This is a genomic window from Brevibacillus sp. NL20B1 (assembly GCF_018195675.1).
In the GTDB taxonomy this organism is placed as follows: Bacteria; Bacillota; Bacilli; order Brevibacillales; family Brevibacillaceae; genus Brevibacillus; species Brevibacillus aydinogluensis.
The window spans coordinates 57,672-108,374 of the sequence record NZ_JAGTPT010000015.1 but is presented as its reverse complement, the minus strand read 5'-3'; the positions used below and the strand labels follow the sequence as shown (position 1 = coordinate 108,374).

Annotated in this window: 45 protein-coding genes, 1 other RNA gene, 1 pseudogene and 1 riboswitch (1 of these 48 cut by a window edge); of the genes and pseudogenes, 17 read left to right on the top strand and 30 right to left on the bottom strand. The window is 56.0% G+C overall.

Annotation, left to right across the window (positions count from 1 at the left end; genetic code table 11):
* Nucleotides 1-83: 83 nt before the first annotated feature.
* On the top strand, nucleotides 84-707 hold the full coding sequence (locus tag KDN35_RS19910) for a ribonucleoside-triphosphate reductase (protein WP_249179062.1): 624 nt from the start codon (nucleotides 84-86) through the stop codon (nucleotides 705-707).
* Between the two features lie 126 nt (nucleotides 708-833).
* Here KDN35_RS19910 and KDN35_RS12155 read toward each other — a convergent pair whose 3' ends face one another.
* Together KDN35_RS12155 and KDN35_RS12150 are read right to left on the bottom strand one after the other, a co-directional pair.
* The gene (locus KDN35_RS12155; protein WP_212132809.1) at nucleotides 834-1,748 is read right to left on the bottom strand and encodes an S-layer homology domain-containing protein; all 915 of its coding nucleotides are present in this window, start codon (nucleotides 1,746-1,748) and stop codon (nucleotides 834-836) included.
* 185 nt (nucleotides 1,749-1,933) lie between these two features.
* A complete protein-coding gene (locus KDN35_RS12150; protein WP_171566549.1) occupies nucleotides 1,934-2,092 on the bottom strand; it encodes a hypothetical protein in 159 nt (52 codons plus the stop codon).
* 187 nt (nucleotides 2,093-2,279) lie between these two features.
* On the opposite strand from KDN35_RS12150, the gene KDN35_RS12145 reads away from it, so the two are divergent.
* Together KDN35_RS12145 and KDN35_RS12140 are read left to right on the top strand one after the other, a co-directional pair.
* A complete protein-coding gene (locus KDN35_RS12145) occupies nucleotides 2,280-3,752 on the top strand; it encodes a recombinase family protein (protein WP_212132808.1) in 1,473 nt (490 codons plus the stop codon).
* 22 nt (nucleotides 3,753-3,774) lie between these two features.
* Nucleotides 3,775-3,879 (top strand): annotated as a pseudogene (locus KDN35_RS12140) (ABC transporter permease); the annotation flags it as partial.
* Between the two features lie 154 nt (nucleotides 3,880-4,033).
* Here KDN35_RS12140 and KDN35_RS12135 read toward each other — a convergent pair.
* Nucleotides 4,034-4,999 (bottom strand): tetratricopeptide repeat protein, encoded by a 966-nt coding sequence (locus KDN35_RS12135; protein ID WP_171566547.1) that lies wholly within the window; start codon nucleotides 4,997-4,999, stop codon nucleotides 4,034-4,036.
* Between the two features lie 105 nt (nucleotides 5,000-5,104).
* Entirely contained in the window at nucleotides 5,105-5,479 is a 375-nt protein-coding gene (locus KDN35_RS12130; RefSeq protein WP_171566546.1) for an ATPase, read from the bottom strand.
* 294 nt (nucleotides 5,480-5,773) lie between these two features.
* Here KDN35_RS12130 and KDN35_RS12125 point away from each other — a divergent pair, with 294 nt between their 5' ends.
* Together KDN35_RS12125 and KDN35_RS12120 are read left to right on the top strand one after the other, a co-directional pair.
* The gene (locus KDN35_RS12125) at nucleotides 5,774-6,208 is read left to right on the top strand and encodes a DUF2621 domain-containing protein (RefSeq protein WP_171566554.1); all 435 of its coding nucleotides are present in this window, start codon (nucleotides 5,774-5,776) and stop codon (nucleotides 6,206-6,208) included.
* 77 nt (nucleotides 6,209-6,285) lie between these two features.
* Nucleotides 6,286-6,525, top strand: coding sequence for a hypothetical protein (locus KDN35_RS12120; RefSeq protein WP_171566545.1), 240 nt, complete (start codon nucleotides 6,286-6,288; stop codon nucleotides 6,523-6,525).
* Between the two features lie 224 nt (nucleotides 6,526-6,749).
* On the opposite strand, the gene KDN35_RS12115 is transcribed toward KDN35_RS12120, so the two are convergent.
* The 11 genes from KDN35_RS12115 to KDN35_RS12065 form a co-directional block, all read right to left on the bottom strand.
* Nucleotides 6,750-7,493 carry a LytR/AlgR family response regulator transcription factor gene (locus tag KDN35_RS12115; protein ID WP_171566544.1) on the bottom strand — a complete coding sequence of 248 codons (744 nt, stop codon included), beginning with the start codon at nucleotides 7,491-7,493 and terminating at the stop codon, nucleotides 6,750-6,752.
* Nucleotides 7,494-7,744: 251 nt separating this feature from the next.
* Nucleotides 7,745-10,594: a type 2 lanthipeptide synthetase LanM gene (lanM, locus tag KDN35_RS12110; RefSeq protein ID WP_212132807.1), complete on the bottom strand. Its 2,850-nt coding sequence runs from the start codon at nucleotides 10,592-10,594 to the stop codon at nucleotides 7,745-7,747.
* A 15-nt stretch (nucleotides 10,595-10,609) separates the two neighbouring features.
* A complete protein-coding gene (locus tag KDN35_RS12105; protein WP_212132806.1) occupies nucleotides 10,610-10,792 on the bottom strand; it encodes a mersacidin/lichenicidin family type 2 lantibiotic in 183 nt (60 codons plus the stop codon).
* On the bottom strand, nucleotides 10,789-12,288 hold the full coding sequence (locus KDN35_RS12100) for a hypothetical protein (RefSeq protein WP_212132805.1): 1,500 nt from the start codon (nucleotides 12,286-12,288) through the stop codon (nucleotides 10,789-10,791). Before KDN35_RS12100 ends, KDN35_RS12105 begins: the two co-directional genes overlap by 4 nt.
* Nucleotides 12,273-13,046 (bottom strand): ABC transporter ATP-binding protein, encoded by a 774-nt coding sequence (locus tag KDN35_RS12095; protein ID WP_212132804.1) that lies wholly within the window; start codon nucleotides 13,044-13,046, stop codon nucleotides 12,273-12,275. The genes KDN35_RS12100 and KDN35_RS12095 overlap by 16 nt, the downstream gene beginning before the upstream one ends.
* A gap of 82 nt (nucleotides 13,047-13,128) precedes the next feature.
* Nucleotides 13,129-14,394, bottom strand: coding sequence for a M16 family metallopeptidase (locus tag KDN35_RS12090; RefSeq protein ID WP_212132803.1), 1,266 nt, complete (start codon nucleotides 14,392-14,394; stop codon nucleotides 13,129-13,131).
* 1 nt (nucleotide 14,395) lies between these two features.
* On the bottom strand, nucleotides 14,396-15,589 hold the full coding sequence (locus tag KDN35_RS12085; protein ID WP_212132802.1) for an insulinase family protein: 1,194 nt from the start codon (nucleotides 15,587-15,589) through the stop codon (nucleotides 14,396-14,398).
* Nucleotides 15,586-16,275, bottom strand: coding sequence for a nitroreductase family protein (locus KDN35_RS12080; protein WP_212132801.1), 690 nt, complete (start codon nucleotides 16,273-16,275; stop codon nucleotides 15,586-15,588). The genes KDN35_RS12085 and KDN35_RS12080 overlap by 4 nt, the downstream gene beginning before the upstream one ends.
* A 28-nt stretch (nucleotides 16,276-16,303) precedes the next feature.
* Nucleotides 16,304-17,632 (bottom strand): YcaO-like family protein, encoded by a 1,329-nt coding sequence (locus tag KDN35_RS12075; protein ID WP_212132800.1) that lies wholly within the window; start codon nucleotides 17,630-17,632, stop codon nucleotides 16,304-16,306.
* The gene (locus tag KDN35_RS12070) at nucleotides 17,629-18,216 is read right to left on the bottom strand and encodes a TOMM precursor leader peptide-binding protein (protein ID WP_212132799.1); all 588 of its coding nucleotides are present in this window, start codon (nucleotides 18,214-18,216) and stop codon (nucleotides 17,629-17,631) included. The genes KDN35_RS12075 and KDN35_RS12070 overlap by 4 nt, the downstream gene beginning before the upstream one ends.
* 204 nt (nucleotides 18,217-18,420) lie before the next feature.
* Nucleotides 18,421-19,389, bottom strand: a complete 969-nt coding sequence (locus tag KDN35_RS12065; RefSeq protein WP_212132798.1) for a GNAT family N-acetyltransferase — start codon at nucleotides 19,387-19,389, stop codon at nucleotides 18,421-18,423.
* A 286-nt stretch (nucleotides 19,390-19,675) separates the two neighbouring features.
* Here KDN35_RS12065 and KDN35_RS12060 point away from each other — a divergent pair, with 286 nt between their 5' ends.
* The gene (locus KDN35_RS12060) at nucleotides 19,676-20,521 is read left to right on the top strand and encodes a sulfurtransferase (RefSeq protein ID WP_171566533.1); all 846 of its coding nucleotides are present in this window, start codon (nucleotides 19,676-19,678) and stop codon (nucleotides 20,519-20,521) included.
* Between the two features lie 16 nt (nucleotides 20,522-20,537).
* Here the strand turns inward: KDN35_RS12060 and KDN35_RS12055 are convergent, their stop codons facing one another.
* A complete protein-coding gene (locus tag KDN35_RS12055; RefSeq protein ID WP_171566532.1) occupies nucleotides 20,538-21,731 on the bottom strand; it encodes an MFS transporter in 1,194 nt (397 codons plus the stop codon).
* A 241-nt stretch (nucleotides 21,732-21,972) separates the two neighbouring features.
* Here KDN35_RS12055 and KDN35_RS12050 point away from each other — a divergent pair, with 241 nt between their 5' ends.
* Entirely contained in the window at nucleotides 21,973-22,350 is a 378-nt protein-coding gene (locus KDN35_RS12050) for a MaoC family dehydratase (RefSeq protein ID WP_212132797.1), read from the top strand.
* A gap of 99 nt (nucleotides 22,351-22,449) precedes the next feature.
* Here the strand turns inward: KDN35_RS12050 and KDN35_RS12045 are convergent, their stop codons facing one another.
* Nucleotides 22,450-24,048, bottom strand: coding sequence for a peptide chain release factor 3 (locus tag KDN35_RS12045; protein WP_171566531.1), 1,599 nt, complete (start codon nucleotides 24,046-24,048; stop codon nucleotides 22,450-22,452).
* A gap of 544 nt (nucleotides 24,049-24,592) precedes the next feature.
* Here KDN35_RS12045 and KDN35_RS12040 point away from each other — a divergent pair.
* Together KDN35_RS12040 and KDN35_RS12035 are read left to right on the top strand one after the other, a co-directional pair.
* A complete protein-coding gene (locus tag KDN35_RS12040) occupies nucleotides 24,593-26,113 on the top strand; it encodes a carboxypeptidase M32 (RefSeq protein WP_212132796.1) in 1,521 nt (506 codons plus the stop codon).
* A 429-nt stretch (nucleotides 26,114-26,542) separates the two neighbouring features.
* Nucleotides 26,543-27,121, top strand: a complete 579-nt coding sequence (locus tag KDN35_RS12035; RefSeq protein ID WP_171566529.1) for a mismatch-specific DNA-glycosylase — start codon at nucleotides 26,543-26,545, stop codon at nucleotides 27,119-27,121.
* Between the two features lie 114 nt (nucleotides 27,122-27,235).
* Here KDN35_RS12035 and KDN35_RS12030 read toward each other — a convergent pair whose 3' ends face one another.
* Both KDN35_RS12030 and metH read right to left on the bottom strand, forming a co-directional pair.
* Complete coding sequence (locus tag KDN35_RS12030) at nucleotides 27,236-29,107, bottom strand: bifunctional homocysteine S-methyltransferase/methylenetetrahydrofolate reductase (protein WP_171566528.1); 1,872 nt, start codon at nucleotides 29,105-29,107, stop codon at nucleotides 27,236-27,238.
* 37 nt (nucleotides 29,108-29,144) lie between these two features.
* Nucleotides 29,145-32,591 carry a methionine synthase gene (metH, locus tag KDN35_RS12025; protein ID WP_212132795.1) on the bottom strand — a complete coding sequence of 1,149 codons (3,447 nt, stop codon included), beginning with the start codon at nucleotides 32,589-32,591 and terminating at the stop codon, nucleotides 29,145-29,147.
* Nucleotides 32,592-32,706: 115 nt separating this feature from the next.
* Nucleotides 32,707-32,805, bottom strand: a riboswitch (SAM riboswitch).
* A 202-nt stretch (nucleotides 32,806-33,007) separates the two neighbouring features.
* Between metH and KDN35_RS12020 the strand changes: the two genes are divergently transcribed.
* The 3 genes from KDN35_RS12020 to argS all read left to right on the top strand — a co-directional run bounded on the left by KDN35_RS12020 (nucleotide 33,008) and on the right by argS (nucleotide 35,830).
* Nucleotides 33,008-33,115 carry a YjcZ family sporulation protein gene (locus KDN35_RS12020; RefSeq protein WP_171566526.1) on the top strand — a complete coding sequence of 36 codons (108 nt, stop codon included), beginning with the start codon at nucleotides 33,008-33,010 and terminating at the stop codon, nucleotides 33,113-33,115.
* A 173-nt stretch (nucleotides 33,116-33,288) separates the two neighbouring features.
* A complete protein-coding gene (locus KDN35_RS12015; protein ID WP_212132794.1) occupies nucleotides 33,289-33,768 on the top strand; it encodes a hypothetical protein in 480 nt (159 codons plus the stop codon).
* Between the two features lie 346 nt (nucleotides 33,769-34,114).
* Complete coding sequence (gene argS / locus KDN35_RS12010; RefSeq protein ID WP_212132793.1) at nucleotides 34,115-35,830, top strand: arginine--tRNA ligase; 1,716 nt, start codon at nucleotides 34,115-34,117, stop codon at nucleotides 35,828-35,830.
* A gap of 89 nt (nucleotides 35,831-35,919) precedes the next feature.
* Here argS and KDN35_RS12005 read toward each other — a convergent pair whose 3' ends face one another.
* The 7 genes from KDN35_RS12005 to KDN35_RS11975 form a co-directional block, all read right to left on the bottom strand.
* On the bottom strand, nucleotides 35,920-36,303 hold the full coding sequence (locus tag KDN35_RS12005) for a hypothetical protein (protein ID WP_171566523.1): 384 nt from the start codon (nucleotides 36,301-36,303) through the stop codon (nucleotides 35,920-35,922).
* A gap of 71 nt (nucleotides 36,304-36,374) precedes the next feature.
* Complete coding sequence (locus KDN35_RS12000; RefSeq protein WP_212132792.1) at nucleotides 36,375-37,208, bottom strand: deoxyribonuclease IV; 834 nt, start codon at nucleotides 37,206-37,208, stop codon at nucleotides 36,375-36,377.
* A gap of 554 nt (nucleotides 37,209-37,762) precedes the next feature.
* Nucleotides 37,763-39,319 carry a solute symporter family protein gene (locus tag KDN35_RS11995; protein ID WP_212132791.1) on the bottom strand — a complete coding sequence of 519 codons (1,557 nt, stop codon included), beginning with the start codon at nucleotides 39,317-39,319 and terminating at the stop codon, nucleotides 37,763-37,765.
* Between the two features lie 84 nt (nucleotides 39,320-39,403).
* Nucleotides 39,404-40,930, bottom strand: coding sequence for a solute symporter family protein (locus KDN35_RS11990; protein ID WP_171566520.1), 1,527 nt, complete (start codon nucleotides 40,928-40,930; stop codon nucleotides 39,404-39,406).
* Nucleotides 40,927-41,274, bottom strand: a complete 348-nt coding sequence (locus KDN35_RS11985; RefSeq protein WP_171566519.1) for a DUF485 domain-containing protein — start codon at nucleotides 41,272-41,274, stop codon at nucleotides 40,927-40,929. Before KDN35_RS11985 ends, KDN35_RS11990 begins: the two co-directional genes overlap by 4 nt.
* A gap of 162 nt (nucleotides 41,275-41,436) precedes the next feature.
* Nucleotides 41,437-42,162 (bottom strand): LytR/AlgR family response regulator transcription factor, encoded by a 726-nt coding sequence (locus KDN35_RS11980; RefSeq protein ID WP_171566518.1) that lies wholly within the window; start codon nucleotides 42,160-42,162, stop codon nucleotides 41,437-41,439.
* The gene (locus tag KDN35_RS11975) at nucleotides 42,163-43,914 is read right to left on the bottom strand and encodes a LytS/YhcK type 5TM receptor domain-containing protein (protein ID WP_212132790.1); all 1,752 of its coding nucleotides are present in this window, start codon (nucleotides 43,912-43,914) and stop codon (nucleotides 42,163-42,165) included. It abuts the gene before it with no gap.
* Nucleotides 43,915-44,051: 137 nt separating this feature from the next.
* Between KDN35_RS11975 and asnB the strand changes: the two genes are divergently transcribed.
* Nucleotides 44,052-45,899, top strand: a complete 1,848-nt coding sequence (gene asnB, locus KDN35_RS11970) for an asparagine synthase (glutamine-hydrolyzing) (RefSeq protein ID WP_171566516.1) — start codon at nucleotides 44,052-44,054, stop codon at nucleotides 45,897-45,899.
* A gap of 23 nt (nucleotides 45,900-45,922) precedes the next feature.
* On the opposite strand, the gene KDN35_RS11965 is transcribed toward asnB, so the two are convergent.
* Complete coding sequence (locus KDN35_RS11965) at nucleotides 45,923-46,498, bottom strand: DL-endopeptidase inhibitor IseA family protein (RefSeq protein ID WP_230076798.1); 576 nt, start codon at nucleotides 46,496-46,498, stop codon at nucleotides 45,923-45,925.
* A 292-nt stretch (nucleotides 46,499-46,790) separates the two neighbouring features.
* Nucleotides 46,791-47,180: RNase P RNA component class B (gene rnpB, locus KDN35_RS11960), an RNA gene on the bottom strand.
* 133 nt (nucleotides 47,181-47,313) lie between these two features.
* Here rnpB and KDN35_RS11955 point away from each other — a divergent pair.
* The gene (locus KDN35_RS11955; RefSeq protein ID WP_212132789.1) at nucleotides 47,314-47,622 is read left to right on the top strand and encodes a HesB/IscA family protein; all 309 of its coding nucleotides are present in this window, start codon (nucleotides 47,314-47,316) and stop codon (nucleotides 47,620-47,622) included.
* 15 nt (nucleotides 47,623-47,637) lie between these two features.
* Nucleotides 47,638-48,168, top strand: a complete 531-nt coding sequence (locus KDN35_RS11950; RefSeq protein WP_171566515.1) for a gamma carbonic anhydrase — start codon at nucleotides 47,638-47,640, stop codon at nucleotides 48,166-48,168.
* Between the two features lie 113 nt (nucleotides 48,169-48,281).
* Here the strand turns inward: KDN35_RS11950 and KDN35_RS11945 are convergent, their stop codons facing one another.
* Complete coding sequence (locus tag KDN35_RS11945) at nucleotides 48,282-48,962, bottom strand: DUF1385 domain-containing protein (protein WP_212132788.1); 681 nt, start codon at nucleotides 48,960-48,962, stop codon at nucleotides 48,282-48,284.
* A gap of 78 nt (nucleotides 48,963-49,040) precedes the next feature.
* Here KDN35_RS11945 and yfkAB point away from each other — a divergent pair, with 78 nt between their 5' ends.
* Complete coding sequence (gene yfkAB, locus KDN35_RS11940) at nucleotides 49,041-50,156, top strand: radical SAM/CxCxxxxC motif protein YfkAB (RefSeq protein ID WP_171566513.1); 1,116 nt, start codon at nucleotides 49,041-49,043, stop codon at nucleotides 50,154-50,156.
* Between the two features lie 31 nt (nucleotides 50,157-50,187).
* Complete coding sequence (locus tag KDN35_RS11935) at nucleotides 50,188-50,442, top strand: alpha/beta-type small acid-soluble spore protein (protein ID WP_171566512.1); 255 nt, start codon at nucleotides 50,188-50,190, stop codon at nucleotides 50,440-50,442.
* 77 nt (nucleotides 50,443-50,519) lie between these two features.
* Here KDN35_RS11935 and KDN35_RS11930 read toward each other — a convergent pair whose 3' ends face one another.
* On the bottom strand, nucleotides 50,520-50,703 hold the 3' portion of the coding sequence (locus KDN35_RS11930; RefSeq protein WP_171566511.1) for a hypothetical protein. It continues 314 nt past the right edge of the window; 184 of the gene's 498 nt are visible here — the last part of the coding sequence; its start codon lies off the right edge, out of view; the stop codon is at nucleotides 50,520-50,522.

Here is a 50,703-nt window from a genome sequence, read left to right as displayed (position 1 = left end):
GAAGGAGAGATTAAAAATTTAATCATGGAAAGTAAAGTGTAGAAAAAGGGAAAGTTAAGACAAAACATTCCGATGGAACAATAGTGTATGTATATAATCCTAATAAATATGGTATTAGTGAAATGCTCACTGTTATAAATGAAAATGGGATTATCCGAACCTCCTACCCAACAAAAGGAAGTAGCGTAGTAACGAAAAAAAAAGGAAGCGAGGCGAGAGCTATGTCTCTAAAAATTGTATTGGTAGACGGGGACGGCGATTGGAAAGAAACACTTAAAAGCGGCGATCTTGATAGTTTTTTTAGTTGTGAGATGTACATGACTGTTGATAATGGCAGCGAACAACTGACCATCAATACCGCCACTCTTTACGGCACAGCGTTGATAAGCATGACCGATGGCATAATTAACATGCTCACCAATAAAGATAAACAGACATTTCATATTCTCGGCTTTGGTTCTGTTCACGATTACTATTTTCATATGAAAGGACCTGAAATCAAAATCGAAGCCGTAAATGTTACAAATGATCAGGTAGAACTCTTTCTTTTTTACGACAAACTGGCATTCGCTCATGATCTTGTAAAAACATTGAAGAATCATTTACAGGAGATTGCGCACATTAACCCCCGAATCAAAGAACAAAAAAGATATCACCTCCTGGAACACGGAGTGTCTGTACTCAACTCCATACTTGAAAGGTATTAGGGGAGCTTCATCAGGAAAGGAAGGGGCGCTGGCCGTTTGCTGGTCGCCCCTTTTCTGATTGTTGCCAATGACCAAAACAAAAAGAGCTATTATATTAATAGCTCTTTTGAGGATTATGTTCATGTATTACCACCAAATCCTCTCGCGGTCCAGTTTAGGTAACTTGGTATAACGATAGCCGACCAAAGCGGTATTCGTGTCCTTATTTTTCACAGAAACTAAAATCCTTTGTACATCGGCTATGGGGTGCTTGAGATAACCTTTCTCTAATGTGTCAAGATACTGATTCGATTTGGTGACTATAAAAAACTTCGCTTCCAATTCCTTTCTAGTCTTCGGTGCAGTTACTGTGATATAGCCGCCACTTATCTTGATTGAATTGTGCATTTTATCCGCGATCACTTCTGCCTCCCGTACTTCCAAGAAGTCCTTTTTCATGAACGACAAAGTATACGCAAGTTCAGCCCTCGTCACTGAACCAAACGAATCGTATAAACTCGTTGCTACTCCATTCGGAAACTTCCCTGCCTTTGGTTTCATTTGTCTTGAGCCAACCACAAATTGAACGAATGAATCATTTTTACGGAACTCCGAATTTTTTTGAGTAACCGATGCTCTCACGTTTTGCCAAGCATTTACGAGAAGTTTTGCCACTTCTTCACGAGTCAACACTTTATTGGGACTGATAACGACACCATTGAGCATTCCGTCTTTATTGGCTCTTTCATAGTAAACCTTTGCCCAATGATTGACCGGGAATCCTTGGACCGGCGTACCTACCGTCAAGCCCTTCACATTAACCAACCCAGCGACCACATCGGCCTGAGTAATCGGCTGCTCGGGACGGAAATTCCCGTCTGGATACAACCACATCAGTCTATTTTTCACCGCATATTCGATATTGGCTTTTTCCGGATGGTTTACATAGTCTTTCTGTACCGTTTGTGCCTGCGCGATAGGCGGATGAACGGTCGCAAAGAGGCTGCCTACCGTAAAAATGGCTGCAGTTACGCTGGACAGGAAAAAATGGATTCGTTTCATGTCATTACCTCCTCTAACCTTACCTAATGTTACCACCATCTGTTGTCTCAATGAACACCTGTACGTCACTCACGAAATGTAAAATGCCAATGTAAATCAAACGAAACGCCTCCTTTCAGCGAAAGAGGCGTTCCAAATCGAATGTTTCTCCCGTTGGGCTTGTCCGTTTGCCCGAGATCGGGCAATCAGGCAGAATTCGCCTGCTTCTTTCCTTTCTGCTTCTGCGTCAGTATGCGAATCATGGCTGGCAATAATGCGGTATATGCCATTTCAAGCCGTTCCTTGCTTGGATAGTTGGGATCGTTTCGGGGATAATCAGGCGGCAACGTCACAACAACCTTCATGTTCATCCCCTCCTTTAGTGTCACTTTATGTCGAGCAGCTTGTTTAACATGACGATCAACCCGGCTCACCCTCTCAATGGCTGTGGAAATCACGGTCAATTTTGGGGAAGCAGCGCAACGTATCATTTGCGTTGCAGACACGGAAGAATTGCTGCATATGCATTCCTGTAGGGAGGGGAGTCGCATCATGAAAAAAGCCGCTTTATACATCCGTGTCAGTACGGACGAACAGGCGAAAGAAGGATATTCCATCCCTGCTCAACGCGAGCGGTTAACGGCCTATGTAACATCGCAAGGTTGGGAAATCGCTGATTACTACATCGATGAGGGGGTGAGCGCGAAGAATACCAATCGTCCTGAATTACAGCGCATGCTCAATGACATCCACTGCGGGCTGATTGACGTTGTGATTGTGTACCGGCTGGACCGGCTGACGCGATCTGTCCTGGACTTGTACAACCTTCTTCAGGAGTTTGATCGTCACAACGTAAAGTTCAAGAGCGCTACAGAAGTATACGACACGACAACAGCGATCGGCAGGCTGTTCATTACGCTGGTTGCCGCCCTTGCTCAATGGGAACGGGAAAACCTCGGGGAACGCACGAAATTCGGGAAAGAGGAAAAGGCCCGGCAAGGGAAACGGCCAGGCGGGAAAGCCCCTTTTGGATATGACAAATTAGATGGAGAACTCGTTGTGAACGAGAAAGAGGCCGAAACTGTCAGGATGATCTTTCGGCTATATGCCAAGCACGCCAATTTCAATAAAGTAGCTGAAGAGTTATATCGTCAAGGGTGCAGAACGAAAAACAATGCCATTTTTTCTGTCAACACCGTCCAAAAAATCTTGAAAAACCCGATATATATCGGCACACTCCGCTATAATTACACCACCCAAACAGGCACCATCACAACCGTAAAACCGGAAGAAGACTGGATCATCGTTGAGGATGCGCTTCCTCCCATCATCGATAAAGAGGAATTTTATTTTGTTCAAAAAATCCTCGACGCACAAGCGATGAAAAAACCGCGGAGTGTAGCTTCCGGGTACCTCTTTTCCGGCCTGGTGAAATGCCCGAACTGCGGCAGCACGTTGAACGGAACCACTTACCGCAGCAAAGGAAAAAAGACGCCAGGTCAGCCTGTCAGGTATTATCGCTGCTCGTTTACAAAGCCAGGTGCTTGTCATCACTTCCAGATACGTGAAGACAAATTGGAGCACTTGTTTTTGGCTGAGCTGCGCAACCGTACCGATCAGATCAGGCGTGAGGTAACAGGAGACAAAAACGCTTGCCTGAAAGCCGCAAACCTTGACGACTACAAACGAGAACTGGAGTCTCTGAAGCAGAAGCGCAAACGCCTCCAACAGCTTTTCATCGCAGACCTCATTGAGATGGATGAACTGCGAAAGCAGCTGGAGGCGTTCAATACTCGCCAAGCCGAGCTGGAACAGTTGATTCAAACCGAGTCCGAACAGCTGGAAAACCGTTTCTCAATTGAACAATTGCTCTCCCTGTACGAAAATCTGCAACAGTCTTGGGAAGAACTGTCCTTTGAGGAAAAGAAACAATTTGTGTCTATCCTGGTCAAGAGCATTACGGCGCAAAGGCACCCGAAAGAGCCGCGCGGATATGTATTGGAGTCGCTTGTGTTTCATGGATGATTTTTTAAGCAGTTTTATTACCTTCACGCTGGTCATGGTGAGCCTGGCGATCATTGCGGTAGTCGCCACCCTGATGTACCAAGGCGTCGCCGTGCTCGAACGGATGCTCACCCGCCAGTTTCAATAGAGGCTTGTCACCGGCGCCAATCCGCTTTCACAGGGAACGGCGCCGGTCTGCGTGAAACACGTTCCGTTCGTCCACGGCACAGACTCACCCGCTTCTCCCCTCACACAAAAAACGTCCGGCTGTACATACTGCCGGACACCTGGATGCAAACGGGCTATTGCCAAAACTTCCACCAACTCTTTTTGTTCGATTCTGCCTGTCTGGGTACCGTCGGCGTCTGCGCCTGCTCCCGCATTGCTGCTTCCGTCTCCTGTGCTCCCGGCACCCGGGCCAAAAATTGGTCCACCATTGGCTTGTACTTGTCGGCCAGATGCTGCTGCATCTCACGCAGGATGGCGATGGCCTTCTCCTTCTGGTCCGTGGCCAGCAGCGCGTTGGCGTAGTTGAAGCCCGCGTACGGGAGTTGGAATGTGGGCGTCCAGTACTCCTCGCAGATCTGGATCAGTTGATAGACGTACCCGGCTTGTCCAAGTTCGCCGGTGACAGTCATGACCACGTCTTCCTTCCCCTTGGCACCGTCGATGGCCTGCCTGTACCACTGCACCGCCTTCAGCAAATTGTCCTCCGTCAGGAACAGGCGCGCTATGTGCAGCTGCGGCATCCACGCCCCTTCTTTGGCGGCAAGCGCCTCAAGCCGCTGTTTCAGCTCTTCCCGTTTGCCAAACTTCAGGAAGCTTTCCATGTACATGTTCAGCCCGTTCTCCTGATTGGGGTCCTTGAACAGTCCGGCTTCCAAGGTTTCAAACGCTTTGGCCTCGTCGCCCTCATAGGCGTAGATTTTGGCCAGATTGGTACAAGCTGTGCCGGAGGTGGGAAAGCGCTCCAAACAGTCGATCAGCATCGCCTTGGCCTTGTCGAACTCAAGCGCCTGCATGTGCACCACGGCGCGAAACAAGATCGCAGACTCGATCGGTCCGTACAGTTCCAGCAGTCGATCAGCCGCGATGGCCGCCTGTTCGGTGAACTGGTCGCGCACCAGCCCCATCGCAAAATCGCGGAGCTTTTCCTTCTCGTCCCAGTACTTGTCCAGATAGTTGGGGATTACTTTCTTCTGGAAATCTTCGCGCGACATCTGGATCGTTTGGCCAAATTCGTTGGTAAACGTCACAAAATCCGACATGCAACAGCCTCACTTTCGTCTCTGTGCCATGTCAAACAGGGACATGCCCCCAAGAAGAAGAACGATTTCCTCGCAAGGAAACCGTTCGCTGTCCAAGGGCCCCCGTTAGATCCAGGCTTTTATATTCACTTTGCGAATGAACTCTTCCATTGATTCCTTTACCGGGTCGCCATTGTCCGCTGCTTCATCCTGCATGCCCATCAGTTGGCGGAAGAGAGCCTCGTTGCGGGTAGCCAGCGCAAAGTCAAGCAGTGCCTCCCGTTGGATGCGTTCCGCCTCCTGCTCGATCAGCTTCTCTTCCAAGGCGATGTCCTCTTCCGGTACAGCGTACTGCTTATCTATCTTTGGAATGCGCACAATCCACGCAAACGCGCTGTCGGGATTTCGATCACGACCAATCAGGTACCCGTATTCACCAACCGGCAACCCTTGTTCAAAGGTGTCAGCAATGATGACGACACGTTGTCCTAGCTTGAACATGGGCGTCAGCTCCTTTTGAGTCTCATTCTAATAATACTAAATTGTATGTGCGCTTGGGAAGAGTAAACCGCCTACTTCGCACATCTGCCCGTCAACTGTATCCCAAATGCCGCCTTCCGCTTCTCCTCTCGGCTGCCCTGTCCGCTTGCAAACATCCTGCGCTTCCAGTACGCTGTAACCAGGTACTTTCGGGAATGGCGCACGACGTGTGGAAAAAAGATTTGTTGGAACGCGTGAAATGCGCTATAGTTGCGCTTAGAAGAACTGGATTGAGGGGTTGCATACGCAATGCAAATGTCCACGGGTTTTTCCTTGTTTATCATCGGCTGGTCGTTTGTGCTGGTCATGCTGATGGGCATCGGCGGGTTTTTCATGTTCCGCAAGTTCCTGAAATCCATGCCAAAACAAGACGGCAAATCGGAGCTGGACTGGCAGGACTACTATATCGAACAGACCCGCTCCATGTGGACGGATGAAGGGCTTGCCCTGCTCAACGAACTGGTGGAACCGGTGCCGAATCTGTTCCGAGATGTGGCCCGCCGCTCGATCGCGGCGAAGATCGGCCAGCTCGCCCTGGAGGAAAAGGCGACGACCATCACCACCGAGCTGATTGTCAAAGGCTACATCATCGCCACGCCGAAGCGGGATCACAAGTGGCTGATTCAGCACCTGCAGAAAAAACAGATCGATTACACGCCGTACGAACGCTATCTGCAAGCGAAATCGTAAGCTCGTCGTCCTTCTGAAACCGGGCGCCTGCCCGTTCGTACATACAGGTAGACCCCCATGACAAGGAGACGATGAGCATGTCCATCATTCTCACCATACTCGGCATCGGCCTGCTGCTGTTGATCATCGCAGCAATCGTGGTGATCGCCCTGCTGAAAAAAGGGGCCGGTCTGCTGATGAAAACAGGCGGATACCGCCGCTACAGCAGCAGCGATTACCGCCACCGCGGCCACTTCGGCCATTTTGGGCACACTTCTTACGGCCATAAGCACTACCGCCGCAAACACAGCAGCCACAGCGGTTTTTTCAGCAGTTAACAACCCGGCTTCAACAGTGAACAGCCCCCTTTCCCTCAGAAAGGGGGCTCCGTTTGCAGTCAACGTCCGTGGTGTGTACGAGGATGCTGTCAGATGATCTGGTTCTCCTCCAGCTCCCGGATTGCTTCTTCCGAATACTTCAGTTCCCGCAGCACTTCCCTGGTGTGTTGGCATCATCTCACAGCTCGTCAGCATCCTGACGATTTTTTGCCAATGTAGACGAGCTAGCCAATGTTGACCATTTTGTACAACGTTCCGATTTTGTTTTTGCTTACGTATGCAATCTCCTGCAAACCTTTAAAGGTGGCGATATACGTTTGGCCTGATGGATAAATTTTGTGAAGATATCGCAAATTGATCAGATAACTGCGGTGAGTCCGAAAAAAGCTTGTCGCATGCAAGCGTTTTTCAAATGAACACAAGCTTTCGGAAACTTTTATTACTCTGCGGCGTTCAGGGGAGTGAAGGTAGATTTTGGTTACCCGTTTTTCGGATGAAATCAAGACGATGTCGCGCTGATCAATAAACTCAATCTCATTGTTGTTGCGGATGCCGATAAAACTGCTTACAAAACGAGGGTCCGCCCTTTTCCCGAAGAGATAGCACTCAATCTTGTAGAGGCTCTTGTGCAGCCTCTCCCGTTCAAAGGGCTTTACGATGTAATCGACCGCATCAATTTCAAACGCCCAAGATGGGTGGGTGGAATCGGCCAGCACCAGAACTGATTCCGTATGCGGAAACAACGTAGCAAGTTGTTGGGCCACATAGGTCCCTTTTTGATCACGCAATTCAGGATCGAGAAACACGATATCCGCTTTGTTCCGAAATACTGCATCAATCGCCTCCTGTCCTGTTGTCGCGATCCCGGTAACTCCCCACATCCTTTCTGTCAATAAATTGGAGAGGAATTCACATGTCTCTGGGTCCTGATGAGCGACGATCGCTGTAAAATACATGTCCACATACATGCCTCATTACCCCTTTGGTCTCAACTCCATCCTATGAACCAGAGTCTTTTTTTCCTCTTCAAATTCTATCATTCTCAATATTTTCTAGTCCAGCATATATTCCCCAAACATTACTTCTTCATAATTTCTTCATAATTTTCTTCATATATCCACGCACCGATTGGTGATTTCCGCCCGTTTGCACTCCATCATGACAGGAACTGTTATCCGCCCCCCATCAACCAGCATCGAGGAAGCATTTTCTCCATGACCTACATGTAAAGGGCAAAAGGAGGAACCTTTTCCGGGAATGATGAACGCAACAGCGCGTATGCGATTCCCGACACCCCCCGGTATAAGCCGGGTGTATCGGATGAGGACGGAGAAGCAAACGTCCAGCCTGTTCGAGCGGCCAACTTTTGAGCAAGTTTTGCTGCCTGGCGGATGCAATCGGGGTCATTGAAACACTGTCCGCCGAGGAGAAGCACTTCCACCGCTCCGGCTGTTCCGCTCGCATATCCATCGTTGGGCAAGGATTGCTGAGCAAGCTGTTGAAATTCTCCTTCTGCAATTTCTCCTTCTATGGATTTGAAGCAGGCGCCTGGCTCTCCGTCCAAGCCAAGGCAATCTGCAAGTACATGGAGCCGCTCCCACTGGGAAAGGTTGTGCAGGGACGGACGCTCGAAATTCAACGCGCCCGCAGATGCCACTCCCAGTCGTTCCAGACGTTTGACCAACGGGAGAACCCATTCCTTGCCCTGGCCGTCCTGCAGCAGTTTTTGATACAAGCGCGCGGCGATTTCGTTCACCGCCGTACGCGCCGCCTCCGTTTGATCCGCTTCCCAATAACACACAGATGCCTTCGCCGCTTCAAACAAGGACACAACGTTCTCCAAACGGTTTTCCCGCACCTCGCGTATCAGCAACCCTGCCTGCTCTCTCGCCCATTCCGCATAGCGAACGTCTCCGAGAAAACGGTGCAGCATCACGCTTCCATACAGGACATCCGCCCGGCGGATGGGACGCTTGCTGCCCAGGAGCGTGTGAAACGCAGCCAGGCCTGTGTCGATATAGCTCCCTTCCTTCAACATCGTCCCTGTACCCACCAACAACAGCGACAGACCGACCAATCCGTCGGAGAGGGACCCATCAAGCACATCGTAACTCCACTGACCGAACCGGTTGCACTGAAAGCCAATCCAGGTGGCTTCCGTACGAAGCGGATTCCAAAAAGCCTGATCAACCAGGTGGTTGGCAATTCCCCGCAAACACCCGAGCACGTCCCCCCCGCTCACTTCGACCGCTGTCGGCCGGCTGTCTCCACCTCCCCCCTGCACGTCCATGCGCTCACGTTTGGTGGAAAGGATCGTCTTCCGGATGATGGCAAGGGATTTTGCCAGATCGTCTTCCCCCAGCAGATCCAAGCGGCGCATCACGCGATCCCACCCGCTTGCTTGCGACATGGTGACCACGCATCTGCCTTGCGCGTCCCGGACGTCCCTGGAGTCCGGTTGGGTCGTGAACAAAGGGATGTCTCCGTACAGCAGGTCCCGTTTTTCATGCGGAACAAATTGCTTTCGCAGCGGATATCGCTTTGTCCCGAGGTACAGTCGATCCAGCAGCTTTTCGCGGTCCCGTCCGCTTTTCAGGTAGTCAGGGTGATTCCCCGCCTGCAGAAAATTGTAATAGTGTTGGGTGGAACGGATCACATAGCGAATGCGAACGCGGCGGAACCGGTCCAATATTCCCCCTTGAGCCGTCAACTCCTGTTTGCGTTCAGCGAAGAAGCGGTATATCCATTCAAATCCCTTTTCAATAAACGACAGAAAGTCGACGGCCTTCATCCTCTTGCCGTCCAACATGGGCAAATTGTCAAACGGAGGCAAGGGGAAGGAAGAGCGCCTGAATACGGGAAGATCGTCCCCTTCCGTATCCAGCCATTCCACTGAATACGTGACTTCCGACTCATCGCCGCCCAGACCGCTGAATTCCACCCCCGGCTGCCCCTCGGACGGATAAGCCAAGACGGGCAGCAGTCCTGTCCGCAGGGGGGAATCGAACAGATACTGGCTGGCGATTCCTTCGGCCGTACCGCTGTCAAATTGGAAAAACGGCGTTTGGAACAACGTCTCCACATCGATATAGAGGGGATGTTCCCCGTGCGCGATCACATTTTCCGCATGAAAATCATTTCCGTCCAACAGATGCCAGATGGCCAAATAGGCCCCCTGTCTGAAGAAAAATCGCTGCACTTCCTCTACGGACTGGCATTCCTTCGGTTCAACATACGGCACCCAGCCGCACACTTCACAATCCAGAACGCGTTGGACGTAAAACGGGCAGGGGAATCCTTGTTCGTTCAAGTATGCCAACAGGGATTGAACACATACATCCACAGCCATTGAGCGCGGTTTGTAGACGACGATCCGATCGCTGTCCGACACGAAAAACAGTACGCTTCTGCCGCGGTTATGGGGGTCGGATACTCCCCCGCGCACCTCCGCCAGCTTGCCAAACGTCCCGTCCATCAGTGCCTGGATGTTAGGGGAATGCTGGACGAAGTGGCTCAGGGCTTCCAGCGAAAACTGAATCCAGTACAGCGTACGCGTCGCCAACAGTCTCCCCAATACCGGATACTCCTCCAACGTCGCCCGGAAAAATTTCGGATCACGCAGCTTGCTTTCCGCAAATGAATGGAGCCTCTCGGAGGCGGTCTGCCCCGTTAGTTCGTTGGTCAAATCAGCGATATGCAGCTCCATGGCCAATGCTCTCGACGCAATGTCATGCAGTTGTTCTCCCAAGGCGACCAGCAAGCTGTTTACCAATGACAGCTGATCCACTTCCACTGTTTCTGGTCCAAACCCCAGTTCGGGGATTGCTTCCGTCCATCGTTCGCGCGCAAGATGCAAAAAAGGTTCCACAAACGAAAGAAACGGAAGGCTTGCGTCCTCGTTTCCGGGAAGAGGCGTCAGCGATACGGCGGAATGGAACTCGGGTCGATTAGCAATGGTTTCCAGAATGTCCTCCCATCCCCGGTCGAAGTCACCTGCCGTATCAACATTTGATTGCCCGACACCAGAAAAATCCTCCGGATAGGATGCTGCCAGCCATTTTGTTTTCATCGATTCACCCCTCTTCTATTCCTGATCCAGAATCTCCTCACTGAGTTCATCCAACGGATACCCGGAGGGGTGCGGAACTCGTCCGAGGAGGTGAGACAACTGCGAGCGGTAGTCGGGATCTTTCCAGGCGCGGATTAATTCTTCCACCCTGATCTTCTTGCCGTTTACCTCGACCCATCCCTCTTGATCCACAATCATTGAACGAACCCTCTCTTTCTGCCCAATACCAACAGGATCAACGGCGGAGCGGCAAACACGGCCCAAATGAGCGCGGGTTCCAGCCACATATCCGTCCATACTTTCCAGAAGGCCCCGATATAAAACAGTGCCCCCCAAAAAGCCACCGCCGACAGGAGCGAACGGGGAACCTGTTCCAGCATCACCTGTTGACCGGACTGCTCTTCCATGACCTGTTTTTTCAGGCCGCTCTTGTCGAAGGTGAGAATGCCTACCTTAAGCAAAACGGTAAGCGTGGAGATCAGCAAAGTATTGCCCAGCCCGGCAGCAATTGCCCAGCCCGGCTGTTTCGTGCAAACGCCCAACAGGAGACTGCCGATGAACGCCGGCAAGGTGATCAGGAGCGATGCACTGGCTGCTTTGCCAGCCACCAGCGAGGTGTAGGAAATGCCAGCCACCTGATACAGATACACGCATTCCCGTTCAGCTGTATACAGCGTGACGGCAATCTCACCAAAGACCAGAGCGGAAAGGAATACGGAGATGAAGGGAATCAGCGAGCTGGCGGCAACCGACACGCCCCAGAACGCGAATTGACCGTCATTTGTATGACTGCTGATCAACCAGGCAAGGCCAAGCAATAACACTCCCCATACGATCAAGCGGATTTTGGTGATCGGATTCCGCCAGATGACGGCCACATCCTTCGCCTGAATTGTTCCGGGAATTCCGGGAACGATGCGAACAAAACCGGACCTGGTGGACCGTACCGTGTGTCCGGTCTCCTGCATGCGAAGCCACCCGTCTACATACCACGTCCCTACCCTGCGAGGCATCAGCGCCAGTACCAGTCCGGGGATGCCGAGGATGCCCATCGCGTACAACGTATACCGCTCCAGTGCTGCAACATCAGCCGACGCGAACATCGGCATCCGCACCAGCAGGTAAGCCACCCCTGCAATTACGGCGATAAAGCCTACAATGGACAAGCCAAACAGCATCTTCACGAGCCGCGGCTGAAGGTACACAAAGACGGCCAGATACAAACGGCCCAACAGCTCCCAGAGGGCGTTGGCCGCAAACGACACCGCAAAAACGGCCGCCATGGCGGTTATGCGATCGAGCCCCTGAAAATTCCCCGTCAACGCATAGGAGAAAATCAGGGCGGACCATCCCATCATCGGCAGGGAAGCAAGCCACATGCCGGTCAGGTGGAGAAAAGGCGGGGCTCCCGAGGCGACGATGAGAGGCATGAGCCGATGCTGGTACATTTGGGACGAGACGTCAAAAAACAGGCGCAAACTTCCTACCAGCATGGCCTCAACAGCTGCCAGATACAGCAGGGCGGTTAGATCAAAGTTAACCAGCAGATGAGCCACACGGTCGACCAGCAGAAACGCAACGAGCACTTCGCTCAACCGCATCCACAGCGCAGGTTTCAGACGACTGTGGCGGAAACCGGTATTCCAACGGGGTTTCAGGTAGAGCAAACAGATGGATTTCAACTGGTCTGACATGCCTGACTCCCTCCTTGTCCCTCTTCCCCGGTCAACGACAAAAAGATTTGCTCAAGGGTGGCGATGGGCATCTCGACGACAGACCTCAGCTCCTCCAATGTCCCCTGGATTTTCAATTGCCCTTTATGCAAAATCGCGATGGTGTCCGCCAATTCTTCCACGATATCCAGGATGTGTGTTGTCAAGAAAACGGTACATCCTTCGCGAGCAACTTCCTTGATCAGTTCCTTCACTTCCCGGCTCGCTCTGGGGTCCAGACCGTTGGTGACCTCGTCCAGCAACAAGACTTCCGGTTTGTGGATCAAGGCGGCTGCAATCGCCATTTTCCGTTTCATCCCCAACGAAAAGTCGCGAATCAAATCATCGGCTCGCTCCGACAACCCCATTTGTCCCAGCAATTGATCAGCCCGCTGCCTGGCAGTCTCAAGCGGAATCCCGTACAATCCGCCAACGAACCACAGCATTTCACGAGCCGTCAGCCCTTCGTGCAACAGAGGGGTGTCAGGAACATACCCGACCTGTTTTCGCGCTTTGCGATCTTCCCAGATATCCTGGCCCAGGATATGCACCTTTCCCCCCGTCGGCCTCAGCTGTCCGGTCATCATTTTAATCGTCGTGGTTTTCCCGGCACCGTTATTTCCCAGGAATGCAAAAATGCTTCCCTTTTTCACGTGCAGCGTGAGATCGTGAACGGCTTCGAAATCTCCATATCGTTTTTTCAGGTTCAGGAGTTCAATGGAATATTTCTGATCATTCATGTTTTCTCCTCACAATCCATCCGGGTGTTGAACGGTAACTCCAAGCGGGGACGTCATTCATTTGGGTGAATGTTGATCATGGTCAACAAACAACGCTCACTGCCATGTTTTCCAGAACTAGCAAGCGCTCGATCGCATCGCGGAGATGTCGTGCGGAAATGTTCCTCAAGGTGCGGTCCAAATCAAACCCCTCCAGCGTTGTCCACCATTTTTCCAGATAATACGTCAAGACGCTCAGGTCATTTGCTTCTTTTTGGCAGCGCAGCAGCCACAATTTTTTCCAGTCATCCGCAAGCGATTCCGACCATGGGGCATTTCTCACCCGCTCTGCCGCCTGCATGACAGCTTCACGAAACCATTCCCACGAATCGGTCTGAGCAGTGATCTCCAGATATCCGGCATCGGCTGCCCGGCAGTAGTTCACCCTGATGGCGTCAGCCGATCCATCATCACCGGTCAATTCCTTCTCGTTGAGCAAATTGTACAATTCATGTTCCAGCATCACGGCGCAAATGCGAATGACCAACTCCTCCTGAAACAGAGCGGTTGCTGTCAGACCGGCATGGACATGCTTGTATCCGACGTGCACGTACGCCTGATTCAAGCCCATTTCCGCAAGCGAGAAGTCCTGCACGGCGTTAGGCGGTTCTCGCCACTCAGGCAGATCTGCCGTGGCGGCGAATGGCTTTCGGGAAACCATTTGCTCTGCTCGTTCCACCAGATCGTGTATGTGAACATTCCCCGCGACCAGAAGCAGACAATTGTGCGGTACGTAAAACAGGGAATGGGCCGTTCGCACATGGTCGAGCGTGATTTGCGACAGAGACTCCTCTGTCCCTTTGACGTCCTTTTTGACAGGATGGTTCCAGTACAAGGCATTCAACATGTTTTGTCTCGCCACTTCAGCCGGATCTGCTTGAGACATCAACATTTCATTTTGAATGACTTGTTTTTCCAGCTGAATCCTGTCTTCCGTGATGTTCGAATGAAATGCCAACTCCAGCAAAAAGCCCACCGTGTCCATGACGTTTCCAACGGTGGTGGAATAGAAGGCCGTTCGGTCAATATAGGTGGAAGCCTGCAAATCGGCTCCGTATTCAGCCAGTTGAACGTACGCGTCATTGCCCTCACTGGGAAAAAGGGCGTGCTCAAGAAAATGCGCCACACCTTCGGGTTGAACCACTGTGGCGGATGAAATCGGGTCAAAAAACCGGTGGTGAAGCGAACCGTACTTCACCACGAGCCGAACGTGTGCGGAGTAGTATTGCGGTTTTTCGATAAACAGAACGGTCATCCCGTTGTGGCACTCCACACATTGCCAATCGGAACCATTTCGAATTGCCTTCATATTACTCCTCCATCAGAACAGGTTCCAGGAAAGACACAGCCTCCATTACATCCTGCTTGGTCACGTCTTGAATAAGCGCAACCCTGGATGCAGGTTCGAATGGTTCCCCTGTCTCGACATGAGCAAGATGACAGCTGACGATGGAATCACAATCATCCATGGTGTACCACGCATCACTGATCAGAAACCGCTTGGTCACCTGCAGGTCGCGATCGGTAAAATCACCTCGCTGCAGGGCGTGGAGCTGTCCCACCATCTCTTCGCGCACCTGATCGCGATTGTCAGGCTCCGCCCCTGCCACCATCACGATTGTTCCCGTCGTTTGATCCCACACGGAGAACGCGAAGTAAGCCAACCCCAGTTCTCTGCGTATGCGGGAAATCAACTTGGAGTGGAAGCATCCGCCCAACAGGGCATTGGCAACCTGGAGGCTGATGCGCGCTGGCAAAGAGGGGTTCTTCGCTGTCAGCCGGTATGGCAAAACAATCAGATGGGAATCGCCGGCATCCGTCCCGGAGACGGGATCGGGAACACGCGGATCAACTCCCGTCCTTTCCTGTTTAACGTCAGCAGTCCACAGCCGCGAACGCTCTCCACACCAACTCTGGAGCGCTCTCCAATTTTGGGCGGGATCGCCTGTTCCAATTGCATAACAGATAGCGGGAGCCTCCCGAACAAGATGGTCGTACTGCTGTGCGATGAAGGAACAATCCAACAGTTCGTCTCCCCATTTGTCGCCGTCCGCGTCCAGAAAACGCAGCAAAGATGAGGTGACAGGGTCGATTGCGCTGGTGGCGTGAATCCTTCTGCGTGCAATCTTGCGGGGGGCTGCGGACATCCAGTTCTCGTACGCTTCCTGGTTAATCAGCGGCGCACAGACGACGGACAGGAGGAATTGGACAGGGCTGTCATCTGTACCAAAAGGTTCGCCGCTCGACAGCGATTCCATCTTGAGCCCAACATAACTCGCCTCTTGAAACCTGTGCTCAACAATCTCCGGCCGTTCCCACCTGCGACTGTCCGGATGCTGTATACTGTGAATCGCGACCAGGCTGTCCATCAGGCCGCTCCAAAACCATAGCGGCCAGTCAGGCGGGACACGAAACAGAACGTAATAGGCTGACGTCAAAAATTTACCTGTCTCAACGTTTACCAACCGGTGATTGTCGTTGACAGGCCGCTCCTGAACATTCAAGCGTCTACCCCCTGTTTGAACACCGTTAACACGGCAAAAGCCGCTTCGTAAAAGCCGTCGATCCCCATTCGCTCATGAAGGCGATCATCAAAAAATTCCACATGCACCTTATGCGGGATATGGTCACGCTCCCACCGGGTCGTGATTTTTTCAACCATTCTGCCAGTCTGCAGCAGCACCGCACGATAACCGCGTTCTCCGTGCAGCAGCATCCCTCGATCGAGATTGGCCGTTACGATAATGGCAGAATCCGCTTCTCCCTCAGCGGAATGGATCAGCGCATCACGCAGAAACGAATCGGAACTAGTGCGCAGCGGGACCAGCTTTGACCGGCGGAAATCAAAATAATAGAAGGTATTGACGCCATGACTGTTTGTCACAGCATACAGTTCCACGGCATTCAGCCCGGCAGCGTGCGGCGCCAAGTCTTTCAAGGAGCGTATGGAGGAAGGAAGCTCCTCTCGTTCGTTTATGTCCAATTCTTCTGCGATTCCATAATCTTTATACGAGTGTTCCACATGATATCGTTCATGCAGAATCGACAGCAGTTCTTTTCTCGCTTCCTCTTTTGCCCAATATACAGAGGGAAACAGCTTGCTGTTTTCGTGATACCACGCAGTCACATGTTCCGGGTGCAAACGATTGTGCTCGATCAAACGGAAAGAATAGTCTATTCCTCTTTTCATCGAAAACCTCCCAGCTCCAACAGCTCTGTTACGGAAGGGGATGTGGCATGGGATTCAATTCGTGGTATGTGTAGGGACGGTCCAGGTATCCCATCTCAACAGGCACCTGATAAAGCCGGGTTCCGCCCGCTACCTTTTCCTTTTCACTGCGCGTAATGTCGACCGCCCCGGGAACAATGACCCGATAGACGTGCAAGCCGAGCTGTCTGACGTCCGGCAATGTAATGTCGACGGCAATCACCTCTAGTCCGTTCCGTTCCAGCGCTGCGATACACTTGTCCAACTCCTCCGTCACATTCAGTTCGGACAGCCATTTCCCCGCCGGCACATCGTTTTCGACCGTTGACTGATAGACGAATGCTGCATGGCTGTGGTTCAGCTCGTCACAATAGAAGAACGGACGCAGCACGAAATCCTCAACTTCGTCAGGCGTGAGGGTAAAGTGAATGTATTTGGTAGAAAGGTAGCGGCATCCCATCCACTGCTGCGCAATCTCACACAGCGCCTTGATGCATGCTTCCTCCAGGGAAGGGCGGGAAGCGGCTCCGACAATGGTTCGTCCATTCGGCGCTTTCATGATGGCGCAAACTGCAGGAATGCCAAGCGTCGTGGTAGTATCAACCAGATGATACCGGAAGTGTTCCGCGGCAAAATACTGTTGGTAGATCTCATGAAGCCGCTTGTTGCTTTCCACATTCAGCCTGGGCAAACTTAGTTTGTTGTGCCACATGATGGAATACGAGTCCCGTTCGACGATTTCCAATATCCCCCGCAATACGGCTTCTTCCGCTGTGGGGGCGCATGAAAGTCCCGTGGTCAACCCTCTCCACACGAGCGCTTCGTCCTCGCCGGGAAGATAATTTTCCCATACTGCTGCCGCCGGGACCCATACCTCTTGCCCCCGTGTCAAATTGTATCCGGGCACCCATCTCACCTTGGTGTCCTCCGTAAACCGCACAAAGGGAAAATCCTCTTGCAAATATTGATCCGGATGAAACCAGGCAAAACGCTCCGGATGAACCGCTCCCTTCAGTTCTCTCCAGGAAACCAATGCCATTCCGGAACGCACGTAGTACGAGCCGCAGTAACGTTCGATGGCTTCCCCTACAGCGGAACGTCTTGCTTCTTCCCGGGTAAATCCAACCCCCGTCGTAATCTCGGGGCTGCCGCTGATCCCAGGCACCAATTCGTTCGCGTAGGTGGGCGCCGCCATCGCCGCATACAGTTTTTGATCGCCGGGATCATTCAAGCAATCAGCGAACCATCGCACAATGCCGCCATACCGACTGACAACCGAACGCAGCGCACCGAGAGAAGAAACGTCTTTCCAGTCGCCTGCCAATCGCTTTCTGCTCATGAGCCAACCTCCGAAAAGCGGGTCATCCACGGCTGTACATATTGATGGATGCGGGTTTCCACACCACACACAGGGCAGGTTGGAACACGCAGGACGGGATGAAGCTCCCCTTCAAGCGTCAAAAAGTCAATCTCCAACATCTGGTCCGTAATATGGGCAGCCCCTGCGCGGTGATCCTTGGAGACAAATTTGTACGTTTCCAATGCGACAGCGTCACACATCATCCGGCGCACGTTTTCTTCCAGGCATTCGGGAATCTCGGGACGTTCCGGCTCCTCGACCATATTGGCTTTCATCCGAAGCGACAGGCACTCAAAGCAGGGACCTTCCGTAGGATGAAATACGGGACCTGCAAGCACTCTCCCTCGGTCCCATTGAACATGAAGCCAGCGTTTCCCTTCTTTTCGCATGAGTTGGTTTATCTGACTGCCGAACGTACCGGCATTGACCACAACAAGCAAATCAATCTCCGACCGCTGCTCTTCCAACGATTCGATGACACGGGCGGAGAGATTGAACAATTGATAATGATTCGCCAATTGGGCGGCCAAATCACGGTTGTCTTTGACCAAAATTCCAATCATCGCAAATCACTCCTATGTATGGGATAGACAGGATTGAACCTGACGTTCAATCCTGTCTGTCGCCTGCGATTACAGCAAGCGAATAGTCCAGATGATCGTGCCAACATCTGCTTTCTTTTCAGCAGCTGCAGGGTTGGCAACAGCTTTCAGGAGTTGCTCTTTGTTCATTCCTATCACCTCCTTTCAAGAGCATGCGGATGTTCGCTAGGAGGAAAACGATGCGACCTGTTCTCGTTCACCCAGCTGTGCCAATTGCTCGAACAGTCCGACGACAGCTACTTCCGCGTGCTCCTTTTCTTCTGCTCCGAGTTCTTTCAGCTTGCCCGCCAGCTGCATGTGATGCTCGGAACACCCTGCCTGGACGCCGATCAAACCGCTTTTCGCCTGCTGTTTTGTTATCAATTTTCGTGCAAGATAGGAAACGAATGCGGTCTCCAACTCGCTCTCCCACCATTTCGGCAGAAAACATATCCGGACGATTGGATGACTGTCCGTAGTGGATACGGAAGCGTACCCGACCAACTCCCCCTCATAACGCAGCTCGTGCACGGCCCCCAGCCACAGGGGCTCGATTACGCCTCCCATTCCCTCGACATGTGTTTGAAACTGTCGGGAAAACATCTGGTTGGCGACGAATTGCAGCGCTTCCTTTACCGCCTTCTTCGGCAATCGGTTCAGCTGGAGCCGGTTATATACATAATCATGCTTTGGAATGTTGGCCTCCGGGATGAGTATGACGCGATCGTAATAGCGAGTCATTCCCATCTTTTTCGTAGTGAGCTTTAATGATGGTTTATTTTCACTGGAGATTTTTCCGATAAAATAGCGCAGTCCTTTCTGATGTGCATACTGGGCATAACGAACCAGGAACGCGAATCCAGCTCCTTTTGCCTGATATTCCGGATGGATGAAGATGTCCGTCCCAATCGCAACCTGATTCCGGTACATGACAAACATGAAGCCTATTTCCGAACCACTCTCAGCGTCAACCAGCTTTATCCCCTGAAAAAACAGCATGCAGACGAACGGAAAAACCAGATATTGAAACAGGAATTTTTTCAGCGGGTGATTCATCCATGCCCGATACGTCAGATCGCCGGTTTGAAAGAAATGGTTGCAAAGAATCAGGCTGGCTCGATACGCTTCCCACGGCTTCATTTTTGCTATCTTCATGGTTGGGCCTCCCTCATTCCACGCGAAGCGTTTTGCTGTTCCGCCTCGCGGTCCGATGTCGCGTCCCTCTTTAAACATAATACAGATCATGGAAAATACAACATTTTTACCACGATATGTAAGTTTGGGCGGACGAAACGATTAATAGAAGGAACGAGCGGACGCTGGCGAACAGACGAAAGGTACAGTTTGCTTCTCCTGCCGGTGCGGATTCTTTTTTCTGAAAAGTGATTCACGTAAACGGGCTATCTGCTATCATGGAAGAAAAAAGAAAGTAGGGTGAATCATGCAACCGCTCGTTACTCCCCGTTGGCTGTACGAACACCTCCAGGACGACCGGCTGAGCGTCATCGACTGCCGCTTTGCCCTGAACAACCCCGCTCTCGGCGAGGAGCAGTACCGGCAGGAGCACATCCCCGGCGCCCTTTATTTCCATCTGGAGCGGGATTTGTCCGGTCCCAAACAGACACATGGCGGACGCCATCCGCTGCCTGATCCGGAAGCGCTGGCCGCCCGCCTGTCCCTCGCAGGTATTGACGAAAATGTCACCGTGATCGCCTACGACGATCAGGAAATGTCCATGGCCGGCCGGCTTTGGTGGCTGCTCCGCTATCTGGGGCACGAAAAGGCGGCCGTGCTGGACGGCGGATTTGCCGCCTGGAAGAAGGCTGGCTATCCGGTGACGGCCGATGTGCCCACTCCCGCTCCGCGCTCCTTTGTCCCCCGGGTGCAGCCGGACATGCTGGGGGACATCCGCAGTGTGCAGGAACGCGGCGAACATACCGCGCTGATCGACTCCCGCGCCGGCGAACGCTACCGCGGCGAACAGGAACCGCTCGATCCAAAAGCGGGACACATTCCCGGCGCCCTGCACTACTTTTACAAGGACAACCTTTCCGCGGACGGCACGATGCTGCCGCCTGAACGGCTGCGGGAGCGGTTTGCCCCCTTGGACGGGCAGGAGATCATCGTCTACTGCGGCTCCGGCGTGACCGCTTGCACCAATCTCCTGGCCCTGCACTCCATCGGCCGGACTGACGCCAAACTGTACCCCGGCAGTTGGAGCGACTGGTGCTCCTACGATCTGCCGGTGGCAAAAGGACCTACTCCATCCGATGACATTGTGAAGTGAGATCGCCTTCCCCCGTTTAGCGATCAATCGGCGTTGCCGCTCCCTGCCGGATCAGCCGGTGCAGACCCGCGAGCAAAAACGCCCCGCCGGTGACAAAAAAGACAATGAAGAACGAGTGGTTCCAGTTGTCGATGAGGCCCGCCACAATCGGGCTGAGAATGGCACCGGCGGAGGTGACGGCGGAAAACAGGCTGAACGCGCTCCCGTACAGCTCGCGCGGCACGTGAAGCATCAAAACAGTGGACAAGGCCGGGAACAGAAGGCCGGAACAGATGCCGAACAGAAACATCATCACATACAGCGACACATCCAGGCCAATCGCCAGCCCGTACGCAAGCAGACTCATCAGGCAAAGGCCGACGAGCGTGCGCTGCTCCGGGGACGTGCGGGCCAGCCAGAACTGGCTGAGCGCCGCCAGCGCCCCCAATCCCTTGAGACTGAACAAAATACCCGTCACAGAAGGCGAAAGATCGCTCCGTTGGATGAGCATGGGGACCTCGTAAATCAGCACCCCCTGCGCGTAGACGACGGCAAACCCGCCGACAAAGGCGGGATAGAGGTACGGGTTTGCCACCACGGCCAGCAGCGAAGACATCTGCGGCAGGCGGGCAGCGACGGCCGCATTGTCGGCGTTGTTGGCAGCGCTGACGGATGCGCTCCCGCCGCCCGCTTGGCGGCCGGGCAGGACCAACAGGGCAAACACCCCGGCAGCTCCCATGATGCCGCCCAGGATGACAAACGACTGCCCGTAACCAAACTGTACCGCCAGGAAGCTGCCCACCGCAGGCGAGACGATCGCCGCTGTCGTCAGCACCATCCCGTTTTTCGCCATCAGTTCGCCCTGTTCCGCCCTCGTCTGTCCGGTTTCCCCCAGCATGGCAAAACAGGCCGGTGAGACAAACGCCATCAAAAACCCCAAAATCAGGCGCAGCACGAAGAAATGCTCCGGCGCCTGCACCACCCCCTGGCCGCTCAGGATCAGCCCGGCCAGGAGCAGCCCTCCGGCGACAAACCACTTTTTCGGAAAGCGATCCAAAAACGGTCCGGCGATCAGGTTGCCGGCCAGGTTGCTGATCGCGTACGCCCCCAGAACCACGCCGATCATCGCCCCCGACGCCCCCAGCACGAGCATGTACGGCGCAAGCAGTGGCGTCTGCGCATGCATGTCAAACGATACGAGAAACAAGACGACAAACAGGAGAACCCGCATTTCCTTCCACTCCCTTCTCTATCTCCCATCTATATGACGCAGGTCGTCCACATAGAAAGGAGCTGTCTTACCAGGAGGCACCCGATTGGTTTTTCGGATCATGGTGATGTCCTCGGGAGGTGTTGCGTTCCCTTTGTTGACGTTTAGACAGAATATTTTGTATAATACCAAAATTGACAAGCGCCCAATCCAACCAATTGGTATTTCCTACAGTTGCAACCGGACGCAGAAGAAAAGGAGGATGCTTATGCAGGCTGGCGATGTCCTGACCTGGGAGAGGACATTTACCGAGCAGGATGTGCGGGAGTTTTGCAGAATCTCCGGCGACAACGGCGCGCACCATGTTACACCGGACGAACACGGGCGTTTGGTGGTGCATGGTTTGCTGACCGCTACCTTGCCGACGAAAATTGGCGGGGACCTGCATGTTCTGGCCAGGAACATGACATTTACCTTTCTCCGGCCGGTCTTTACGGGAGACACGATTCGCTGTGAAGTGACCATCACCCGTTACGAACGGCAGGAAAGCCGGGCGGAAATCGCTGCCACTGCGGAGTGCTATAACCAGGAGGGAAAAAAAGTACTGGAAGGCACGTTTGACGGGATTATCAGGTGTTAGAAAAGGAGACTCCCCCGGTTGGAGAGTCTCCCTTATCGGACATGTCATTCGCACCATATGGGCGAATGTGCTTTGTTGGTTTGCTCGTACCGTTGCCGCCTAGGCATGCACTGTTTTCAATCCCAGCGAGCTTTCGTGGAACTTGATGTTTGGATACTTTTCCATCGCCATCCGCAGTTGGTACTCGCTCTCAAACAGCATCACCGGCCGGCCGTAACGGTCCGTCACCGTTTTGTTCTTCAGGGCGTCCAGCGCCGCCTTGTCTCCTTCCAGCCAGCGGGCGATCTGGTACGGCAGGCGGGTCAGCGTGATCTCCACCCCGTACTCCGCTTTCAGCCGGTACTCCAGCACTTCAAACTGAAGCACCCCGACCACGCCAAGAATCAGCTCCTCCATCGGGTAGGTGCGGAACAGCTGCACCGTTCCTTCCTCCGTCAACTGCATGATCCCTTTTTGGAACTGCTTGTGCTTCATCGCGTCCTTTACCATTACCCGGGAGAAAAACTCCGGCGAAAAGTGGGGCATCTCTTCATACTCGAACGGCTTCCCGACGCAGAGCGTGTCGCCGATCTGGAAGATGCCCGGGTCGAACAGGCCGATGACGTCTCCGGCGTACGACTCCTCGACAATTTCCCGGTCCTGGGCCATAAACTGCACCGGCTGGGCCAGCTTGATATCTTTTCCCAGTCGCACGTGTCGGACGGTCATGCCGCGTTCAAAACGCCCCGAGCAAATGCGCAGAAACGCCACACGGTCGCGGTGCGCCGGATTCATGTTGGCCTGGATTTTGAAAATAAAGCCGGAAAACGGATTGCTGCATGGGTCAATCAGGCCCACACTGCTCTTCTTGGGCGACGGCGGCGGAGCCATTTGCAAAAAGTTGTCGAGGAACGTCTGCACCCCGAAATTGCTGATCGCACTGCCGAAAAAGACGGGGGTCAGTTCTCCTTTGCCGATCAACTCCATGTCAAAGGCGTCGCCCGCCACGTCAAGCAGGGCGATTTCCTCCTGAAGCTGCTGCCACAAATCCTGACCGACGCGTTCACCGATCAGCGGATCGTCCGGGCCGCTCACCTCGAAGAAGCGGATGTCCTCATGCTGCGAGCCGTCTTCATACAGTTCCACACGCGATTTCATCCGGTCATACACGCCGCTGAAGTGGCTCCCCATGCCGATCGGCCAGTTCATCGGGTAGGAGCGGATGCCCAGCACCCGTTCAATTTCTTCCAGCAGCTCGAACGGATCTTTGCCGTGTCGGTCCAGCTTGTTGATAAAAGTAAAAATCGGGATGCCGCGCATCCGGCAAACCTTGAACAGCTTGATCGTCTGCGCCTCTACCCCTTTGGCCACGTCGATGATCATCACCGCGGCGTCAGCAGCCGTCAGCGTCCGGTACGTGTCCTCGCTGAAGTCTTGGTGGCCCGGTGTATCCAGAATGTTGATGCGATGCCCCTTGTATTCGAAATCCATCGCGCTGGACGTAACGGAGATACCGCGCTTCTTTTCGATTTCCATCCAGTCGGAGGTGGCGTGTTTGGAATTCTTCCGCCCCTTGACCATCCCCGCCTCACGGATCGCTCCACCGTAGTACAGCAGCTTTTCCGTCATTGTCGTCTTGCCCGCGTCCGGGTGGGAGATAATCGCAAAGGTGCGCCGTCTGGCAATCTCTTGTTCCCATTGGGGGTTTTTTTGACTCATCTTCATTCTCCTGTCGTAGTTCTTTGCCATAGCGTATTCCATAATGGATTCCATAACAACGATTATAACGACAAACTGACGTGTGAGCCAGTTCCAGCTTGTAGACAAAGTCCGAAACGCATGGGAGATCGGGCCCACTCGCTCGCTTGACGCCCAGCAAAGAAGCAGATGAAGTCCGCTCCAAAACGAGACGCGGGCAGGGGACAAACATCTGGGTGTTTCGATGAAGTGAGACTTGTGTCCCCTGTGTATCCCCGCGTCTTTCGTTTTTCCGCTGAGCAGGTCGTCAAAGGAGCTCGCTTGGCCCATCCCTCCATGCGATGTACATTGTCTTCCGCTTCGGTTGATGAATGGGCAGGCCTTCCGGCCTGAAAATCGTTTTCTTGTGGGCGATTACTCAATGAATGAAACTGACGTGTGAGCCAGTTCGTATCTTTCCTTTTCCATCAGATCAGGTATAATAGTGGATTATAAAGTAGTAAAAATTTTTTGACTGCATGTGCATCCTACCATGTGCATCCTACATAGAAAAGGGAGGAACCCTATGACAAGCTCTGTGGAAAATCGTGCAGCTGCTTTTCGCGAGTATGTGAAAAAAATGACCAGCTTCGGCCAGGCGCTTGCCGTGCTGCATTGGGACATGCGCACACAGGCGCCGCGCAAAGGGATGGACGCCCGCTCCGAGGTGATCGGCGTTCTGTCTGGCGAACAGTTCAAACTGGCCACCTCCAAGGAAATGGAAGAACACCTGGAGGCACTGAGCGAACCAGCCGTGCTTGATTCGCTCGACCCCATCACCCGGGCGACGGTACTGGAGTGCAAAAAGGAGTTTGACCGCAACAAAAAAATTCCGGCGGACCGCTACCAGGAGTTTGTGGTGCTGACCTCGCAGGCGGAGACCATCTGGGAGGAAGCGCGGGCCAACAGCGATTTCGCCATGTTCCGCCCCTATCTGGAAAAAATCGTCGACTTCCAGCTTGAGTTTATCGACTACTGGGGCTGCGACGGCAAAAACAAGTACAACACCCTGCTTGATCTGTACGAGCCGGGCGTGACCGTAGACCAGTTGGACCCGATCTTTGCCACCCTGCGTGAAAAAACGGTCAAGCTGGTGGCGGCCATCGCCGAGTCGCCGCACAAACCGGACACGTCTTTCCTGAAAAAACACTTCCCGGAGAGCGAGCAGGATGCGTTCAGCCGATATGTCCTGGAGAAGATCGGGTACGACTTCCAGGCAGGACGCATGGATCGCAGCGTACATCCGTTCTGCACGTCGTTCAACCCGGGCGACGTCCGAATCACGACCCGTTTCGACCCGAACGACTTCAACTCAGCGCTGTTCAGCTGCATTCACGAAGCCGGTCACGCCATGTACGAGCAAAACATCAATCCGGAGCTGCTGGGCACGCCGCTGTGCGAAGGCACTTCGATGGGCATCCATGAATCCCAGTCCCGCTACTGGGAAAACATGATTGGGCGCAGCCTGCCGTTCTGGCAGCATTTCTACGGTGATCTGCTGAAGGCCTTTCCGGTTCAGTTTGCCGGTGTGGACGTCGAACAGTTCTACCGCGCGATCAATGAGGTCACTCCATCGTTTATTCGTACGGAAGCGGACGAACTGACGTACAACCTGCACGTCATGATCCGCTACGAGATTGAAAAAGGGCTGATCAACCAAACGATCAAGGTGGCCGACCTGCCCGCCATCTGGAACGACAAAATGAAGGAGTACCTCGGCATCGTCCCGGCCAACGACAAGGAAGGCGTGCTGCAGGACGTGCATTGGGCGGGAGGCAGCTTCGGTTACTTCCCCACCTATTCGTTGGGCAACGTCTACGCCGCCCAGTTTACCCATGTGATGCGCAAGGAGCTCAGCGGCTACGATGAACTGGTGGCCAAGGGCGAGTTTGGACCGATTCGTCAGTGGCTGAAGGAGCGCATCCATCAGCACGGCAAAACAAAGAGCCCAAACGAGCTGGTGAAGGAGATCACCGGCGAGGGGATCAACGCATCGTACCTGATGGACTATCTGGAAAGCAAGTACACGTACATCTACAAGCTGTAAGAAGAGTGAGCGCCTCGCAAGTCGAGGCGCTCAGCGTGTAGACAAAGTTCGCGGCGCATGGGAGATCGGGCCCGCTCGCTCGCTTCACGCCCAGCACAGAAGCGGATGAAGTCCGCTCCAAAACGAGACGCGGGCAGGGGACAAACATTTGGGTGTTTCGATGAAGTGAGACTTGTGTCCCCTGTTGGTCCCCGCGTCTTCGTTTTTCCGCTGAGCCGGTCGTCAAAGGAGCTCGCTTGGCCCATCTCTCCATGCGATGCACATTGTCTTTCGCTTCGGTTGATGAATGGTCAGGCCTTTCGGCCTGGAAATCATTTTCTTATGGACGCTTATTCAATGAACCGTTTGTCTTCAGTCTGAGCGCTCGCAAGTCGAGGCGCTCTCAGTGTATACAAAGTCGTGTTCAATGGGGCAAAAGGAGGTGCAACGGTGGTACACTTTACTGAAAAATGGCTGCCCACCTACATCCGCCGCGATCTGATTGTGCTGTTCTGCGGCATTAATCCGGGGCGTGTATCGGCGACAGTCGGCTATCACTACGCCAATCCGTCCAATCTGTTTTGGCGCGGGCTGTACGAAGGCGGCCTTACCCCCCGGCAGCTAAAGCCGGAAGAGACGGCATGCCTGCTTGAGTACGGATACGGCATCACTGATCTGGTCTGTCGCCCCACCCGCTCCTCCGGTGAGCTGCGGGAAGCGGATTTCTCTGCCGGAGCGAAACAGTTCCGGCAGATGGTCCAGACGTACCGTCCCCGGGTCATCTGCTTTAACGGCATTACTGCGTACCGTCACGCCACCGGGCGCAAAAAGGAAGCAGTCTCGCTCGGCCTGCAGCCGCAGCTCGCCTTCGGAACCGCGGATTGGGCCGGCAGCCATCTGTTCGTCATCCCCTCCACCAGCGGCGCCAACGCCTCCTATACGCGGGAAGAACGGCTGGCGATGTTCGGTGAGCTGAGCCGTTTCCTGCGCGAGAAAGGGTGGCATCCGCTCGATCCGCAACGCACGTAAGCCCCCGCCCCGCAAGGTACGGCAGACAGCATGCACCAAAAAAAGACTCGGGCACGACGGTACCGATGGCGATACCGCCCGCCCGAGTGATGTTGGCACGGTTGGTTGCAGGCATCAGGCCTTTGCGGCCGTTTTCAGCAATTGGCTCTGCTGACGAACGTACTGGATCAGCTCCACGCTCATCTGGTAGTAGTTAAACGGCGTGATCAAATAGATTCCGTTGAAGTAGGTGATGGCCACGTCCAGCAGCTCCTTGGCCATCTTGATGCCTTCCTGTCTGGCCGCTTCTCCCTGAACACGCCTCATCCGCTCCCTCGCTTCGTCGGAGAGCTTGATCCCCGGCACTTCGTTGTGCAGAAATTCCGCGTTGCGCGAGCTGGTCAGCGGCATGATCCCGATAAACACCGGAATCTTGATGTGTTTCGTCGCATCGTGGACGAGCCGGATTGACTCTGCGTCGTACACAGGCTGCGTCATGATGAAGTCGGCTCCAGCCTCCACCTTTTTCTCCAGCCGTTTGATCGCGGCTTCGATGTGGCGCACGTTGGGGTTGAAGGCTGCGCCCACGATGAACTGCGCCTTTTGTTTCAGCGGCCGGCCGGAGAACGAGATGCCTTCGTTGAGCTGTTTGACCATGCGGATCAAGTCAAACGACGTGACATCAAACACCGAGCTGGCTCCCGGCAAGTCACCAAAGCGGGAGGGGTCGCCGGTCACCACCAGCACCTGGTCGATGCCGAGCGCGTGCAGTCCCATCAAGTGAGACTGCTGCCCGATCAGATTGCGGTCCCGGCAGGCGATGTGTACGAGCGGATCGATGCCGTACTGGCTTTTCATGATCGCTCCCAGCGCCATGTTGCTCATCCGAACGTTGGCCAGCGAGTTGTCCGCCAGGGTGATGGCGTCCGCTCCGGCCTTGTGCAGCTCAAAACAGCCGGTCAAGAATCCTTCTGTGTCCAGATCCTTTGGCGGGTCAAATTCTACAATAATTGTAGTGCCGGTTTTGACCCGCTCCACGATGCTGGGTTTCTGCCGCTCCCTGACGCTGTACGAGGCGACGGACGGCCGCTCCGTCAACGCTTCGGACGGGTTGACGCGCGGCAGCGGTGCAAGTCCCTTCAGCGCTTCCGCCATGGCCCGGACGTGGTCCGGCGTGGTTCCGCAACAGCCGCCCAACAGGCGCACGCCTTGTTCCCGGAGGCGCAGCGCGCTCTCGGCAAAGTACTCCGGTGAGGACTTGTAGGCGTACTCGCCGTCGCTGATGCCGAGCCGGCCCGCATTGGGAAAGGCGGAGAGCAGCGCCCCATCCGGCACGCTCGCGCTCTCGAACGAGCGGAGAATCTCAGCCGGCCCCAGCCGACAGTTGAGACCGATGATGTCCGCCCCCGCCTTTTGCAGCTGGGAAAACGCCTCCGTCAGCGTATAGCCGTCACGGGTCCGTCCCACGTCCAGCGTCGCCAACTGGCAAATCAGCGGCAGGCCGGTGAGCGGGCGGATCACGTCAATCGCGAGCAGCAGTTCCTCCAGGTCGAGAAACGTTTCCAGAATCAAGCCGTCCACTCCGGCGTGCAGCAGCGCGATCGCCTGCTCTTCAAACTGATCGCGGTACTCGTCCAGCACTTTTTTCCGCACCCGTCCGGCGATGATGGAGCCGATGCTGCCGACGACATAGGCGTCGTCCTGTGCCGCCTCCCGGGCGATTGTGACGGCGACGCGGTTGATGCGCGTCACCTTGTGCTCCAGCCCGTAACGGGCGAGCGCGTCCCGATTGGCGCCGAACGTGTTGGTTTCCATTAAGCGCGCTCCTGCCTCGTAATACGCCTTGTGCACGTCGTACACCAGGCGCGGATTAGTCAGGCACAGTTCCTCAAAACTGACGCCCACCGGCACCCCCGAACGGTACAACTGGGTCGCCATCGCCCCATCCCCGACCAGCAGGTGGTCTCGCAAATATTCGCGCAAATCTTTTTTGGCTGTCAAATCCATCCCTTCTCTCCCATTGCTCTGTGAAAAGTCTATCGGTCTACAGGTCGAACGCGGACGGGCCGGCGTTGAAATACCGCGCCTCCGGATGGGCGAAGACCATCGCCGAGACGGAGGCTTCCGGCTCCATCATGAACCCTTCCGTAAGCTGGATGCCAATGTCCTCCGGTTTCAATAAACGGAACAGCTTGGCCTGATCCTCCAGGTTGGGGCAGGCCGGGTAACCGAACGAGACGCGAATCCCCTGATAACGGGCACCAAACCGCTCCAGCATGGTCATCTCCGCCGGATCGGGGAAGCCCCAGACGTCCCGCATCACGTGGTGCAGCCGCTCCGCGAAGGCTTCCGCCAATTCCAGCGCCAGCGCCTGCAGGACGTGGGAACGGAGGTAGTCCCCCCGCTCTTTCAACAGGGCGGAGCGCTCGCGGATGCCGGAGCCGGCCGTCACGGCCAAAAACCCGACGTAATCCATCTCGCCGCTCTCTACTGGCCTGAGGAAGTCAGACAGACAGAGATACGGTTCCTCCTGCTGACGAGGGAAGTGGAAGCGCTCCAGCAGACGGCTGTGGTCGCGCGGATCGTAGACGAGGATGTCGTCGCCATCCGCCTGGGCGGGGAAAAACTGATACATCCCGTGCGCCGTGATCGTGCCGTCCTGATTGGCTTCCGCCAGCAGCTCCTGCACCAGCTGATACAGCCCGGTCACTTTTTCATCTCCGGTCTCCAGCAGTTTCTCCACGTTGCCGCGGACGCCGAGATGCTTGCCGAGCAGCATCCGCAGGTTGAGGTAGGGCTGCAGATGGCTGATCGGATAGTGGCGCAGCACATGCCGCTCGCAGTCGGGCGGCACGTGAACGGGCACGGTGCGGTTGACGGCGGAGCGCTTCGGCTTGAGCGATGACGCCGCTGTTTCGGCCTGCTTCGTCGTCGACGCTTCCTCTTCCGCTGCCTGCTGAGCCGCACGCAGCTTTTCCCGTTCCACGGGGTCCTGCAGGCGGTTGACCAGGTCGAGCCCATCCATCGCGTCCTTGGCGTACAGCACGATTCCCTTGTACTCCGGCGCGATCCGGTTGGAGGTAAACTTGCGGGTCAGGGCCGCGCCGCCTACCAACAGCGGCACGTCAATCCCGGCTGCCCGCAGGTCCTGGGCGGTAATCACCATCTGCTGCGCCGACTTGACCAGCAGGCCCGACAGGCCGATCGCGTCTGGCTGCTCTTCACGGCAGGCGGCAATCAGCTGCTCCGGCGGCACCTTGATGCCCAGGTTGACCACTTCGTACCCGTTGTTGGCGAGGATGATCTCCACCAGGTTCTTGCCGATGTCATGCACGTCCCCTTTTACCGTCGCCAGCAAAATTTTCCCTTTGGTGGCCGTCTCCGTCTTTTCCATGTAAGGTTCCAGGAACGATACGGAGGCCTTCATCACTTCGGCGCTCTGCAGCACTTCCGCGACGATCAGTTGGTTGTCGTTGAACAGCCGGCCTACCTCTTCCATCCCGGCCATCAGCGGACCGTTGATGATTTCCAGCGGCGTGTATTTCTCCAGCGCCAGCTTCAGGTCGTCCATCAGCCCGTCCTTGGAGCCTTCCACCACGTAACGGGCCAGACGCTCTTCCAGCGTGAGCGACGACGCTTCCACGCGTACTTCCTTTTTCTTCTGCCGGTAAAACTCGGTAAAGGCGGCCAGCGTCTCGTCGTTGGTCTCAAACAGGAGCGCCTCTGCCAATCGCCGCTCCTCTTCCGGAATGGAGGCGTAGCGTTCCAGCTTCTCGGTATTGACGATGGCGTAATCAAGTCCGGCCAGAGTCGTATGGTAAAGGAAGACGGCGTTCAGCACCTCCCGTCCGGCCGCCGGCAGCCCGAACGAGACGTTGCTGATGCCGAGAATCGTCTTGCACTCCGGCATCGCCTCCTTGATCAGGCGGAGGCCTTCCACCGTCTCGCGGGCGGAGCCGATGTACTGCTCGTCGCCGGTGCCCACCGGAAAGACCAGCGGATCGAAAATGATGTCGCGCGGGTTGACCCCGAATCGATTGACCAGCAGATCGTAGGCGCGTTTGGCCACTTCCAGCTTCCGTTCCCGGGTGACTGCCATGCCGGTCTCGTCGATCGTGCCGACGACGACAGCCGCGCCGTACTTGTGAATCAGCGGCGCCACCTGTTCAAACCGCTCCAGCCCGTCTTCCAGGTTGATCGAGTTGAGAATCGCCTTGCCCTGCGAGTACCGCAGTCCAAGTTCCATGACGCGCACGTCGGTGGAGTCGATCATCAGCGGCGCTTTCACTTTTTTGATGACAAACTGCAGGAACTTCTCCATGTCCCCGTACTCATCCCGGTCCGGGTCGGCGAGACAGATGTCAATGATCTGTGCCCCCCGCTTTACCTGGGCGCGGGCGATGTCGGACGCTTCCTCGTACTTCCCGGCCGCGATCAGGTCGCGGAATTTTTTCGACCCGATCACGTTGCTCCTCTCTCCGACAAGCAGCGGCCGATTGTCTGCTTCCGCGTAGACGACCTCGATCCCCGACACGGCGCTGACCGGCTGTCCGGCCGGGACACGGGGCTTGCAGTCCTTCAATGCTTCCGCCAGCGCGCGGATATGCTCCGGCGTCGTGCCGCAGCATCCTCCGGCGACGTTGAGCCAGCCCTGCTCGGCAAACGCCCGCATCTTGGCGGCCAGTCCGTTCGGCGTCTCGTGGTAATGGCCGTTTTCATCCGGCAGGCCGGCGTTGGGATAACAGCTCACCCCGCACTGGGCCAAATTCGCCAGCGTGCGCAGATGGTCACGCATGAACTCCGGCCCGGTGGCGCAGTTCAGACCAATGGTAATCGGCTTCAGATGCTCCAACGAGACGTAAAACGCTTCGATGGTTTGCCCGGCCAGGGTCGTGCCCATCGGCTCAATCGTGCCGGAGATCATCACCGGCACTTCCCTGCCCAGCTCCGCGAACGCCCGGCGAATGCCGATGCCGCCGGCCTTGACGTTTAAGGTGTCCTGCGAGGTCTCCAAAAGCAGCGCGTCCACGCCGCCGATCAGCAGCCCTTTCGCCTGCCGGTAGTACGCTTCCACCAGCTCTTCAAAGGTGACGCCTCCCGTCAGAGACAGCGTCTTGGTCGTCGGCCCCATCGAGCCGGCGACGTAACGCGGCCACTCCGGGGTGGAATAGGCGTCAGCCGCTTCCCGTGCCAGCCGGGCTGCAGCGATGTTGATCTCCAGATCTTTGTCTGCCACGTCGTACTCGGCCAGGACGATCGAGGTGGCACCAAACGTGTTGGTCTCCACGATGTCCGCACCCGCCTCCAGGTATTTTTCATGAATGGAGCGGATCACGTCAGGACGGGTGAGATTGAGCAGCTCGTTACAGCCTTCGTAGGCATCACCGCCAAAATCATCAGCAGTCAGGCTGGCCTGTTGCAGCATCGTCCCCATCGCACCGTCCAGAATCAGAATTTTCCGGTAAAGCTGTTCACGAAGACTTATTTTCATGGGGCAAACTCCTTTTCTTCCAAACTCACACGCATTGGTCCGTGTACAATAAAAAATCCTCTTCTGTGTGCAACAAGAAGAGGATTTGTCCGCGAAACATACACGCATGACCATCCTCTTATCTTTCAAAGCACACGCTTTGCTGGAATTGGCACCTGGTAATCCGGTTGCCGAGGCTTCATTGGGCCAGTCCCTCAACCTCTCTGGATAAGAGTCGTCACTGTCTGTTATGCAGTTTTGTCAAACGGTAACGATGTTTGAATGTATCTTAACACCCCCTTTTCCTCGCGTCAATGTAGAATTTGTCTATTTTCTCCAGACTGCCCCCGCCCATTTTTTGCGAGCTGGTCATTCGCCCACAACAACCGGCACATTCGTGTATAGACTAAAGCATACGGAAAGGAGGGGAAACAACAATGAGTACTTCCTACTGCGGTTCCGGCTTTTTCGGTGACACGTTCGCAATTGTGCTCGTTCTGTTTATCCTGTTGGTCATCGTCGGGTGTTCGAACGACTGCAACTAAACGAGTGCGTACATCAACAAGGAGCCTAGCTAAACCTAGGCTCTTTTTTCGCTGGACAACCCTGTCCGCCTGCCGTTCCCTGCGGGACGTTTGCGCCTGATGCTGGTTCGTTGTCAGCCGCTGTCCGTTTTTGCTATGATGAAAAGCGATTCCGTACAAAGGAGCGAACCATTGTGGATCAATTGGTACCCTGTAACCGACAGGAATTCCTCTCTCGCCTGGAGACGGTGAAAGAGTTGGAGCACACGGATTTTGAGACATATTCAATCGTCAAGAATCAAGCGACGGGGCAGCACTACCTGCGTTATTCGTTTACGCATCTCAACCTGTTTGAAGGAGGCAGGCGGGACGAATACGACCACTTCCTCCCGCTGGAATCGGACGACGTGCTGGGCATTCTGTTTGGCGACCAGCCCTATCGCTTTCCCGATCACTGGCGCTCTCCCTATCTGCGCAGCGGGACGGATGAGCGGCTGATGCCGTTTGATCCCAGTGAAAACCACGATCTTAAGGAAGCGGCCGAAGCAGAACGATCGCTGCTCGCCAAGCTGGCCCAGTACAAGCGGCAGTGGCAGTCGGCCGACGACAAGGAACGGCTGACGCGGGACCTGTTCCACGATTTGGACGATTTGCTGAAAAAACCGGAAGAGTGAGTTGCATCCCGCAGGAGATGCCGCTATAATGCTAGAAGAATATCGTTGTCGCTGAAGAGGAGAGTACTCCGTCAGAAAGCAGAAGCGAGCCGGGGACGGTGGGAGCCCGGTGCAAACTGACGCGGGGAAGCGCACCTCGGAGACGCGTCCTGAAGGTCCGGACAGCCGGATTGCGTAGGGCACGCCGGGTCTGCCCGTTACCGCAGGCAAAGCGGCTTTCGCCTTTTCCCGTGCGGGAGGCGAGAGCAACAAGAGTGGCACCGCGGGAGTACAACCTCTCGTCTCTTCCCTGATGAGACGCAGAGGTTTTTCTATTTTTTAGATTCCAGACCGAAAGGAGAATTCCATGAGCTATAAGCATCAAGCGGCCAGCATCATTGCCGCAGCACTCACCCGCCTCGGCGCGGACCAATTTACCGCCGAAACCGTATACGACATGCTGGAAACGCCACCCAATCCCAGCATGGGGGATATCGCCTTCCCCTGCTTCCAACTGGCCAAGGCGCTTCGCAAAGCGCCGCCGCTGATCGCCTCCGAACTGGCCGGCGAGGTTAGCGGTACGCCGATCCGCGAAGTCAAGGCGGTCGGTCCGTACCTCAACCTGTTCCTCGATCAGCAAAGCGTCGCCCGCGACGTAATCGGCACGATCCTGACGCAGGGCAGCGCATACGGCAGCCGCGACATCGGTAAAGGGCGCAATGTGCCGATTGACCTCTCCTCCCCCAATATCGCCAAGCCGTTCTCCATGGGCCACCTGCGCTCCACCGTAATCGGCAACGCGATCGCCAACATCTTGGAAAAACACGGCTACCGTCCGATCCGCATCAACCACCTGGGCGACTGGGGGACGCAGTTTGGCAAGCTGATCGTCGCCTACAAGCTGTGGGGTGACGAAGAAAAAGTAAAAGCCGAGCCGATCAAGGAGCTGCTCCAGCTCTACGTCCGCTTCCACGAAGAGGCAGAAAAAGACCCGTCGCTGGAAGATCAGGGACGCGAGTGGTTCAAAAAGCTGGAGGACGGAGACGAGGAAGCGCGCCGCCTCTGGCAGTGGTTCCGCGACGAGTCGCTGAAAGAATTCATGAAAATCTACGACCTCATGGGCGTTCGATTTGACTCGTTCCACGGCGAGGCGTTCTACAACGACAAGATGGACCGCGTCGTCGCCATGCTGGAGGAACAAGGGCTGTTGACCGAATCTGAGGGCGCCCTGGTGGTCAATCTGGACGAGTATGACATGCCGCCGTGCCTGATCAAAAAATCGGACGGTGCCACCCTGTACGCCACCCGCGACCTGGCAGCCGCCCTGTATCGGAATGAAACCTATGACTTTGCCAAGGCCCTCTACGTCGTGGGCAACGAGCAGCGCCTCCACTTCCAGCAGCTGTTCAAAGTGCTGGAAAAGATGGGCTTTGAATGGGCCAAGGAAATGTACCACATCCCGTTTGGCATGATGCTCAAGGACGGCAAGAAAATGTCCACCCGCAAAGGAAAAGTGGTCCTGCTGGAAGAAGTGCTGGCTCAGGCCATCGAAGACGTGCTGAACGTGATCCGGGAGAAAAATCCGTCGCTGGAAAACAAGGAAGAGGTGGCTAGACAGGTTGGGGTTGGTGCGGTCATCTTCCACGACCTGAAAAACTACCGCCTGAACGACATCAATTTCTCCTGGGAGGAAATGCTTACGTTTGAAGGCGAGACCGGTCCGTACGTCCAGTACACGCACGCCCGCGCCTGCTCGCTGCTGCGCAAGGGCGAGTACGTGCCGATCAGCGAGGTGACGCTGCCCGAAGGCGCCCTGGACAGCAAGGAAGCCTGGGCGGTCATCACGCTGCTGAACAGCTTCCCGGAAGTGATCGACCGGGCGCGGGAGCAGTTTGACCCGTCGCAGATCGGCAAATACGTCATCGACCTGGCGCAGGCGTTCAACAAGTTCTACGCCAATGTCCGCATCCTGGCGGAAGAAGCAGACGTCAAGACGGCCCGTCTGCAATTGGTCGCCGCCGTGGTGACAGTGTTGAAAGAGGGGCTGCGCCTGCTCGGAATCGCCGCGCCGGAAGAGATGTAATCGCCTGTTGACGAAAATACACCCGTCAAAAAAACCGACGTTCCTGTTGTGACAGGACGTCGGCTTTTCTTTTCAATGGTGAACAGGTGCTACTTTTTCCCAAACCACGTCTTGCCGAGCAGCTCCACCACCTGCTTGGACAGGGAGCGCGGCGGCTCTGTTTCGGCGCCGGACGCGTCGACGAGACGGTACAACAGCGCCTTGTCGTCTGCCGGGTCCGACTTGGTCTCCAGCGTCAGTGCGCCAATCGTCCCCGCTTTCGTCCATTCCTCGATCATGATCTGATACTCGCCGGGAGCCAGTTCGATGTAGTCCCCGTCGGGCAGGTCGATCACGGCATAGCCGTCATGCTCGATTTCCGCATCGTATGTATGTCCGTTTGCCGCCTCATACAAGGCCAGCTCTTCCGGATTGTTCAGGTTTTCCCGGAGCGGAGCAAAATCCTCGATGGTAACCTTGACTCTTCGTTTCACACAGACTCCTCCTCGCTGACAGCGCACTGTACGGTTTACTCTCACACTCTACCATACGGCCGGTCAGCCTGTCACGGCCCGGCCAGCTGTCGCACCAGGGCAATTTCCTCCCGGTGGTCCCCGCCGGGCGGACGGGGCGTTTCCAGCACGACCGGAATTCCCCGCAGTTCTGGTGTCCGCAGCAGCGAGACGAACGCTTCCCTGCCGATCGCACCACGCCCGATCGGCGCGTGCCTGTCGCGAAAGGAGATGGCCGGATACACCGAATCGTTGAGGTGAACGGCGGCCAGCGCGTCCAGATACCCGAGATTCCGCATGCGGTCGGCCACCTGCTCCCAGTCGTCTCCCGTCCACAGCCCGCTGGCAAAGGCGTGGCACGTGTCGAAGCAGAAGCCCACCTTTTCCGGATGATTCAGCAGCTGCCGCACCTGGGTCAGTTCTTCCAGCGTTGTCCCCATGCGGCTGCCCTGGCCCGCGTTGTTTTCGATCAGCAGCTTCGCCGCACCGCTCCAGCCGTCCAGGATGTCGTTTACCATTCGGATCATCAGCCGGTACCCTTCCAGTACATCCGCCCCCTTGTATTGGCCGAAGTGGACGACCACCCCGATGGAACCGCATGATTCGGCGATTTCCAGGTCGTTTCGCAGTGAATCAGCAATCGCTTCCTTCAATGCGCCCGGCGCTGCGGCAAGATTGACAGGATAGGACGTGTGGGCGATGGAGACGATCCCCTGCTCTCGGCAAAAGGCGCGGCACGCCTCTGCATCCTTCGGGTCAAACGCTTTGAGCGTCAGACTGCGCGGGTTTTTGGGAAAGTATTGGAACGCGTCGGCTCCCAGCGCCAAAGCCGTCTTTGCTGCGGCCAGATACCCGCCGCGAATGCTGACGTGACACCCGACGTACACGCAACTCCCTCCCTGTGGCATGTGGTATCCAGGATCCTTTTCCGCGATTCACAGGCCGGATTGGAGACACTGCTCCGAAAGCGTCCCGCTGCGATTGGCCAGAACCTCCCGTTCGGAAGCCTGTCCGCAACAGTTTATCCCAATTGCAGGAAAATATTTGAAGGAAAAAATTGGCTAATGGTGAACTGGTATACTTTGATGTCTGATGATCACTGGGAGTAATGTGTTATGGTTGGCAGGAAAGTCCTGAAAATCATAAAAGAGGTCATATTGTTTCCGATAGAGCTGATGACTGGTTTGGTTACGGCAATTCGAAGTTTGATGAAGAAACCGAATGAAACCACTCTTGTGCTTCTGGTTTGTTTGTTGATTACGCTTATTGCAGGTTGGGAAATCTTCAATCTTCCAGGTACTTGAGTGAGCACTTCAGAACAAATTTTGAGAAACCACCCCTCAAGTCGAATACGTTGAGGGGTGGTTTTGTTGTTGAATATGAAGGACAACTTCCGTTGTGCGTGAAAGCGGCCCGTCCTGATACGCCGACTGCGGCCGCTCTATGCGTTTGGCGTGCGCCTGTACCGGTCGGCGGGCGGACGGATGCCGGTATGCGCCTGCACCAGCACCCGATCGTACCGCTCCGACGCCCCCGGCGACGGTCGGCTCAACCAAGTGCCCAGCATCGCGCCGAGGAACCCGAGCGGAATCGAGACCAGGCCCGGATTGGCCAGGGGAAACAGCGGTTCGGCCAGAATCATGCCGTGCTCGGGATGCATTACCGACGGGCCGAGACTGACGAGCAGGAGCGAAGCCACAACACCGGTGATGACTCCGGCGATCGCTCCCTGCACCGTAAACCGCCTCCAGTACAAGGTAAACAGGATCATCGGCAGGTTGGCCGAAGCCGCCACAGCAAAAGTGAGCGCCACGAGAATCGCCACGTTCATCTTCTCCGCGCCGATCGCCAGCCAGATGGAGACGAAGCCGACAGCGACGGACGACGCCTTGGCGACCAGCACCTGCTCCCGTTCGGAAGCCTGCCCGCTGCGGACGATGTGGCTGTAGACGTCGTGGGCGAACGCGGAAGACGCGGCGAGCACCAATCCGGTCACGACTGCCAGTATCGTGGCGAAGGCGACGGCCGAGATGTAGGCCATCAGGAATTCGCCCCCCAGCGCATCAGCCAGCAGCGTCACCGTCAGATTTCCCCCAAACCCGGCCTGATTCAGGGTCTGCCAGCCGATAAACGCGCACGCGCCGAATCCCAGCAGAATGGTCATCAGGTAAAACGCCCCCATGATCCAGGTGGCCGTGATGATCGACTTGCGCGTGGTGACTGCGTCCTTCACCGTAAACAGCCGGGCGATGATGTGCGGCAGGCCGGCCGTGCCCAGGATCAGCGCCAGATGCAGCGAAAGGATGTCCAGCGGCTTGACGTACTGGTTGCCCGGATAGAGGTACCGCTCCCCGAGCGGAGTAGCCGTGCTGACGTAATCAAACAGCGCTGCCAGGCTCCAGTCAAAGCGGGCCAGCACGATCATGGAAACGATGCAGGTCCCCGTCAGGAGCAGAATGGCCTTGATAATCTGCACCCAGGAGGTGGCCTCCATCCCGCCAAAGACGACGTAGATCGTCATCAGGCTGCCCACCACCATCACCGCGGTCTTGTACTCGATGTCAAACAGGTGGTGGATCAGCGCTCCCGCCCCCACCAGTTGAGCGATCATGTAAAAAATCGTGATCAGCAGTGTCGTGCAGGCGATCACCCCGCGCAGCCCTTTGCTGTCAAAGCGAACGGCGATCGCGTCGGCCAGGGTGTATCGCCCCAGGTTGTGCAGCGGTTCCGCGATCAAAGACAGCATCACCAGATAGGAGACGAAAAATCCGATCGCGTAGAGAAAGCCGTCAAATCCGTACAGGGCGATCGTACCCGCAATGCCGAGGAAAGACGCAGCGCTCATGTAGTCTCCCGCGATGGCTACGCCGTTCTGCAAACCGGTCAGACGGTTGCCCGCAGCGTAGAACTCACGCGGGTTGACCGCCCGCCTGGCTGCCGAATACGTGATGAACAGCGTGCCGATAATGACGCTGCAAAAGAAAATCACCGCAGACATGCCAGCCTCCACTTCCGCCTGAATGGCAAAGAAGCCGGGGCGTACACCCCAGCATCTCCAGTTTCCTGTATACTTATCCGCGGGCTATGCCGTTTCCTTCATGCCCGTATTGGCCTTGACCAGAATTTCTTCAAATTTGGCGTCGTCCCGCGAGGAGGAAAAGTACGTGCCGATCCATGCGGCCAAAAAGCCCAGCGGGATGGAGACGATGCCCGGATTGCTGAGCGGGAAGAGCGCTTCGCCGACGAGAATCGCCTTGCCCGGCTCCGGATGCCAGACGTTCGGGCTGAGGGCGACCAGGATCAGGGAGCTGAACAGCCCCACCAGCATGCCGGTCACCGCTCCCGTCGTGTTAAAGCGGCGCCAGTAAATGGTGAAGATGATCACCGGCAGGTTGGCGCTGGCTGCCACCGCAAACGCGAGCGCCACGAGAAAGGCGACGTTCAGCTTTTGCGCGAACAAGGCAAGCAGGATGGAGATGACAGCCACGCCGACCGACGCCCACTTGGCCGCCAACATCTGCTCGCGCTCCGACGCTTTGCCCTGCCGGATCACGTGGCTGTAAAAATCGTGCGCAAAGGCGGACGCAGCCGACAGGACCAGCCCCGCCACCACAGCCAGGATCGTGGCGAAGGCGACGGCGGAGACAAACGCGAACAGGAAGTTCCCCCCGAGGTACTGCGCCAGCAGCGGAGCGCCCATGTTGCCCGCCGGGTCCATGTTGTCCTGCCCGACGAACGCAGCCGCACCAAAGCCCAGGAAAATGGTCATGACGTAGAAAATGCCGATGATCCAGGTGGCGTACACTACCGACTTTCGGGCGGTCGGCGCATCCTTCACGGTAAAGAAGCGAATCAGGATGTGCGGCAGGCCGGCCGTGCCCAGCACCAGCGCCAGGTTGAGCGAGATCGTGTCCAGCCCGTCCTTGAACTTGTTGCCGGGATGGAGAAACTTCTCGCCCAGCGGCGTTGCCGTCTGCATGTGTTCAAACATGGCCGTAAAGCTGAAGCCAAATTTGGCAAACACCATCAGTGAGATGATGAACGTGCCGGCCATCAACAGCACCGCCTTGACGATCTGCACCCAGGAAGTGGCGGTCATCCCGCCGAAGACCACGTACACCGTCATCAAGGCGCCGACGATCAGCACGGACGTGGTGTATTCCAGCCCGAGCAAAAGTTTGATCAGCGCGCCGGCCCCCACCAACTGCGCGATCATGTAAAAAATGGAGATGGCGACGGAGTTGAGCGCTGCCACGCCGCGAATCTGCTTGTTGTTGAAGCGCGCCGCAATCATGTCCGCCATCGTGTACTTGCCCAGATTTCGCAGCGGTTCGGCCACCAGGTACAGCACGACCAGGTACGCGACGAGAAATCCGATGCTGTAGAAAAAGCCGTCGAAGCCAGACAGCGCGATCATCCCGGCGATGCCGAGGAACGAAGCTGCCGACATGTAGTCGCCGGCGATCGCCAGGCCGTTCTGCCATCCGGTCAGGCCGCCCCCGGCGGTGTAAAATTCGCTGGTCGTATTGGTTCGCTTGGAAGCGTAGTAGGTGATGATGAGCGTCAAGATGACAATGGCCAGAAACAGCAAAAACGCGGTTACGTTCATACCTGTTTCCCTCCCGTCTCCTGTTTGATCTGTTCCACCATCCGGTCAAACTCTTCCGAACGCTTGGTGTAGATGATACAAAGCGTCCAGGTCATGATGAACTGGGCAAAAGCAAATACCCATGCCCAGGTGATCACCCCGATAGCGGGACGGTTCAGGACTTCAAAGTAAGAGGTCATGATCGGGAGGGTGAAATAGAACACGAAGAAAAAAATGGAATAAGGCAGAATGAAAGCTTTTTTTCGCCTCAGCAGTTCCTTGAAGGCGGCGGAACGGCTTACGGCCGTGTAGTCAATCGACTGCGGCTTCGACTTTCCTTGGACCGCCGGGCTCGTATTTCCCATTGGAACTCCCCCTCTTGCAAATGTGGCGCCTACTGGATTGTAAGCGCTTCCTTTAGTTTTTTTACAGTTTACAAAAAAATATCAATATTGCGTATATTTTTGCGTATCTTGCACAATCTCGTGCGCCACATGCACAAAACGAGGAATCAGCGCAGGCAACCTTTACCCTTCCAAGCGTTTCAGCAGGTCTTTTGCCGCCGTGCGGGAGACGGGTACGCGCACTTTTTTCGGTCCTTTCAATATCAGGTTGTACGCCCCGTTGAACCATGGCTCCAGCTCGCTGACGTACTGCAGGTTGACCAGGTAGCTCTTGTGCGTGCGGAAAAAGGAATGGGCTTGCAGCTTTTCCTCCAACTGCTGCAAGGTCATCCGGGTGGTGTACACCTCTGTCTCCGTGCAGATGCGCACTACCCGATCGTCCCGAACGGCGTACATGATCGCGGCCGGATCGATCACCACCAGCCGGCTGCTCTCTTCCACAATCAGCTTGGAGACTTTTCCCGCCTGCGGCCCGGATGTCTCCGCGAGCCGCTTGCGCACGCGCTGCAGTGTTTCCCGCAGACGTTGGGGTTCCGTCGGCTTCAGCAGGTAATCGACGGCATTCAGCTTGAACGCTTCCACCGCGTAGTCCTCGTGGGCGGTCGAAAAGACCAGCAGCGGGCGATCCTTGCGCGCCGCCAGCATGCGGGCTGCCTGATCCCCCTCCAGTTCCGGCATTTTGATGTCCAGAAACACCACGTCCGGGTCGTGCTCTTCCACCAGGCGCAACAGTTCCCTGCCATTGGAGGCACAGGGCAGGAGTTCTACGTCGCTTTCCTGCTGAAGCAGGTAGGTCAGCTCTTCCCGAGCCAGGTGTTCGTCTTCGGCTATCATGACACGAATGACCATCTAGGCATCCTCTCCTCCTCTGTGAGGTATGAAAAAGGTGATCCGGCTGCCCCCCTCCGGTTTGTTGGCAAAACGCAGACGGGCTGATTGGCCGAGCAGGCTGACCAGCCGCTGGTTGACGTTGTAGACGCCGATCCCGTTTCCGTCGCGGCTCTCCAGCGGCATCTCGCCCAGCTTGTCCAGGATGTCCGCGGGGATGCCCGCACCGTTGTCCTCGATGACCACGGCCACCCGTCGTCCGTCCTGCTTTACACGCACCTCGATCTCCCCGCCGCTGGTCTTGCCCCGCAGGCCGTGGTGAATGCTGTTCTCCACGAGCGTTTGCAGCGTTCCCGGCGGGATCAGCGCTTCTTCGACTCCGTCGTCCGCCTCACAGCGGACGACAAACTGTTCCGCAAAGCGAATGTTGATGATCTCCAGATATGCGTTCAAGTGATTCAGTTCCTGTCCGACGGTGACCAGCGGGCTCGCCGTCAGCTTCAGGTTGAGGCGCATGAACACGCCGAGCTGGATCGTCATGTGCCGCGCCAGATCGGGATTGATCCGAATCAGGGTGACGATGGAATTGAGTGTGTTGAACAGAAAATGCGGCTGAATTTGCGCCTGCAGCATCCTGAGCTCCGCATCCTTCATCAGCCCTTTCATTTTCTCAGCCAGGGTCAGCGTCAGCTGATTGGACAGCAGGTTGCCCAGTCCTTTGGCCAGTGCTTCCTGCACCTTGCCGATCTGTTGGGGACGGCGAAAATACAGCTTGATCAATCCGACCACGCTGTCCCCTTCCCGGATCGGCACCACCACTGCCGCTTGCAGCGGACAGTGCTTTTGCCCACAGGAGACGCTCTCACGGGTAAGTCCCGTCTCGATGCCGCCGCTGAACATCGCCCGCCGGTCCAGATCGCTTCCGATCGGCTCGCCGGGCAGGTGGTGATCCGCTCCGGCACCGACGTGGGCGAGCAGGCGCTCCCGGTCGGTGACCGCCACAGCAGCCGCCTTCGTCTCCCGCAGCAGCAGCTGGGCGGCGGCTTGAGACGTCTGCGGCGTCAGGCCCTGCTTGAGATGCGGCAGAATCCGCTCGGCAATGGTAAAGGCCCGTTCCGCTTCCGTCGCGGCGGAGCGCTCCTCCTCTTTCAGGGCGACGTGAATCATCGTGGTAAAGATGGCGATGGAGATGCTGTTGGTCAACACCATGGGAATGCCGATCAGATTGACGACAGTCCGAACCAGCTCGGGAGGATGTGCGAAAATCAGCAGCAGCGACATTTGGATGATGGGGGCGAACATGCCGATAAACAGCGCTTTGGCGGGAGAGATTACCCGCTCCTGGGAAAAAAAGCGCGCCACGTAACCGGCGAAGAGACCGGTGATCGGCACGGATAGTCCCGCCGGCCAGGCGGCAAATCCACCCAGGCTGTAGAGATGAGCTCCGGCGATCAAGCCCGCTCCCAGTCCCACCAACGGCCCGCCCAACAGCCCGCCGATCACCACGCCCACCAGGGTGGAGTTGGCGATCGCTTCATCGGACTGCAGGGAAAAGATCCAGAAAGCGGGGTGGTACACCTCCTCCCGCACCACCACGCCCGCATAGGTGCCGGCCATTCCGAACAGGCCAAACAACAGCGAATACGCAATCGACGTCCCGAGGTGAACGTCCCGGTCCAGCAGTTGGCGAAACAGCGGGATGCGCGTCAGAATAAAGGCGAGCGTAAGCAATATCCCCATCCGCTCAATCAACAACAGCGTCAACTGTTCCACTGCGCCATCCCTCCGCAACTCTCTCCATCTGTTAACAATTCCGCTTTCGCTTTTGCTTTCCCTGCTGGACAGACAACTTGGCTGGGCGCCCTGCATAGGCTGGATGTGCAACGCTTCATGCGGAAGGGTGACCGATTATGTGCGGAATTGCTGGATGGGTTGACTGGGAAAAAGACCTTTCCCGGGAGAGAGCCACGATTGAAACCATGACACAGACGCTGACCAGCCGGGGACCTGACGACGAGGGATACTGGCTGTCGCCGCGGGTCGCATTTGGACACCGACGGCTGTGCGTCGTCGACCCTGCGGGCGGCCGTCAACCGATGACGCGCTACCGGGGCGGACACGCCTATACCTTGATATACAACGGAGAGCTGTACAACACGGACGATCTTCGCCAGATTCTAGTGGAAAAGGGCCATACGTTCCACTCTCACTCGGACACGGAAGTGCTGCTCGCTTCCTACATCGAATGGGGCAGCGAGTGTGTCCACAGGTTGAACGGCATCTTTGCCTTTGCGGTCTGGAACGAACGGGAGCAAACCCTGTTTCTTGCCCGCGACCGTCTGGGGGTAAAGCCGCTCTTTTACGCCAGACGGGGCAGTTCGTTTCTGTTTGGGTCAGAGCTGAAGGCGCTGTTGGCCCATCCGGATGTAGAGCCGGTCTTGTCCCGGGAAGGGATCGCGGAAATTTTTGCTCTCGGTCCGGCCCGGACACCTGGACACGGCGTTTTTCACGACGTCTTTGAACTACGCCCCGGCTGCCACCTGACGGTCACCCGCGAGCGCTTCACCATCAAGCGGTACTGGCAAGTGGAAAGCCGCCCCCACACCGACGACGCGGACCGAACCGTCCAAACCGTACGGACGCTCTTGATCGATTCAATTCAGCGGCAGCTGGTCGCGGACGTCCCGGTCGCCACGCTGCTCTCCGGCGGGCTGGACTCCAGCGCCATCACCGCGATCGCGGCCGAGACCTTCCGGCGCGACGGACGGGGCCCGCTCCACACCTATTCCATCGACTATGTGGACAACGACCGCCACTTCCAGGCAAACGCCTTTCAGCCCAATGCCGACGCCCCGTACGTGCAGAAGGTTTCCCGCTTCTTTGGGACCATTCACCACGCCATCGAGATTGACACGCCCGAACTGGTGGATGCCCTGCGCACCGCCGCGTACGCTCGCGACTTGCCCGGCATGGCTGACGTTGACGCGTCTCTTTACCTGTTTTGCCGCGAGATCAAAAAGGAAACGACGGTGGTCCTCTCCGGGGAGTGCGCAGACGAAATCTTTGGCGGCTACCCCTGGTTCCACCGCGAGGATCTGCTCCACTCCCGCACGTTCCCTTGGTCACAGGCCATCGAACAGCGGGCCGCCTGGCTTTCGCCCGATCTGCGGGAGTGGGTGAAACCGGTGGAATACGCAGCGCAGCGGTATGAGGAGACGCTTGACGAGGTGCCGCATCTGCCCGGCGAAAGTCCGCTGGAAGCACGCCGCCGGGAAATGTTTTACTTAAACCTCACCTGGTTTATGAACACGCTGCTGGATCGCAAGGACCGGATGAGCATGGCGGCCAGCCTGGAAGCACGTGTGCCGTTTTGTGACCACCGGCTGGTGGAATACGTCTGGAACATCCCCTGGTCGCTAAAAATGTGGGGCGGCCGCGAAAAGGGCATTCTGCGCAAGGCACTGGAGGGCATCGTGCCGGACGACGTCCTGTACCGCAAAAAAAGCCCCTACCCGAAAACGCATAATCCTGCGTACACGGAAGCGACCCGCACCTGGCTTCTGGAGATTCTAAACGATCCCTCCTCTCCCCTGCATCAGCTGATCGACACGGCAGCGATCAGACGCCTGGCCATGACAGATGCGAAAGCGACGGACGTCCCGTTTTTCGGCCAGTTGATGAGCACGCCCCAACTGTTTGCCTACCTGGCACAGATGGATGTGTGGTTGCGGGCGTATCACGTCACGATCCGTTCCTGACGAAAAAAGCTCCTCGACCCCACTTACGGGGTCTTGAGGAGCTTTCTTTTTTTCCTGACGGCGTTCCGCTTCGCGGCCGGTTGGGCGGTCGGCTTTGCGGCGGGAATGATGAACGGTTCGGCAGCTGCCGCTGGCTTCGCCGAACAGGAACGGTATCGGATATCAAACTGTCGGGCTGTGCGTTTGGCGATGGAAAAGGGACTGGACGGCCCTGTGCGAACAAAGCGGTAATCAATGCAAACGCGGGTGGCGCCTCCGGTGAGCACGGCCCGGACCACTTTTTGATTGGGGCGATTTCGCACGATGCGCAGCGATTGGACCATGGTGGGGAACAACGGCACGTCCCCTGCCGGCACGCACAGTTTACCTTTGACGAGGCGCAGGTTCAGATTGCACACCATCACCCGTGTCAGTCGCTTCCCCCAATATCGACGAAAATACCGGGCTATTTTGCGTCGAGTGTTAAACCGATCCGGCAAGGGGGTGTAGTCGACGCCGTTGACCGTGTAGATGACCTTGCGACGCGGAGAAGACATCACCCTGCTCCAGACCTGTTCCGCCTGTTCGATCATGTTTCGGAAAAAGCGTTCGTGATCCAAGAAATCACCTCCTCCTAAAACCTATGGAAGAGGGCTTGTGCTAGTACGCCCGATTAACCGCCTGTTTTTCCGGCGTGAGCCGTCACGACAGGCTGTTCGCTTGCTTCGTTCGGGTGCCTGAAAGGCGGGAGTATGTATTGACGATATGCTCGAAGGAGTTGGCAAACATTCGGATTTGGGGAGCGAGTTGAAGGTTTCTTTGAGGACATCCCTCGCTTGCGTCGGGAGAAGCAGGCAATAAAAAAACCGTCTGGTGACCAGACGGTTTTGCGTACGTCGTGATAGCAAGGAATGCTGTAAGCCAGGTTCTGTGTCTCCCGTGCTGCAAGCGGGGCTTTTTCCCCTCGCACCAAGAGCGGTAGTCATCTATCTATGGCAGCTTACAGCCGCCATCCGTCCCTCCGTTCATTTCCTTCGGGACGGTTCCCCTACCAAATTTGGGTTTCTCGCTCGCAGGGTTTACCGCGTTCCATCTCCCCTGTCGCCAGGGAAGCTCCGTTTCTGTGGCACTTTCAGCGTACTCGGGTCTCAGGGAGAACCCTTTCCGCGCCGTCAGCGAAGCCGAAGCCTCACTGCCCTGGTTTGCACCAGGTACGAACACTCCAGGCATCTCAGCCTGGGCGAGCCTGGACTTTCCTCTACCGCCGACCGAGAACGGCCGCGGCAGCGACTACCCACATTCCTTGCTATACCGAATCAGTACCATATAATTTAGCACATGGCGGATGTTCAGTCAACGAGAATCATCTGGCAAGCATGGCAAATTGTTAACAGGACCCGCCTGTAGTACAATGAGGGACAAAGGAGGGCTGAGCGTGATCACCATTACTCCGGCCGCTGCCGCTCGTCTGTCCGCGTTGATCGCACAAGAGCAGGACGCCGACCGTCTGGGCATCAAAATCATTGCAACCACATCGGGCTGCGGCAGTTTAGCGTACAGCATTGCCATCACGGAGGCGAGCCGCATGGACAAATCGATCGACGTGAGTGGCATACGTCTGTTTTACCGCGAAGAAGAAAAAGACATGCTGAACGGAATTATTGTGGACTTTGATCCAATGACCGGCCGATTTTCTCTCGCCCATCCCCGTCCGCCGCAGACCGGCTGCCCGTTATCTCACTGACAGGAGGGATTTTTCATGCTGCTGCTTCCATTTGAAAATAGCGTTCCCCGGATTCACGAATCCGCATTCATCGCCCGCGGGGTCGTCATCTCCGGCGATGTGACCATCGGCGAAGACACCTCGATCTGGTACAACACCGTCATCCGCGGCGATATCGCGCCCACCGTCATTGGCCGCAGGGTGAGCGTCCAGGACAACAGCACCTTGCATCAAAGCCCCGGCAAGCCGCTCATCCTGGAAGACGAAGTGACAGTCGGCCACAACGTTGTGCTGCACAGCTGCATCGTTCGCCGCGGGGCCCTCATCGGCATGGGCGCGATCGTCATGGACGGCGCGGAAGTGGGCGAAGAAGCGATGGTGGCCGCCGGTGCGCTGGTTCCGCCGGGGATGAAGGTGCCACCCCGCTGCCTGGTGGTGGGCTCTCCCGCCAAGGTAAAGCGGGAACTGACAGAAGACGACTTCCGCGAGATGCGCCGCATCCGCCAGTCCTATGTGGACAAGGGGAAAATCTACCGGAAGCTGGAGGAACAGCCGCTCAGCCGGTAAGCGTGCATGAAAAAAGCCGCGTCTTGGCGGCTTTTTTTATTGCGCTCAAGCCTTTTGCCCCTCGTCGTTCGCAGTAAAAAGCACGCATGTCGTCAACACGTCTTGGCCGCAAGTCACGCCGCCCGCTGCAGTTCCTTGCTGCGGATATGCTCAAACAGACGATACGAACGAATGGCTGTCTCCAGGTGCAGACGTGCCGGTTCTTTTGTGGTCACATGCCGTTGAAAAAAGGCAGACAAACGGTAGATCACCCGGCAGTACCTGCGCAGATGGCGGTCACCGATCACGCCGGCCAGCAGGAACGCGACACCCGCCGCCACGCACCACGGCAGCGGCGCAAACGGCAGCGTCAGCAAAAACCCGGCGAAGAACCACACCACCAGATTGGTGGAGCATCCGGCATTGACAATGTCGGCCCTGGCGATCTCACGCCAGGACTCCAACCGCTTTTCCCCGTGATAGCTGAAGACCTTGTGCTCTGCACCGTGAAATTTTTTCAGCTCCCGCGGAAAGATGAAGTGCAATCCCGCCACATACACGGCAGCCCACCACGAATCGACCACGGCCAGACGCGGAAAGGCGACCGCCGCGATCACATACAGGACGAGCGCCAGATGCAGCAGCTGATACGGCCAGGGGAAGGAAAAACAAATGCGCAGCCATATTTTTCCGATGGTCCGAAAGGTGATTTTTTCCGCCCAGAGGTGAATGACACCGTCTTTCACTTCTGCGCAGGCCAGCACGTTCCGGTCGTGAAATATGACACCGCGTCCAAAAGACATGCCCATTATCATGTTATTCGCTATTCTCCTTCCGCTCCCTAGTCGGTATAATTATATGAATGTACGTGTGTAATTGAAGGAGGTCTCACCATGATCCGCATGGTTCCAACCACACCACTGACTCCGCGGCACGACCCATGGGAGCCGCTTTTTAACGCGACGCCGCCTGCTTACAAGCTGACCAGCGTCGAATTGACCGTGACCAATCTGTGCAATCTCCGCTGCGAGCATTGTGCCGTCGGCGATACATTGCGATTCAAGGACGATCCCGCTCTGCCTGTCGACCTGATTCTGCGTCGGCTGGACGAAGCGGAAGACCTGCTTACACTCAGTATAACAGGCGGGGAACCGATGTACAGCGAACGGACCGTGCGAGAGGTGATTCTGCCGATCCTGCGCTACGCGGCGGACCGCGGCCTGCGCACACAGATCAACTCCAACATGACCCTGCCGTTCTCTCGGTACGAACAAATCCTGTCTTACATAGACGTGATGCACATCTCCTGGAACTGGTCTACGCCCGAAGAGTTCCTTGAGATTGTCTACGCAAAAAGCGGGCGAACGGTTTCACTCAAACAAGCAGAACAGCAATTTGCCCAAATCGGGGAAAATGCGCGAAAACTGGCGGAAGCCGGCGTGTTTGTCTCTGCGGAGACGATGCTCAACACGCGGACGTGGAAAAAAATGGACACCTTGCATCGGCAGATTCAGGAGATGGGCTGCCGCCGTCACGAAGTCCATCCGATGTACGCCAGCGACTTTGCCCGCGATCTGCAGGTGCTGACGCTGGATGAACTGCGCACCGCGATCCATTCGCTCCTGGACGTGCGCAACGAAGAGGTGTGGATGCTGTTCGGCACGCTTCCCTTCTTCGCCTGCAGCCCGCTGGAAGAGGACCGGGAGCTGATCCTCCGGCTGCGGGAAGCGAAAAACGTCACCGTGCGCAACGACCCCGACGGCCGGAACCGCTTGAACATCAACATTTTCACCGGCGACGTCATCGTTACCGACTTCGGGGACGTAGCGCCGCTCGGCAACATTCAAAACGACCGGCTCCAGACGATGTTTCAGCGTTGGCAAGAGCATCCGCTCAACCAGACGATCAACTGTCACTGCCCGGCGGTCAACTGCGCCGGCCCCAATCTGCTGGTTGCCAACACCTACTACGCCGATACCAACTTCAAGCAGCGTAAAGCGCTGGTCTAAACGGGTAGACTAGGGACAGAGGTGATGATCGATGAGCAGGCGCAGACGTCCCCTCGTCCCGCAGGCACAGCACGGGCTGGACCGGCTGAAAGCCAAGGCGGCCGGGGTGAACGACCCTGAGCAGGCCAAGTATGAAGTGGCAAAAGAGCTGAACATTCCCCTGACGAGCGGCTACAACGGCCACCTCACCGCCCACAGCGCCGGCCGAATCGGCGGTCAACTGGGCGGCAGCATGGTCAAGGAACTGGTGCGGTTGGCCTTGGAGCGGATGAAATCTCATCCGTGACCCTAATCCGCACAGCCAGGGTGATACGCATAATGAACAAGGACGGGCGCTCCCCGTCCTTTTCGTGTACAGACCGTTTATTTCATTGTTTGAAAACTCCCTCCAAGATACTCCCCGGTTTCCGCATCATACATGCCAGTGGCCAAGCAGTTTTGGATCAGGCCGAAACGAGGATGTTCCAGCCCATTTGGATAATAGACCTGAACAGCCAAGACTACGCGATCTTTGGCGATTTCGGTGGAAACGGCGTCATCTCCCGTA

Coding starts and splice junctions, on each gene's coding strand:
- KDN35_RS12155 (WP_212132809.1), bottom strand. CDS start 1,748: ATGAAACGAATCCATTTTTTCCTGTCCAGCGTAACTGCAGCCATTTTT.
- KDN35_RS12150 (WP_171566549.1), bottom strand. CDS start 2,092: ATGAAGGTTGTTGTGACGTTGCCGCCTGATTATCCCCGAAACGATCCC.
- KDN35_RS12145 (WP_212132808.1), top strand. CDS start 2,280: ATGAAAAAAGCCGCTTTATACATCCGTGTCAGTACGGACGAACAGGCG.
- KDN35_RS12135 (WP_171566547.1), bottom strand. CDS start 4,999: ATGTCGGATTTTGTGACGTTTACCAACGAATTTGGCCAAACGATCCAG.
- KDN35_RS12130 (WP_171566546.1), bottom strand. CDS start 5,479: ATGTTCAAGCTAGGACAACGTGTCGTCATCATTGCTGACACCTTTGAA.
- KDN35_RS12125 (WP_171566554.1), top strand. CDS start 5,774: ATGTCCACGGGTTTTTCCTTGTTTATCATCGGCTGGTCGTTTGTGCTG.
- KDN35_RS12120 (WP_171566545.1), top strand. CDS start 6,286: ATGTCCATCATTCTCACCATACTCGGCATCGGCCTGCTGCTGTTGATC.
- KDN35_RS12115 (WP_171566544.1), bottom strand. CDS start 7,493: ATGTATGTGGACATGTATTTTACAGCGATCGTCGCTCATCAGGACCCA.
- lanM (WP_212132807.1), bottom strand. CDS start 10,594: ATGAAAACAAAATGGCTGGCAGCATCCTATCCGGAGGATTTTTCTGGT.
- KDN35_RS12105 (WP_212132806.1), bottom strand. CDS start 10,792: ATGATTGTGGATCAAGAGGGATGGGTCGAGGTAAACGGCAAGAAGATC.
- KDN35_RS12100 (WP_212132805.1), bottom strand. CDS start 12,288: ATGTCAGACCAGTTGAAATCCATCTGTTTGCTCTACCTGAAACCCCGT.
- KDN35_RS12095 (WP_212132804.1), bottom strand. CDS start 13,046: ATGAATGATCAGAAATATTCCATTGAACTCCTGAACCTGAAAAAACGA.
- KDN35_RS12090 (WP_212132803.1), bottom strand. CDS start 14,394: ATGAAGGCAATTCGAAATGGTTCCGATTGGCAATGTGTGGAGTGCCAC.
- KDN35_RS12080 (WP_212132801.1), bottom strand. CDS start 16,275: ATGAAAAGAGGAATAGACTATTCTTTCCGTTTGATCGAGCACAATCGT.
- KDN35_RS12075 (WP_212132800.1), bottom strand. CDS start 17,632: ATGAGCAGAAAGCGATTGGCAGGCGACTGGAAAGACGTTTCTTCTCTC.
- KDN35_RS12070 (WP_212132799.1), bottom strand. CDS start 18,216: ATGATTGGAATTTTGGTCAAAGACAACCGTGATTTGGCCGCCCAATTG.
- KDN35_RS12065 (WP_212132798.1), bottom strand. CDS start 19,389: ATGAAGATAGCAAAAATGAAGCCGTGGGAAGCGTATCGAGCCAGCCTG.
- KDN35_RS12060 (WP_171566533.1), top strand. CDS start 19,676: ATGCAACCGCTCGTTACTCCCCGTTGGCTGTACGAACACCTCCAGGAC.
- KDN35_RS12055 (WP_171566532.1), bottom strand. CDS start 21,731: ATGCGGGTTCTCCTGTTTGTCGTCTTGTTTCTCGTATCGTTTGACATG.
- KDN35_RS12050 (WP_212132797.1), top strand. CDS start 21,973: ATGCTTATGCAGGCTGGCGATGTCCTGACCTGGGAGAGGACATTTACC.
- KDN35_RS12045 (WP_171566531.1), bottom strand. CDS start 24,048: ATGAGTCAAAAAAACCCCCAATGGGAACAAGAGATTGCCAGACGGCGC.
- KDN35_RS12040 (WP_212132796.1), top strand. CDS start 24,593: ATGACAAGCTCTGTGGAAAATCGTGCAGCTGCTTTTCGCGAGTATGTG.
- KDN35_RS12030 (WP_171566528.1), bottom strand. CDS start 29,107: ATGGATTTGACAGCCAAAAAAGATTTGCGCGAATATTTGCGAGACCAC.
- metH (WP_212132795.1), bottom strand. CDS start 32,591: ATGAAAATAAGTCTTCGTGAACAGCTTTACCGGAAAATTCTGATTCTG.
- KDN35_RS12020 (WP_171566526.1), top strand. CDS start 33,008: ATGAGTACTTCCTACTGCGGTTCCGGCTTTTTCGGTGACACGTTCGCA.
- argS (WP_212132793.1), top strand. CDS start 34,115: ATGAGCTATAAGCATCAAGCGGCCAGCATCATTGCCGCAGCACTCACC.
- KDN35_RS11995 (WP_212132791.1), bottom strand. CDS start 39,319: ATGTCTGCGGTGATTTTCTTTTGCAGCGTCATTATCGGCACGCTGTTC.
- KDN35_RS11990 (WP_171566520.1), bottom strand. CDS start 40,930: ATGAACGTAACCGCGTTTTTGCTGTTTCTGGCCATTGTCATCTTGACG.
- KDN35_RS11985 (WP_171566519.1), bottom strand. CDS start 41,274: ATGGGAAATACGAGCCCGGCGGTCCAAGGAAAGTCGAAGCCGCAGTCG.
- KDN35_RS11980 (WP_171566518.1), bottom strand. CDS start 42,162: ATGGTCATTCGTGTCATGATAGCCGAAGACGAACACCTGGCTCGGGAA.
- asnB (WP_171566516.1), top strand. CDS start 44,052: ATGTGCGGAATTGCTGGATGGGTTGACTGGGAAAAAGACCTTTCCCGG.
- KDN35_RS11950 (WP_171566515.1), top strand. CDS start 47,638: ATGCTGCTGCTTCCATTTGAAAATAGCGTTCCCCGGATTCACGAATCC.
- KDN35_RS11945 (WP_212132788.1), bottom strand. CDS start 48,962: ATGATAATGGGCATGTCTTTTGGACGCGGTGTCATATTTCACGACCGG.
- yfkAB (WP_171566513.1), top strand. CDS start 49,041: ATGATCCGCATGGTTCCAACCACACCACTGACTCCGCGGCACGACCCA.
- KDN35_RS11935 (WP_171566512.1), top strand. CDS start 50,188: ATGAGCAGGCGCAGACGTCCCCTCGTCCCGCAGGCACAGCACGGGCTG.